The 57,435-nt window shown below is 60.5% G+C and carries 50 protein-coding genes and 2 pseudogenes (2 of these 52 cut by a window edge); 31 read left to right on the top strand and 21 right to left on the bottom strand.

The annotated features are described in order from the left end of the window. The 3 genes from ACKZ62_RS16150 to ACKZ62_RS16160 all read left to right on the top strand — a co-directional run. A protein-coding gene (locus ACKZ62_RS16150; RefSeq protein WP_099602841.1) for a tyrosine-type recombinase/integrase crosses the window boundary here: on the top strand, positions 1-470 show its 3' end. 724 nt of this gene lie to the left of the window's left edge; the window shows 470 of its 1,194 coding nt (coding positions 725-1,194); the start codon falls outside the window, past its left edge; its stop codon occupies positions 468-470. 20 nt (positions 471-490) lie between these two features. After that, positions 491-2,077: an ABC-F family ATPase gene (locus tag ACKZ62_RS16155; RefSeq protein ID WP_081797888.1), complete on the top strand. Its 1,587-nt coding sequence runs from the start codon at positions 491-493 to the stop codon at positions 2,075-2,077. A gap of 158 nt (positions 2,078-2,235) precedes the next feature. After that, positions 2,236-3,411: an MFS transporter gene (locus tag ACKZ62_RS16160; RefSeq protein ID WP_447095513.1), complete on the top strand. Its 1,176-nt coding sequence runs from the start codon at positions 2,236-2,238 to the stop codon at positions 3,409-3,411. Here ACKZ62_RS16160 and ACKZ62_RS16165 read toward each other — a convergent pair. Both ACKZ62_RS16165 and ACKZ62_RS16170 read right to left on the bottom strand, forming a co-directional pair. After that, positions 3,405-4,442, bottom strand: coding sequence for an alpha/beta hydrolase family protein (locus ACKZ62_RS16165; RefSeq protein WP_032891141.1), 1,038 nt, complete (start codon positions 4,440-4,442; stop codon positions 3,405-3,407). The two genes, ACKZ62_RS16160 and ACKZ62_RS16165, sit on opposite strands and share 7 nt — an antisense overlap. Positions 4,443-4,652: 210 nt before the next feature. After that, positions 4,653-5,264: an FMN-dependent NADH-azoreductase gene (locus ACKZ62_RS16170; RefSeq protein WP_032891140.1), complete on the bottom strand. Its 612-nt coding sequence runs from the start codon at positions 5,262-5,264 to the stop codon at positions 4,653-4,655. A 125-nt stretch (positions 5,265-5,389) separates the two neighbouring features. On the opposite strand from ACKZ62_RS16170, the gene ACKZ62_RS16175 reads away from it, so the two are divergent. Then, on the top strand, positions 5,390-6,298 hold the full coding sequence (locus ACKZ62_RS16175; RefSeq protein ID WP_122754008.1) for a LysR substrate-binding domain-containing protein: 909 nt from the start codon (positions 5,390-5,392) through the stop codon (positions 6,296-6,298). Further along, entirely contained in the window at positions 6,295-6,651 is a 357-nt protein-coding gene (locus ACKZ62_RS16180) for an MmcQ/YjbR family DNA-binding protein (protein ID WP_012723994.1), read from the top strand. Before ACKZ62_RS16175 ends, ACKZ62_RS16180 begins: the two co-directional genes overlap by 4 nt. Here the strand turns inward: ACKZ62_RS16180 and ACKZ62_RS16185 are convergent. Both ACKZ62_RS16185 and ACKZ62_RS16190 read right to left on the bottom strand, forming a co-directional pair. Beyond that, positions 6,640-7,023, bottom strand: coding sequence for a DUF1294 domain-containing protein (locus ACKZ62_RS16185; RefSeq protein WP_032891498.1), 384 nt, complete (start codon positions 7,021-7,023; stop codon positions 6,640-6,642). The two genes, ACKZ62_RS16180 and ACKZ62_RS16185, sit on opposite strands and share 12 nt — an antisense overlap. After that, a complete protein-coding gene (locus ACKZ62_RS16190; RefSeq protein ID WP_032891138.1) occupies positions 7,020-7,850 on the bottom strand; it encodes an undecaprenyl-diphosphate phosphatase in 831 nt (276 codons plus the stop codon). Before ACKZ62_RS16190 ends, ACKZ62_RS16185 begins: the two co-directional genes overlap by 4 nt. Before the next feature lie 232 nt (positions 7,851-8,082). Here ACKZ62_RS16190 and ACKZ62_RS16195 point away from each other — a divergent pair, with 232 nt between their 5' ends. The 3 genes from ACKZ62_RS16195 to ACKZ62_RS16205 all read left to right on the top strand — a co-directional run bounded on the left by ACKZ62_RS16195 (position 8,083) and on the right by ACKZ62_RS16205 (position 10,977). Then, positions 8,083-9,717 (top strand): methyl-accepting chemotaxis protein, encoded by a 1,635-nt coding sequence (locus ACKZ62_RS16195; protein ID WP_339484189.1) that lies wholly within the window; start codon positions 8,083-8,085, stop codon positions 9,715-9,717. A gap of 178 nt (positions 9,718-9,895) precedes the next feature. Beyond that, a complete protein-coding gene (gene pnuC / locus ACKZ62_RS16200; protein ID WP_032891136.1) occupies positions 9,896-10,459 on the top strand; it encodes a nicotinamide riboside transporter PnuC in 564 nt (187 codons plus the stop codon). Continuing rightward, positions 10,456-10,977 carry an AAA family ATPase gene (locus ACKZ62_RS16205; protein ID WP_032891135.1) on the top strand — a complete coding sequence of 174 codons (522 nt, stop codon included), beginning with the start codon at positions 10,456-10,458 and terminating at the stop codon, positions 10,975-10,977. The genes pnuC and ACKZ62_RS16205 overlap by 4 nt, the downstream gene beginning before the upstream one ends. 111 nt (positions 10,978-11,088) lie before the next feature. Here ACKZ62_RS16205 and ggt read toward each other — a convergent pair whose 3' ends face one another. Next, positions 11,089-12,813 (bottom strand): gamma-glutamyltransferase, encoded by a 1,725-nt coding sequence (gene ggt, locus ACKZ62_RS16210; protein ID WP_447095514.1) that lies wholly within the window; start codon positions 12,811-12,813, stop codon positions 11,089-11,091. Positions 12,814-13,030: 217 nt separating this feature from the next. Here ggt and ACKZ62_RS16215 point away from each other — a divergent pair. The 4 genes and pseudogenes from ACKZ62_RS16215 to ACKZ62_RS16230 all read left to right on the top strand — a co-directional run. Beyond that, positions 13,031-13,246 (top strand): annotated as a pseudogene (locus ACKZ62_RS16215) (isochorismatase); the annotation flags it as partial. Positions 13,247-13,268: 22 nt separating this feature from the next. Next, positions 13,269-14,579: pseudogene (locus ACKZ62_RS16220) on the top strand (MFS transporter). A gap of 235 nt (positions 14,580-14,814) precedes the next feature. Further along, entirely contained in the window at positions 14,815-18,519 is a 3,705-nt protein-coding gene (locus ACKZ62_RS16225; RefSeq protein ID WP_447095515.1) for an Mcf1 protease effector domain-containing protein, read from the top strand. A gap of 182 nt (positions 18,520-18,701) precedes the next feature. Further along, complete coding sequence (locus ACKZ62_RS16230; RefSeq protein ID WP_447095516.1) at positions 18,702-19,847, top strand: MalY/PatB family protein; 1,146 nt, start codon at positions 18,702-18,704, stop codon at positions 19,845-19,847. 44 nt (positions 19,848-19,891) lie between these two features. On the opposite strand, the gene ACKZ62_RS16235 is transcribed toward ACKZ62_RS16230, so the two are convergent. Then, positions 19,892-20,107, bottom strand: coding sequence for a TOBE domain-containing protein (locus ACKZ62_RS16235; protein WP_003173733.1), 216 nt, complete (start codon positions 20,105-20,107; stop codon positions 19,892-19,894). 319 nt (positions 20,108-20,426) lie between these two features. On the opposite strand from ACKZ62_RS16235, the gene ACKZ62_RS16240 reads away from it, so the two are divergent. From ACKZ62_RS16240 to ACKZ62_RS16250, 3 genes are read left to right on the top strand one after another with little or no spacing between them, the layout of a single operon-like run. Continuing rightward, positions 20,427-21,398: an aliphatic sulfonate ABC transporter substrate-binding protein gene (locus ACKZ62_RS16240; protein WP_095184988.1), complete on the top strand. Its 972-nt coding sequence runs from the start codon at positions 20,427-20,429 to the stop codon at positions 21,396-21,398. Positions 21,399-21,408: 10 nt separating this feature from the next. Continuing rightward, entirely contained in the window at positions 21,409-22,236 is an 828-nt protein-coding gene (locus ACKZ62_RS16245) for an ABC transporter permease (RefSeq protein ID WP_122754012.1), read from the top strand. Next, on the top strand, positions 22,233-22,949 hold the full coding sequence (locus ACKZ62_RS16250; RefSeq protein ID WP_447095517.1) for an ABC transporter ATP-binding protein: 717 nt from the start codon (positions 22,233-22,235) through the stop codon (positions 22,947-22,949). The genes ACKZ62_RS16245 and ACKZ62_RS16250 overlap by 4 nt, the downstream gene beginning before the upstream one ends. Positions 22,950-23,028: 79 nt before the next feature. On the opposite strand, the gene ACKZ62_RS16255 is transcribed toward ACKZ62_RS16250, so the two are convergent. From ACKZ62_RS16255 to ACKZ62_RS16265, 3 genes are all read right to left on the bottom strand, one after another. Further along, positions 23,029-23,943 (bottom strand): FecR domain-containing protein, encoded by a 915-nt coding sequence (locus ACKZ62_RS16255; RefSeq protein ID WP_447095518.1) that lies wholly within the window; start codon positions 23,941-23,943, stop codon positions 23,029-23,031. Next, a complete protein-coding gene (locus ACKZ62_RS16260) occupies positions 23,940-24,458 on the bottom strand; it encodes a sigma-70 family RNA polymerase sigma factor (protein WP_105523653.1) in 519 nt (172 codons plus the stop codon). Before ACKZ62_RS16260 ends, ACKZ62_RS16255 begins: the two co-directional genes overlap by 4 nt. A 91-nt stretch (positions 24,459-24,549) precedes the next feature. Next, positions 24,550-25,491 (bottom strand): LysR family transcriptional regulator, encoded by a 942-nt coding sequence (locus ACKZ62_RS16265; RefSeq protein ID WP_032891124.1) that lies wholly within the window; start codon positions 25,489-25,491, stop codon positions 24,550-24,552. 115 nt (positions 25,492-25,606) lie between these two features. Between ACKZ62_RS16265 and ACKZ62_RS16270 the strand changes: the two genes are divergently transcribed. The 9 genes from ACKZ62_RS16270 to ACKZ62_RS16310 all read left to right on the top strand — a co-directional run bounded on the left by ACKZ62_RS16270 (position 25,607) and on the right by ACKZ62_RS16310 (position 34,968). Beyond that, positions 25,607-26,902 carry an MFS transporter gene (locus ACKZ62_RS16270; protein WP_032891123.1) on the top strand — a complete coding sequence of 432 codons (1,296 nt, stop codon included), beginning with the start codon at positions 25,607-25,609 and terminating at the stop codon, positions 26,900-26,902. A 16-nt stretch (positions 26,903-26,918) separates the two neighbouring features. After that, positions 26,919-28,103, top strand: coding sequence for an L-rhamnonate dehydratase (rhmD, locus tag ACKZ62_RS16275; RefSeq protein WP_095184994.1), 1,185 nt, complete (start codon positions 26,919-26,921; stop codon positions 28,101-28,103). Positions 28,104-28,113: 10 nt separating this feature from the next. After that, on the top strand, positions 28,114-28,914 hold the full coding sequence (locus ACKZ62_RS16280) for an aldolase/citrate lyase family protein (RefSeq protein ID WP_447095519.1): 801 nt from the start codon (positions 28,114-28,116) through the stop codon (positions 28,912-28,914). Between the two features lie 10 nt (positions 28,915-28,924). Continuing rightward, a complete protein-coding gene (gene aldA / locus ACKZ62_RS16285) occupies positions 28,925-30,358 on the top strand; it encodes an aldehyde dehydrogenase (protein ID WP_032891120.1) in 1,434 nt (477 codons plus the stop codon). Between the two features lie 69 nt (positions 30,359-30,427). Then, the gene (locus ACKZ62_RS16290; protein WP_447095520.1) at positions 30,428-31,303 is read left to right on the top strand and encodes an amidohydrolase family protein; all 876 of its coding nucleotides are present in this window, start codon (positions 30,428-30,430) and stop codon (positions 31,301-31,303) included. Continuing rightward, entirely contained in the window at positions 31,303-31,623 is a 321-nt protein-coding gene (gene rhaM, locus ACKZ62_RS16295) for an L-rhamnose mutarotase (protein WP_179179122.1), read from the top strand. Before ACKZ62_RS16290 ends, rhaM begins: the two co-directional genes overlap by 1 nt. Positions 31,624-31,662: 39 nt before the next feature. After that, entirely contained in the window at positions 31,663-32,721 is a 1,059-nt protein-coding gene (gene rhaT / locus ACKZ62_RS16300) for an L-rhamnose/proton symporter RhaT (protein WP_032891118.1), read from the top strand. Positions 32,722-32,749: 28 nt separating this feature from the next. Then, the gene (locus tag ACKZ62_RS16305; RefSeq protein ID WP_179179123.1) at positions 32,750-33,520 is read left to right on the top strand and encodes an L-rhamnose 1-dehydrogenase Lra1; all 771 of its coding nucleotides are present in this window, start codon (positions 32,750-32,752) and stop codon (positions 33,518-33,520) included. A gap of 125 nt (positions 33,521-33,645) precedes the next feature. After that, a complete protein-coding gene (locus ACKZ62_RS16310; RefSeq protein WP_447095521.1) occupies positions 33,646-34,968 on the top strand; it encodes a carbohydrate porin in 1,323 nt (440 codons plus the stop codon). A 21-nt stretch (positions 34,969-34,989) separates the two neighbouring features. Here ACKZ62_RS16310 and ACKZ62_RS16315 read toward each other — a convergent pair whose 3' ends face one another. Beyond that, complete coding sequence (locus tag ACKZ62_RS16315; protein ID WP_447095522.1) at positions 34,990-36,435, bottom strand: mechanosensitive ion channel domain-containing protein; 1,446 nt, start codon at positions 36,433-36,435, stop codon at positions 34,990-34,992. A 169-nt stretch (positions 36,436-36,604) separates the two neighbouring features. Continuing rightward, complete coding sequence (locus ACKZ62_RS16320) at positions 36,605-37,471, bottom strand: pirin family protein (RefSeq protein WP_032891114.1); 867 nt, start codon at positions 37,469-37,471, stop codon at positions 36,605-36,607. Positions 37,472-37,651: 180 nt separating this feature from the next. Here ACKZ62_RS16320 and ACKZ62_RS16325 point away from each other — a divergent pair, with 180 nt between their 5' ends. Continuing rightward, complete coding sequence (locus tag ACKZ62_RS16325; RefSeq protein WP_032891113.1) at positions 37,652-38,395, top strand: response regulator; 744 nt, start codon at positions 37,652-37,654, stop codon at positions 38,393-38,395. A gap of 20 nt (positions 38,396-38,415) precedes the next feature. Further along, the gene (locus ACKZ62_RS16330) at positions 38,416-39,735 is read left to right on the top strand and encodes an ATP-binding protein (RefSeq protein ID WP_447096965.1); all 1,320 of its coding nucleotides are present in this window, start codon (positions 38,416-38,418) and stop codon (positions 39,733-39,735) included. Here ACKZ62_RS16330 and ACKZ62_RS16335 read toward each other — a convergent pair. Next, positions 39,732-41,669: a TonB-dependent receptor domain-containing protein gene (locus ACKZ62_RS16335; RefSeq protein ID WP_122681667.1), complete on the bottom strand. Its 1,938-nt coding sequence runs from the start codon at positions 41,667-41,669 to the stop codon at positions 39,732-39,734. The genes ACKZ62_RS16330 and ACKZ62_RS16335 overlap by 4 nt on opposite strands. 78 nt (positions 41,670-41,747) lie before the next feature. Next, a complete protein-coding gene (locus ACKZ62_RS16340; protein WP_447095523.1) occupies positions 41,748-42,953 on the bottom strand; it encodes an MFS transporter in 1,206 nt (401 codons plus the stop codon). Between the two features lie 101 nt (positions 42,954-43,054). Between ACKZ62_RS16340 and ACKZ62_RS16345 the strand changes: the two genes are divergently transcribed. From ACKZ62_RS16345 to ACKZ62_RS16360, 4 genes are all read left to right on the top strand, one after another. Next, entirely contained in the window at positions 43,055-44,161 is a 1,107-nt protein-coding gene (locus ACKZ62_RS16345) for an efflux RND transporter periplasmic adaptor subunit (protein ID WP_447095524.1), read from the top strand. 2 nt (positions 44,162-44,163) lie between these two features. Next, positions 44,164-47,247 carry an efflux RND transporter permease subunit gene (locus ACKZ62_RS16350; protein ID WP_447095525.1) on the top strand — a complete coding sequence of 1,028 codons (3,084 nt, stop codon included), beginning with the start codon at positions 44,164-44,166 and terminating at the stop codon, positions 47,245-47,247. 151 nt (positions 47,248-47,398) lie between these two features. Further along, the gene (locus ACKZ62_RS16355) at positions 47,399-47,785 is read left to right on the top strand and encodes a hypothetical protein (protein WP_447095526.1); all 387 of its coding nucleotides are present in this window, start codon (positions 47,399-47,401) and stop codon (positions 47,783-47,785) included. Between the two features lie 300 nt (positions 47,786-48,085). Then, positions 48,086-48,499, top strand: coding sequence for a hypothetical protein (locus ACKZ62_RS16360; protein ID WP_447095527.1), 414 nt, complete (start codon positions 48,086-48,088; stop codon positions 48,497-48,499). Between the two features lie 96 nt (positions 48,500-48,595). Here the strand turns inward: ACKZ62_RS16360 and ACKZ62_RS16365 are convergent, their stop codons facing one another. The 5 genes from ACKZ62_RS16365 to ACKZ62_RS16385 form a co-directional block, all read right to left on the bottom strand. Next, positions 48,596-49,825: a M20/M25/M40 family metallo-hydrolase gene (locus tag ACKZ62_RS16365; RefSeq protein ID WP_095185842.1), complete on the bottom strand. Its 1,230-nt coding sequence runs from the start codon at positions 49,823-49,825 to the stop codon at positions 48,596-48,598. Between the two features lie 44 nt (positions 49,826-49,869). Further along, the gene (locus ACKZ62_RS16370) at positions 49,870-50,928 is read right to left on the bottom strand and encodes a diguanylate cyclase (protein WP_032891102.1); all 1,059 of its coding nucleotides are present in this window, start codon (positions 50,926-50,928) and stop codon (positions 49,870-49,872) included. Between the two features lie 107 nt (positions 50,929-51,035). After that, complete coding sequence (locus ACKZ62_RS16375; protein ID WP_032891099.1) at positions 51,036-51,668, bottom strand: LysE family translocator; 633 nt, start codon at positions 51,666-51,668, stop codon at positions 51,036-51,038. 70 nt (positions 51,669-51,738) lie between these two features. Beyond that, positions 51,739-52,608 (bottom strand): sugar phosphate isomerase/epimerase family protein, encoded by an 870-nt coding sequence (locus tag ACKZ62_RS16380; protein WP_447095528.1) that lies wholly within the window; start codon positions 52,606-52,608, stop codon positions 51,739-51,741. Between the two features lie 26 nt (positions 52,609-52,634). Then, positions 52,635-52,799, bottom strand: coding sequence for a rubredoxin (locus tag ACKZ62_RS16385; protein ID WP_016968943.1), 165 nt, complete (start codon positions 52,797-52,799; stop codon positions 52,635-52,637). A 158-nt stretch (positions 52,800-52,957) separates the two neighbouring features. Between ACKZ62_RS16385 and ACKZ62_RS16390 the strand changes: the two genes are divergently transcribed. Beyond that, positions 52,958-54,382 (top strand): aminotransferase-like domain-containing protein, encoded by a 1,425-nt coding sequence (locus ACKZ62_RS16390; protein ID WP_447095529.1) that lies wholly within the window; start codon positions 52,958-52,960, stop codon positions 54,380-54,382. A 1-nt stretch (position 54,383) separates the two neighbouring features. On the opposite strand, the gene ACKZ62_RS16395 is transcribed toward ACKZ62_RS16390, so the two are convergent. From ACKZ62_RS16395 to ACKZ62_RS16405, 3 genes are all read right to left on the bottom strand, one after another. Then, positions 54,384-55,808, bottom strand: coding sequence for a M10 family metallopeptidase C-terminal domain-containing protein (locus ACKZ62_RS16395; RefSeq protein WP_181643654.1), 1,425 nt, complete (start codon positions 55,806-55,808; stop codon positions 54,384-54,386). A 223-nt stretch (positions 55,809-56,031) separates the two neighbouring features. Further along, positions 56,032-56,697, bottom strand: coding sequence for a methionine ABC transporter permease (locus ACKZ62_RS16400; RefSeq protein ID WP_032891095.1), 666 nt, complete (start codon positions 56,695-56,697; stop codon positions 56,032-56,034). Then, positions 56,694-57,435, bottom strand: the 3' portion of a protein-coding gene (locus tag ACKZ62_RS16405; RefSeq protein ID WP_122763763.1) for a methionine ABC transporter ATP-binding protein. The gene runs 5 nt beyond the window's last position; the window shows 742 of its 747 coding nt (coding positions 6-747); the start codon falls outside the window, past its right edge — the gene reads right to left on this strand; the stop codon is at positions 56,694-56,696. Before ACKZ62_RS16405 ends, ACKZ62_RS16400 begins: the two co-directional genes overlap by 4 nt.

The raw sequence follows: 57,435 nt of genomic DNA on the forward strand, positions 1-57,435 counted from the left end.
ACGTATGTCGTGGGATCGCCCTGGGGGAAGTGGTAGAGCGTACAAAAACGGGTGGAGACCGCTTTGTTTTGCTGAATGAACGCGCCATGCATGCGCTGAAATTCGCGAGGGAATACGCAGAGCGTCGGAAAAAAGGTAAAGGGAGGGTGCTGGAAACGCCTTTCATTTTCCCGCCGTCAAAGAACTCGGAGTACGTGAAACAGACATCTGACCTGCACAAGCAGTGGATTCCGACCCTGAAGGCTCTGAATATCCGTCGTCGGCCGCCATACAACTGTCGTCACACCTATGCGACAATATGCATTATGTCTGGCATGAACCCCGCCTTCATCTCCCAGCAGCTCGGCCATAGTGTGCAGATGCTGCTCTCGACTTATGCGCGTTGGATCAACTCAAGCTCGGACTGGAGCGAAATGCAAAAGCTCCAGATTGGTCCCAAATTGGTCCCAGTTCAAATAAGCGCACCCTAAGCTATTGATAGGTAAAGTAATTGATCTCCACAGCTAACATCACCATGCAGTTCGGCGCCAAGCCGCTCTTCGAGAACGTCTCGGTCAAGTTCGGCGCCGGCAACCGGTATGGTTTGATCGGTGCCAACGGTTGCGGTAAGTCGACCTTCATGAAAATCCTCGGCGGCGACCTCGATCCGTCGGGCGGCCAGGTCATGCTGGAGCCTAACGTTCGCCTGGGTAAATTGCGCCAGGACCAGTTCGCCTACGAAGAATTCACCGTGCTCGACACCGTGATCATGGGCCACGAGGAGCTGTGGAAGGTCAAGGCCGAGCGCGACCGTATCTACTCGCTGCCGGAAATGAGCGAAGACGACGGCATGGCCGTGGCCGAGCTGGAAACCGAGTTCGCCGAGATGGACGGCTACACCGCCGAATCCCGTGCCGGCGAGCTGCTGCTGGGCCTGGGCATTCCTCTGGAACAACACTTCGGCCCGATGAGCGAAGTGTCCCCTGGCTGGAAACTGCGTGTATTGCTGGCCCAGGCGCTGTTCTCCGATCCTGAAGTGCTGTTGCTCGACGAACCGACCAACCACTTGGACATCAACACCATCCGCTGGCTGGAAAACATCCTGACCCAGCGTAACAGCCTGATGATCATCATCTCTCACGACCGTCACTTCCTGAACAGCGTGTGCACCCACATGGCTGACCTGGACTACGGCGAGCTGCGCCTGTTCCCGGGCAACTACGACGAGTACATGACCGTGGCGACCCAGTCCCGCGAGCAGCTGCTGTCGGACAACGCCAAGAAGAAGGCGCAGATCTCTGAGCTGCAATCCTTCGTCAGCCGCTTCTCGGCCAACGCCTCCAAAGCCAAGCAAGCGACTTCCCGCGCCAAGGCGATCGACAAGATCCAACTCGCTGAGGTCAAGCCTTCGAGCCGGGTGAGCCCGTTCATCCGTTTCGATCAGAACAAGAAACTTCACCGCCAGGCTGTAATGGTCGAAAAAATGGCCAAGGGTTTCGACGGCAAGCCGCTGTTCAAGGATTTCAGCTTCCAGGTTGAAGCGGGAGAGCGTGTTGCGATCATCGGTCCGAACGGTATCGGCAAGACCACCCTGCTGCGCACCCTGGTCAACGAGTTGACCCCGGACGCAGGCTCCATCAAGTGGACCGACGCTGCGGAATTGGGTTACTACGCCCAGGATCACGCTCACGACTTCGAAGACGACGTGACGCTGTTCGACTGGATGGGTCAGTGGACTCAGGGCGAGCAGATGATTCGCGGCACTTTGGGCCGCATGCTGTTCTCCAACGACGAGATCCTCAAGTCGGTCAAGGTAATCTCCGGTGGTGAGCAAGGTCGCATGCTGTTCGGCAAGTTGATCCTGCAAAAGCCGAACGTGCTGATCATGGACGAACCGACCAACCACTTGGACATGGAATCCATCGAAGCGCTGAACCTGGCGCTGGAAAACTACCCGGGCACGCTGATCTTCGTCAGCCACGACCGTGAGTTCGTATCGTCCCTGGCAACCCGCATCATCGAGTTGAGCGCTGACGGCGTGATCGACTTCAGCGGCACCTATGACGACTACCTGCGTAGCCAAGGCGTTGTGTTCTAAATAACGCCCGCTGCACCCAAGAGCCCCGTCCACTGTGACGGGGCTTTTTGCATTGTGTGGCAAGCGGGCCTGTTCATCAGACAAAGTAGTTAGGCTGCTTCCTTTTACCCCGAGCCCTTGCCATGATGCCCTCACCGCCCGCCCGCGAACGAGTGCCCATGTCTACCGCCACCCCCTCCTCCCTGTCGGTCACCCTGCAGATCGTCTCGATCGTCTTCTATACCTTCATTGCCTTCATCTGCATCGGCCTGCCGATTGCGGTAATCCCAGGCTACGTGCACGAACAATTGGGGTTCAGCGCGGTGGTGGCCGGGATCACTATCGGTTCGCAGTACCTGGCGACCCTGCTTAGCCGCCCCATGGCCGGGCGGATGTCGGACAGCGTTGGCACCAAACGAGCGATTGTGCTGGGGTTGGCGGGCATTCTCGTGAGCGGTGTGCTGACGCTCTTCGCGACGTTGCTGGAAAGTACGCCCAACGTAAGCCTGGGCATTCTGATCGTCGCCCGGCTGCTGCTGGGCGTGGCCCAAGGTCTGATCGGTGTGGGCACCATCAGTTGGTGCATGGGCCAGGTCGGCGCCGAGCATACGGCGCGGTCGATTTCCTGGAACGGCATTGCGTCCTACGGTGCCATCGCCATCGGTGCGCCGCTGGGGGTGGTGATGGTGGCCGAGTATGGCTACAACAGCCTGGGGATCGCCCTGACCGTACTCGCAGCGCTGGGCCTGATGCTGATCCGCAACAAACCGTCGGTGCCGGTGGTGCGCGGCGAGCGCTTGCCATTCTGGGCGGTGTTCGGGCGTATCGCGCCGTTTGGGGTCAGCTTGTGCCTGTCGTCGATTGGCTACGGCACGCTCACTACCTTTATCACCCTCTACTACCTCAATCGTGGCTGGCAAGGCGCGGCGTACTGCCTCACGGTATTTGGCGTGTGCTTTATCCTGTCGCGCCTGGTGTTTATCTCGGCGATCAGTCGTTTTGGCGGGTTCAGCGCCGCCATCGCCTGCATGCTTATCGAGACCCTCGGCCTCACCCTGTTGTGGCTGGCGCCCTCCACCGGTGTGGCGTTGATCGGCGCAGGACTGACGGGCTTTGGTCTGTCGCTTGTGTACCCGGCGCTGGGCGTGGAAGCCATCAAGCAAGTGCCCAACAGCAGCCGTGGCGCGGGATTGAGTGCGTATGCGGTGTTTTTTGACTTGGCCCTGGCGATTGCCGGGCCGTTGATGGGTTTTGTGGCGCTGAACCTGGGGTACGGCTGGATCTTCTTCTTCGCGGCGTTGCTGTCGGTCACGGCGCTGGGCGTGACTTTACTGCTCAAGCGCCGCGCTTACTGATCAGCCGTCTGCAAACCCGCACGGGTGGACGTGCCAAGGGTACGAGTGAAAAAGCGCCCGGCTTCGGAAATCAGATCGCGGTGAATGCCTTCGCGGTCGACGCCATCGGCGTCAGTGCAGATCGCCGGCATGGCTGCCAGTTGGTCACTGTCGCACGGCGCCATGAACACGAAGTGCCCTGCCCCGGCCAGCAGCTTGAAATTCGGCGGCTCAGGCAATTTGCGCGCGAGTGCCGCGGCGTTCTTGTCCACGGCCACCAGCTTGTCGCCGTCGCCGCTGTAGAGCAGCACCGGCACATGCACGTCGGCCAAGGTGTGACGGCCGAACATCAGGCTCAACGGCGCCATTAGCATCAAGGCGTGGATGCGCGGGTCGGATTGGGGCTGTAAGTCGTCACGGTCCACCACCAACTCGCCTTTGGTGGTGCAGGCGTCGCGGTCTTCCGGGCGTTCCTGGCAATAGCGGCGCAGGCGATCGAAATCCGGCTTGGCGCCAGCCAGGATCAACGCGGTTTCGCCACCGGCGGAATAGCCGATCACCCCCACCTGGTTGATGTTGACGAACGGAGACAGCATCGGATCCGCCAGGGTGGCGGTGATCGCTTCGGATATCTGGATCGGCCGACCGTACAGGTTGCTCAGCGTGCCCAGACGGCTATGGTCCTTGTAGTTGTCGCCAGGATGCAGCACCGCCACCACCACAAAGCCTTTGCGCGCCAGGGACGTGGCCAGGTCGTGCAGGGCCAGCGGCGTGCCGGTGTTGCCATGGGACAGCATCAGCATCGGGAAACGGCCGATGGCGATCTTGGAATCTTCGGTGGCGGCGACGTGATAGGCGCCCAACTGCGTGGTGTGCTCAAGGCCGGTTGACGGATAGAACGCCACGGCTTTCATTGGTTGCAAGTCGAGCGGATCGAGAAACGTCATGCGATGAAAGCCGACGCTCCAATGGGGGTGCGGCGCAGGCGCGGCGTGCACTGAAATCAGGCCGCCCAGCAGGGAAAGAACCATAACAGCACAAAGACGCATCATGGGGATGTCCACCTTTGCTGCGTGAGAACCGACATGTCGAATGAAAAGTCCAGGGCATTGACCCCATGCTTGCACAAGCTGGGCCACATCAAAGAAGACAGCGGGAAAACGAAAAAACTCCGTACTCCGGTCGCGTTCAGGCGATCAGAATACAGAGTTTAGACACTCGGCTTCAGATTGAAACCGAGAGGAGCGATATTTACTAAAGCCTTACGCGGCAGCGAACAATTGTTCGTTGATCAGTACGTTAGCGTCGCTCAGGGACTTGCTGCGCACTTCATCACCATAGGCCAGGCCTTCGGCCCGCACGATTTCGATGTTGGTGATGCCGAGGAAGCCGAACAGCAGTTTCAGGTAGCCTTCATGGGCAGCGCCCGACGCTTGACCGGCATGCAGGCCGCCGGCAGTGGAAACGATGATGACTTTCTTGTTGCCGCAAAGGCCTTCCGGACCGGCTTCGGTGTAACGGAAAGTCTGACCAGCGACCGCGATACGGTCGATCCAGGCTTTCAGTTGGGTCGGGATAGTGAAGTTGTACATCGGCGCACCGACCACAATGGCGTCGGCAGCGAGGAATTCAGCCAGGGACGAAGCGCTCAGTTCAGCTTCGTGTTTTTGCGCAGCGTCGCGCAGTTCAGCGGCCGTGCCCAACGCACCCAGGGTGGCGCCGGAGAAGTGGTTGATGGCGTCGCTGGCCAGGTCGCGGTAAGTCACTTCCACACTCGGCTCAGCCGCTTGCCAGGCTTTAACCACACCAGCGCTGAGCTGACGGGAAGCCGAGTTGTCGCCGAGGATGCTGGAATCGATATGCAACAGTTTCATGATGGATCTCCGAGGTGGGATCGACTAGGGCGATCAGATGGCGGTGATGCTACGCATGAAACGAATAGTCGATAAGCTGCCTGTAATGCGATAGTTTGTCCCACTGACAGGACAATAGGCTCACCATGCAAGATCTCAACGACCTCTATTATTTTGCCAAAGTCGTCGAAGCCGGCGGTTTCGCAGCCGCCGGTCGGCTGCTGGGCATCCCCAAGTCACGGTTGTCGCGGCGCATTGCCGAGCTCGAAGAGCGCCTGGGCGCACGCCTGCTACAACGCACCACGCGCCAACTGACCCTCACCGCCGTCGGCGAACGCTACCTGCGCCACTGCCAAGCGATGCTGCTGGAAGCCGAGATGGCCGATGAGGCCGTGGCCAGCATGTCCAGCGAACCCCGTGGACGTCTGCGGGTGACGTGCCCGGTGGGGCTGGCACAGAACATGATGCCGGACGTGGTCGCCGGGTTTCTGGCAGCACATCCTCAGGTGCAGTTGGAAATGACCCTGGTCAACCGCCGAGTCGACCTCGTGGCCGAAGGCATCGATGTGGCGCTGCGAGTGCGTGAGCAAGGCGATGAAGACCCGCTGCTGGTCACCAAGCGCCTACGCCCGGCCCAGACCGTCCTGGTTGCCAGCCCGAACTTCATGCATGGCCGATCTATCAGCACCCTTGATGACCTCAAGCAGCTGCCGATACTCGGCGCATTGGAGGCGGACCGGATGGTGCACCAGCGCATCCTCGATCCCCAGGGCAACCCCCACGACCTGATCATGGAAGCACGTCTGGGCGTTGATGACTTCAACGTGCGCAAGGCCAGCGCCATCATGGGCCTGGGCTTTACCGTGCTGCCAATGATGTACTGCGAGGAAGAATTGGCCAACGGCCACTTGGTGCAACTGCTGCCGGAATGGTCACTGCCCGGCGGTTGGTTGCAGGCCGTCTACCCACACCGGCGCGGTGTGCTGCCGGCCATTCGTGCCTGGATCGATTACCTGGAAGAAGGCTTTAAAAGCTGCGGAGACCGCCTGCTATGAAGATGACCGAAGCGCAAGTCGCCACCTTTTGCCTGAGCCTGCCCGGCGCGCGGGAGGACTACAAATGGGGCGGCGTGCGAGTGTTCTCGATTGCCGGCAACAAGATGTTCGCCCTGCAAAACCTGCGCGGCGACTCGTTGGCGTTCAAGGTCGACAAGGAACTGTTTCTCGGCCACGTGGACCGCCCCGGTATCCACCCCGCGCCATACCTGGCGCGTGCGCAGTGGATCATCATGAACACGCCCTACCCGCTGGGCGCCGAGGAACTGCGTGGCTTGTTGCAGCGCTCCCACCAACTGGTGGTGAGCAAGCTACCCAAGCGCACGCAGATTGGTTTGTTGCTAGAGGACTGACAGTAACGTGCCGCCAAGGAACAACTGGTCCAACCAGAACACTTGGTGCAACAGCACAATCACCCAGAACAGCACCTGGAAAGACACCTTGCGCGTCTTGTGCCGGAACACCTGCTGAGCAATCAACGCCCCGGGCCAACCGCCGGCCAACTCAACGGCGTGCAGGATGTTTTCCGGGGTGCGCCAGCTGTCGGTGCGCGCCTTGCGTTTATCACTCCAGTACAGGAAAAACGCGATCACGCTGACCACGCCATAGGCCACCAGCGGGATCACGGTTTCGCCGCGCTGCCACACCAGCACCGACCCCAACAGCGGCGCGGCGCACAGCAGCACAAAGATCGCCGCCTTCAGGCGCGGGTGCTGGATGATCATGCCGTTGCCGCCGCCCAGTCGATCCAACCGAACTGCCAAGTCGCCAGGATCAGTAGGCCAAACCCGATGCGGTACCAGGCAAACGCCGCGTAGCTATGGCTGGCGATGAACTTGAGCAGGCCCTTGACCGCGATCATCGCGAAGATGAACGAAGTGATAAACCCAATGGCAAAAACCGGCAGGTCCGCTGGCTGAAACAGGTCGCGGTACTTGTAGCCCGAGTACACCGCAGCACCGACCATGGTCGGCATGGCCAGAAAGAACGAGAACTCGGTAGCGGTCTTGCGCGACAGGCCGAACAGCAGGCCGCCGATGATGGTCGAGCCGGAGCGCGAAGTGCCCGGGATCATCGCCAGGCACTGGGCAAAGCCTACCTTGAGTGCATCTTTCCAGGTGATGTCGTCGACGGTCTCGGCATGCACTTCATGCTCGCGGCGCTCGGCCCACAGCATGATGACGCCGCCCACCACCAGCGCTGTGGCGACAGTGATCGGGTTGAACAGGTAGTGGTGAATCAAGTCGGCGAAAATCACCCCAAGGACCACGGCCGGCAGGAACGCAATCAGCAGGTTGATCGTGAAACGCTGCGCATTGCGCTGGGTTGGCAAGCCGGTGACAACGTCGAGAATCTTGCGCCGAAACTCCCAGACCACCGCCAAAATGGCGCCGAGCTGAATAATGATGTTGAAGGCCATCGCACGTTCACCGCCGAAATCGAGCAAGTCGGCAACGATGATCTGGTGGCCGGTACTGGAGATCGGCAGGAACTCCGTCAACCCCTCCACTACGCCGAGAATCAATGCCTGAATGGCGGTCCAAAAATCCATGCTTCCCCCAAAGGTCATGCGCTATGGCACGCCTTGTTACTCTTTTTTAATGGTTCACTGACGACGAGCGCGCTGAAGGCCCAGTGTTGATGATGATCAACACCAGTCTGCAAAAATTCTGTGAAAATCAGGCAGTACTCAGGTTTTTCGATTACGGGCCGAAAGCCTATCAGACAAGGCGTAAAAGTCGATGCGACGCCCACAATTATAAAAAGCCCGGAGTGACAGGACGATGAACAGTTTGCGCAATATGTCGATCAGCCGACGCCTATGGCTGATCCTGATAGTCGCCCTGCTGATGCTGCTGGCCCTGGGTTTGCTGATGCTCAAGCAGATCCATGACGACCTTTACCAAGCCAAACGTCAACAGACCCAACACGTGGTCCAGACCGCCAGCGGGATCCTGACGTTCTATCACGGCCTGGAAACCACCGGTGTGATGACCCGTGACGCCGCCCAGAAACAAGCTCTGAGCGCGGTGCGGGGGTTGCGTTACGACCATGACGACTATTTCTGGATCAACGACCTCACGCCCGTGATGATCATGCACCCGGCCAACCCCAAGCTCGATGGCCAGAACCTTTCGGCTATCCGCGATCCCGATGGGTTTGCTGTGTTCAACGAGTTCGTCAGCCTGGCAAAAGCCAAGGGCGCCGGGATCGTCAACTATCGCTGGCCCAAGCCCGGCGCACAGGCCCCCGTGGCCAAGACTTCCTATATCCAGCTGTTCGAACCCTGGGGCTGGATTATCGGCTCCGGCGTCTATGTGGACGACGTGCAGGCCGAGTTCAGCGGCCAAGTGTGGAAAGCCTCCATGATCGGCCTGGGCATTGCGCTGGTGATGGGCCTGCTGGTGTCGCTGATTGTGCGCAGCATCGTGCGCCCGTTGCAGGCGGCGGTGAATGCCATGGGCAATATCGCCAGCGGTGAAAGCGACCTGACCCGCAGCCTCGATACCCACGGCCGTGACGAAATCACCCAACTGTCCCAGCACTTCAACAGTTTCACCGCCAAGCTGCGTCAGGTGGTAAGCCAGTTGCAGGTGTGCGCGAACGCCCTGGGCCAGTCCTCTACCGACCTGGGCAACAACGCCAGCTCGGCCCATGACCGCAGCCAGCAGCAGTCGCAGCAGATGGAGCTGGTGGCCACTGCCATCAACGAAGTCACCTACGGCGTGCAGGACGTGGCCAAGAACGCGGAACATGCCGCCAGCGAAATGCGCGATGCCCAGGCCCAGGCGCACCAAGGCCAGGTCAATATCGACAGCAGCCTGCAACAGATCGACCAACTCTCCAACACCATCAGCCAGGCGGTGGAAGTGATCCGCACGCTGTCCAGCGAAAGCACCCAGATCGGTGGCGTGCTGGAAGTGATCCGCTCCATCGCCGACCAAACCAACCTGCTGGCCCTGAACGCTGCCATCGAAGCGGCTCGCGCCGGGGAGCAAGGCCGAGGGTTTGCGGTGGTGGCCGACGAAGTGCGGCTGCTCGCCCAACGCACGCAAAAGTCCACCGCCGAAATCCAGGTGATGATCGAGCGCCTGCAAGGACACTCGGAAGCGGCGGTCAAGGTGATCAGCGACAGCCACAGCGCCTCCCAACTGACCATTGAGCAGGCAGGTCAGGCCGGTGCCAGCCTCACTGCGATTGGGCAAGCATTGCACAACCTCAACGGCCTGAACGCGTCCATCGCCAGTGCCACCCTGCAACAGGCCCATGTGGTGGAAGACATCAACCAGAACGTCACCCAGGCGGCGGGCTTGTCCCACAGCACGGCACTGGCAGCGGAACAGTCCAGTGTGGCCAGCGCGCATTTGCGCGGGTTGAGCGAGCAGCTCGACGGCCTCTTGCGCCAGTTCAAGGTCTAACACTGCTCCAAATGTAGGGGGGGGCTTGCCCCCGATGGCGATATATCAGTCTGCATAGGTGCAACTGACCTTTCGCTATCGGGGGCAAGCCCCCTCCTACATTTGCCCTACTGTGTTTTGAAGATTGCTGGCCTGTGGTTACAATCCCCGCCCTCTCCCACTCCCCCAAGGAACCGCCATGTCCGGGCTTGAACTGTTCGCCGCTGCCCTGGGGGTGATCGCTGTCTGGCTGACGGTCAAGCAAAACCCATGGTGCTGGCCCATCGGGCTGGTGATGGTGTTGCTGTACACCTGGGTGTTCTACGACGTAAAACTCTATTCCGACATGCTGCTGCAGGTGGTCTACGCCGCGCTGCAAGTCTATGGCTGGTGGCAGTGGACCCGCGCGGGCGAGGTCAAGCAAGGCCGCCAGGTCACGAGCCTGGGGGTGCCGGCAATCATGACCAGCCTCGCGATCGGCGCGGTGGGCAGCCTGCTGCTCGGTGCCGCCATGGCCCACTGGACCGATGCTGCGCAACCCTGGCTCGACGCGGCCCTCACCGGCTTCAGCCTGGTGGCGCAAATGTGGATGGCGCAGAAACGCGTGCAATGCTGGCCGTTGTGGATTGCCGTAGATGTGATCTTCGTCGGGCTGTTCCTCTATAAAGGCCTGTACCTCACCGCCGGGCTCTATGCCTTGTTCACCGTGATCGCCGTGCAGGGCTGGCGTGAATGGCGCGCCGATCCGGCGTTGCGCACATGAAAGTAGTGGTTTTGGCGGGGCCCGAATCCAGCGGCAAAAGCTGGCTCGCAGCGCAGTTGCACGCGCACTTTGGTGGGTTGATGGTCGGCGAGTATGTGCGCTATTTCATTGATCACCATCAGCGCGATACCTGCCTGGCGGATATCCCGGCCATCGCCCACGGCCAACTGGCCTGGGAAGACGCGGCCCGCGCCGAACAACCTCGCCTACTGGTTCTCGACACCCATCTGCTCACCAACAAGCTGTGGAGCCAGACCCTGTTCGGCGACTACCCGGCGTGGCTCGACGATGAGTTGTTGGCACGTCATTACGACCTGCACCTGTTGCTCTCCCCCGAAGATGTCGAGTGGACGGCCGATGGCCAACGCTGCCAGCCGGAGCTGGAGGATCGTCGCGCGTTTTTCCAGCAAAGCCTGGACTGGATGCACCAGCATCAGCAGCCGGTGGTGGTGATTCGCGGGAATTGGGAGGAACGCTGCAAAGCCGCGTTTGCTGCGGTAAAACAGCTGTTGCAGTGAGCGAGCTTGTCGAATCGTCGCATCGCCCGAACAGGGTGGCGAAGCCGCCCAAAAACAAACACCGCGATCTGCCTGGCAGACCGCGGTGTTTTTTATTGGGAACCGAGGCGTTTAGTAGCCCAGGGAAAGCCCAGTATTACGACGCGGGTCGTTAGCCCCGTAGAAGCGATTGTTACCCACCGGCTTGCCACCCAGGGAAGGCGCGCCTACCAGGATCGCCGCCAAGTGGTTGGCATCCTGCGGCCCTGCAAACTTATGGCCCCAGCTTTCCAGAAGCTTCTGGGTATCCGGGCTGACCGCAAAGGTCTCAAGGTTGGTGGTTTCCGGCATCCACTGCTGGTGGAAACGCGGCGCATCCACGGCTTCCTGGATGTTCATCTTGTAGTCGATCACGTTCAAAATGGTCAGCAGGGTCGCGGTGATGATGCGGCTGCCACCCGGCGTGCCCACCACCATGACGGCCTTGCCATCCTTGGTCACGATGGTTGGGCTCATTGACGACAACGGCGCCTTGCCCGGGGCGATGGCGTTGGCTTCACCCTGCACCAGCCCGTACATGTTCGGCACGCCGACCTTGACGGTGAAGTCGTCCATTTCATCGTTGAGAATCACCCCGGTCTTGCTCGCCATCACGCCCGCGCCGAACCAGTCGTTGAGGGTGTAAGTGACGGACACCGCATTGCCCCATTTGTCGACGATGGAGTAGTGGGTGGTGTTATTGCCTTCATGGGGCGAGACACCCGGTTTGATCGCCTGGGAATCACCGGCCTTTTGCGGCTCGATAGCATCACGCAGCTTGGCGGCGTAGTTTTTATCCAGCAGATGCTCGATCGGGTTCTTCACGAAATCCGGGTCGCCGAGGTAGCTGTTGCGGTCCACATAGGCGTGGCGCATGGCTTCGATCTGGTAGTGCAGGCCTTGGGCCGAGTGATAGCCCAGGTCGGCCATCGGGTAGCCTTCGAGGATGTTCATGATCTGGCAGATCACTACACCGCCCGAGCTCGGCGGCGGCGCGGAAACGACGTGGTAACCCCGGTAGTCGCACTCGATGGGCGCCAGTTCGCGGGTCTTGTACTTGTCGAGGTCGGCCTGGGTGATGATGCCTTTGCCTGCCTGGCTGGAATCTACCAGGGCCTTGGCGACCCAACCTTTATAGAAACCGTCCGAACCTTTGGCGGAGATTTCCTTCAGGGTCTTGGCCAGGTCTTTCTGCACCAGTTTCTGTCCGACCTGCATCGGCTGGCCGTTGTGCAGGAAGATGGCGCGCAGGTCCTTGTCTTTTTCGAACTCGCCGGTTGCGGTGTGCAGCAGGTCGATGTCGCCTTGTTCCAGGGCGAAACCGTTTTCTGCCAGCTTGATCGCCGGGGCAATCACCTGGGCGCGCTTGAGGGTGCCGTACTTGCTCAAGGCCAGTTCCATACCCGACACGGTCCCCGGCACGCCGACAGCCAGGTGACCCTTGGCGCTGAGGCCTTCGATGACGTTGCCGTCCGTGTCCAGGTACATATTGGCAGTAGCCGCCAGCGGGGCTTTTTCGCGGAAGTCGAGGAAGGTCTTGCGCCCGTCCGCCAGTTGCACAGTCATGAAACCGCCGCCGCCCAGGTTGCCCGCCGCCGGGTACACCACCGCCAGCGCATAGCCTACGGCCACGGCCGCATCCACCGCGTTGCCCCCGGCCTTGAGCACATCCACGCCCACATGAGTTGCCAAATGCTGAGCCGTCACCACCATGCCATTTTCACCGGCCACCGGAGCTTGGGAAGCAGCTTGTACACCACTGACCGTCAACACCAGGGCAGTGGCAATCAAGGTACGGCTGAAGGGTTGGTATTTCATCCATGGCTACTCGGGTTGTTGAGATGCACCAAAATAGCTCGTCGGCAATTTAATCCCCAGCGCAATGGCGTTTTTATTACAGAACTTGTCGGTCATAGAACGGACCGAAAAAAGCCAATCTTCAGCTGACCCACTGCAATCGTGGGACAAGCCCCCCTCCCACACTTTTTTAACCGCGTTTAATCAGTGAGTGCCGGGGTTGGCTCGCAGAGTTGCGGTGGTGCACACCAATATCCGCTACCATCCCGGCCACTTCGTCGAGGGCGGGATCTAGGTCAAGAAGGCCTCGGTGATGAAAGACATGGTCGAAGGCAACCCATTGGCAGCGTTCTGCGCCGAGGTGTTGCCTCTGGCGCATGAAGCGGTGATTACCAAGCAGTACGCCAGCGCGCAGCTCGCGCCTACAACAACTGCCGACTGTATAAAAACCATAAGTCACCGCCAGGAGACACCCAATGCCCAGTGCGAATCCAGTGCCCGCGAACACAGTCGCCGACCCGGTCAACACGCTTTACCACAAGATCACTTGGAAGCTGATTCCCTTCCTGTGCTTCTGTTATCTGGCCGCGTACCTGGACCGAATCAACATCGGCTTCGCCAAGCTGCAGATGCTCGACCAACTGCACTTCAGCGAAACCGCGTTCGGCCTCGGCGCTGGCCTGTTCTTTGTCGGCTACATCATCTTTGAAGTGCCGAGCAACCTGGTACTGGAGCGGGTCGGCGCGAAGATCTGGATCGCACGCATCATGATCACCTGGGGCCTGCTCTCGGCCTGCACCATGCTGGTTACGTCCACGACCCAGTTCTACATCCTGCGTTTTTTGCTCGGCGCCGCCGAAGCCGGGTTCCTGCCGGGCGTGCTGTACTACCTGACCACCTGGTTTCCCACCCATCGACGCGGGCGCATCATTGCGCTGTTCATGATCGGCCTGCCGCTGTCCAGCGTGATCGGCGGCCCGCTGTCCGGCTGGATCATGGGCCACTTCGACCACGTGGGTGGCCTGCGCGGCTGGCAGTGGTTGTTCCTGATCGAAGCGGTGCCCAGCGTGTTGCTCGGCGTGCTGACCTTCTGGGCACTGCCCAACACCTACCAACAAGCCAAATGACTGTCGGATGAAGAAAAAGCCCTGCTGGAAAGCGAACTGCGCAAGGACGACGCCGATGGCGCCGGCAGCAAGCACAGCTTCCGTGACGGCTTCTTCAACCTCAAAGTGTGGATGCTCGGCGGTATCGACTTCTCGATCCTGCTCAGCGCCTATGCCATGGGTTTCTGGATGCCGACCTTTATTCGCAACGCCGGGGTCAACGACACCTTCCATATCGGCGTGCTCACCGCACTGCCGAGCGTGGCCGCGCTGCTGGGCATGCTCTTGATCGGCGCCAGCTCCGACAAACACCGCGAACGCCGTTGGCACATCATCGTGCCGTTTTTCATCGGCGCAGCGGCGATGGCCGCCAGCACGTTCTTCACCCATAACGTCGCGGCCACCGTCGCCCTGTTCGCGGTTGCCTCGGCCGCAATCATCGGCGCAGTGCCGGTGTTCTTCAGCCTGCCGGCGACCTTTCTCAAAGGCACTGCGGCAGCCACAGGTTTTGCCCTGGCGTGCTCGTTGGCGAATATCGCAGGCCTGGTGAGTAACTCGTTGATGGGGGTGGCGATCGACGTCACCGGCAGCAGCGCGGGCGCCTTGTGGTTCTTTGCCGGCTGCCTGATTCTCAGCAGTTTCCTGGTCATCGCCTTGCCGGCGAAACGGGTGAATCGTTGATAACACGGTCGCGTAATGCGCCACGCTAGGCACGCAAAACGCTAAAGCGGTGTTGGAATAGATCGACAGTGATTTCGGGCTGGCTGCCCTGACATGGATCACGCGGCCAATATCGTTAAAACCAGTGAAATAAAATGCATTTTAAACCGTAGGAACAACCCGAACTCTCGGACCACACAGGGAAGACTTCGCCTGTCAGAAGCCTCCCTACTTCTTATCCGAGAGATCAGTGTTCATGCCATCTACTTCCGCCGTCGTCGATCACACCTCCCGCGCCCAAGCACCTTTGCTGCATTCGCAAGCTGTGCAGCCTATTCAGCGTTTGCAGCAAGCACGCCCTGAAAATCAGAGCCCCCTAAGGCAGGAAAAATCGGAGGAACACGCCAACCTGGACGACCGAAAATCATTGCTGGATGCCTTGGGCAAAACCCTGAACAGCGCCTCCACTGATATGCCGGATCTTGATCTGACCCGCTTTGCAGTCTCGCCAGACTCTTCGATGGGTCGCGAACTTAAACTCATCAACCCGACGCACGTCAGCTTGAACTGGTTTATCAAACACCAAGGCTGGATAGCCCCAACAAACAAAGAAGCGCTGCAGAATCTCTACGACGCAATCACCTACGCGCCCCCTCCACAACCCGCTCACCGGGACTATTGGGGAATGTTGTCGCGCGAGGTGCCCCTGACACTGGAGCAGCGCCAACGAATCAATGAGATTGTCGAGGGCTGGCTGGACAAAACCAAGGGCGGACTCATCGAGAACCTGGTGGGGCTTGCGACGACAGATGCACACACGCTTGACTCGTTATCCAAAATGACCGGTGTTCAAACCAGGATTGGGAGTACCACCCAAACCACAAAAACCTTCGGGCCCTACACCCAAACCGAAACATGCACCGAGTCCCCCCTATACGCCCAGACTTATCCCGCCTGGGTAATGGGCACTAATCGGTCGTGCTCAAAGAAAATCACCGCTGAGCCACGCTACGCGTTGTATCGACTGCTGTTGGAGCCCAAAGCCATTGAGCTAGGGAAAAAGCTGGAGGCCGAACTCGGCGTCTTGCCCACAGTGACAAGTGCCGCTGAACTGGTCCTTAGCGCACTGGTGTTATCCGTGATGCCTCAGCTCCCCACCACACGCAACTTGATCGGCAATGATTTTGCCCTTGATGCGCCTGATCATTTACGCAAGTCACCAGAAGCCATCGTCGAAGCACTGGACCTCTACCTGCTGCGCACCCACCAACATCTGAAGGCCGATAACGTCCGCACAGTCAGCTACTTGATGCTGTCCCGTATCGCCCCACAGTTTCTAGTCAAAGACCTGCCTGACTCGTTGCTGTATGGAACCCATCAGTGGGCCACATTCAGCGCCGCTGTCTCACGCATCGAGCACTCCGCGCCTGGCACAAGCGCCACTATGAATTATCAACAAGTGATGAACTATGACGCGACGACACCGATCACGGAGCAGGACAAGACCTTCGCCACCATTGCTCTAAGAGACGCCTTAGTGGACTGGGCGATTACCAACGGTCGACTCGACAAGCGAGCCGATAACAACTATTCAGAGTCCGAGATACAGCAGGCACACCAGGATTTTCAACATCAGCCCTCATCTCTGGTCCGAGCGGGCCAACAATTGGCCACCCCCCTCCCAAACCGCGAACAGATTGCCCTGGATGACCTTAAACGGGTCTTTGGCAATCAAATCGATTTTACCCGCAAAGTGCTGCAAGCCACGCCGGACAATCTGGAGTCCGACAAGAACCATTTCTACAGCCTGCTGGACGTGCATATGTCGGGAAAACTCCAGGCAGGTATGTGGCGATCAATCAGTTCCGACTTTTCCATGGCCCCCATCGAGAAGGAACTCCATCGGCTTCATAGCATTGAGTGGCTGTTCACCCAGACATTCAACAACTACTACACCGACCTGCTGCAGGGCCACACCGCGGTGGTCCGAAACCTGCTCTCGCAGCTTCCAGAGGAACACCGAAGCAGCCTGCAATGGGGCGAGCAGAAATTTTATGCGTTGAGAAAAGCCGTTACCTCGCACTATGCCCACCTCATCCCCAAGGCCGAAAAAGAAGCCAGCAAAGGTCGACAAGGGTTCATCATTCGCTCCGAACACCAGTCAAAAGTCACCTACTATGAAGTCTTCCCACAGCAAGGGAAAATCCAGATCCGTACCGATCTTCCAGCAGAGTGGCCTGAAGGTATCAACACCAGGGCCGTGGGTAACGTGGAGAACAATATCCGGCAACCGTTTGATTGGGAGGCTTACAACAGTGGGACTCCCCCTCGCGAGAATGAATTTTCTGAGGTGGTGATCGAGCACATACCAACGCCGGATAAGTGGCAACGTGGCGCCAGCGACAAGACACCCGACCTCTCCTTCCTCGGCGGAAAAAGTTTTGATCTGGCCAGGACAGCCGCGTCCAAACATCTGGCCTACGATGAGGAAACCCTGCGTCAACAGGCTAGTGGCGAAAGTGCCGTCGAATTAACAGAGCGCTATCAGAAGACCGGAGCGGCAGCGGTGCTGAGCTTGGTACCGTTTGCAAACACGTTGAAGCACGCGATCAATGGTGAAATAGCAGAAGCCTTCACCGGTTTTATTATCGACGGCGTATCGACCGCCATACCTGTTTCGCAACCACTTCGTGCATTCGCCCACAGCATCAAGTCCAGCAAAACCCTGTTTAACATGCTGAGAAAAGCCAGCCACTCTACAGATGATCTGGTCGGGTTGCTGGGCAGCGCAGGCAAGACAGCGAAACCCTTTTATTCCACCATTCCGTCGTTTGGCGGCTTGCGACCGACAAGCAATGGCCTGGTCCAGAGCGTGGGTGTCAGCACGGCGGTCAGGATCGGAAGAGCCGAAGGGGTGGATGCCGCCGGTGGTGGTGCACGAACCCTGGCCAAAATCATCGACGAGAAGTGGTACCCCGTGGACGCAGCCTCCGGCAAGGCTTACGGCACCCCCATCGAAGGCTTTGCACCGGAGGGTGGCATTGGCTTTTTTGAGCGACCCGCTTCGCCACAACGCGATCCGGATGCGCTGGCACAATATGAAGCCAACGTCATCAACGCTAAGTACTCGGAACCAACCAGCTTCCCGGAAGGTTTCAAACACCTGAGCCCCGATACAGTTCCTGGCTACAAGCCGTCCATGGGAGTACAGGAAATCGAGGACCTTATTGCAACGTCCAACTTTTCAACAGAGCAAATCGGCAGTCTTGTGCGCCAGCGAGAAAGACTTTTGTTGGCGCATACCCAACGCAGCGCACAGATATTCCAGCGTGAAGTCACCGCCGCCGGTGGAACCACCCGAGGCATGCCGCAAACGTATTACCTGAGCCAGACCAGCCCTGACATTGCCGGTGAATGTGCGGCCCTTTCCACCGCCATGGGCCTGGCGCTGCTCGAAGGCAATGAAGACACGCTGCTCGACAACCTGGTATTTGCCATGGCAAACCCGGAAGCTGAAAACTCAGCCAAATTCATCAGAAACCTTTCAAGCCTGCAGTCCACCGTCGGCAACGAGCTGGGATTTCATAGCAGTGCCGTGGGTAACCCGATTTCTTATAAGTCGATCATTAAAGAATTGAGCGAAGCCACTTCCTCAAAGACGCTGATGATCAGCAGCACTAACCATGGAATGCTTGCGGGCGTGAAGATCGACCCCACCGGCATCACCCCGAAGAGCTGGTTTTTTTACGACCCCAACTACGGTAAAGCGATATTCCCCACACAAGAATCAATGGCCAAGGGCCTGGAAAAGACCCTTAGCAACGGCATCACCGGCAAAAACCTCGATGCATTTGGTACGATCCTGACCGGAAAAAAATACAAAGTCAGTGCCTTTGATGCCGACGTGGTTGCCAGCAAATTCAATATCGATCGTGTCAGGGGATTAACCCAGCCTATCTGATAAAAACCCGTCTATTTGCGCACGGCCAGGCAAAAGGTTTTCAACACCATGGCCGTCGCGCAGGGCATATGACTTGATTGGGAGAACCACGGCCTTTGGGCCCGGCCTCCATACAATTATTCAATTAATGGCGCTAGAATCAGCGCCATTCTTGCACCCGCCCCCCTGACACGAGCCCCTCCATGAGCTTTGATTTCGACACGATCCACCCTCGCCTCGGCACCGGCAGCACCAAGTGGAACCGCTACCCGGCCGACGTGCTGCCAATGTGGATCGCCGACATGGACATCGCAGCGCCGCCCGCCGTGCTGCAAGCCCTGCACGAGCGCCTGGACCAGCAGATTCTCGGCTACAGCGTGGCCGGCCCGGATGTGCGTGAAGCCATCGTGGCCGACCTGTGGGCCAAGTACGCCTGGCGCGTGCAGCCCGAAGAGTTGCTGTTTTTGCCCGGCGTCGAACCTGGTTTCAATATGGCGCTGCATGCCTTTGTAAAACCGAACCAGCCAGTGGTACTGCAAACCCCAAATTATCGTCCGATTCGCCTGGCGCCAGGCAACTGGAACCTACCGCGCATCGAAGTGCCGTTCCAATCGACCGACGGTGAATACATCACCCCAATGCCCGCCATGCGCGAAGCACTGACCGGCGCCGGCGCCTTGCTGTTGAGCAACCCGCACAACCCCATCGGCAAGGTCTTCCCCCGCGAAGAGCTGCTGGCATTGGCCACTGCCTGTCTGGAAAACGATGCGCTGATCATCAGCGACGAAATCCACGCAGAACTGTGCTTCGACGGTCGTCGCCACATCCCCACCGCGAGCCTCAGCCCGGAGATTGCACAGCGCACCATCACGCTGATGTCGGCGAGCAAGGCCTACAACGTGGCCGGCTTGAAGACCTGCTTTGCCGTGATCCAGAACGCCGAGATCCGCGAGCGCTTCAACCAGGCCCGCTGCGGCATGGTCGACAGCGTCAGCCCCCTGGGCCTGGAAGCCACCCGCGCGGCCTACAGCCAGTGCGGCCAATGGCTGGATGCATTGAAGCAGTACCTGCAAGCGAACCGCGATTACCTGCTCGACGCCGTGCAAACGCGCTTGCCGGGCGTGGTGATGCATGCGCCGCAAGGCACGTTCCTCGCTTGGCTCGACTGCAGCGCCCTGGGCTTGGATGACCCGCAGCAGTTCTTCCTGGAACAGGCCAAGGTTGGGTTGAGTGCAGGTATCGAATTCGGGGATGACAGCCAGCAGTTCGTACGCCTGAACTTCGGTTGCCCGAGGGCGATGCTGGAAGAGGGTCTGCAGCGCATGGAGCGCAGTTTGCGCAACCGCTGAAGCGCGCAAAAAATGGCCCCCGCTGCAAAGGCGGGGGCTGGCGTTTACAACTTGGCGATAGACACTTCAGTGGACTTCACGAAGGCAATCACTTCGCTGCCCACTTTCAATTCCAGGTCACGCACCGAACGGGTGGTGATGACGGACGTCACGATGCCGGACGCGGTTTGCACGTCGATTTCCGATACCACTTCGCCCAGCAGAATCTCTTTGATCACGCCCTTGAATTGGTTGCGCACGTTGATCGCTTTAATGGTCATGTCGGGTTTCCTTTTGGCTGTTGGGTCAATCCGCACGAATGCGCAGGCCCTCAAAGTGCGCTATCCGAGAGAACATTAAAAGGAATATATAACTCTTTATTTATTCCATAAAAACATATGAAAACTGTTGCCCAGGAAACATCGGTTCAACAATTTGCCACCTCCTGCAACAACCACACATGCCCCTGACCCGGTAAATCCGGGCTCCTGCCCGATGGCACAGAGACTGCATATTCCTGTAAAGCATGATTGAGCGCACCCAATCAGTTTTCTGAATATAAGAAAAACCTTCTCTCAACGCCTTGTCCGGAGCTGTTCCATGAAACCCTTCACCCAACGTCTACTCGGCGCCTGCGCCCTCGCCCTATGCCTGCAACCGCAGGTATTCGCGGCCGAAACCGACCCCGCCGAAGTCAACCTCGACTACGCCTACTACTCGCCGGTCAGCCTGGTGCTCAAGCACTTCGGCTGGCTGGAACAGGCCCTGCCCCACAGCAAGGTCAGCTGGGTACTGAGCCAAGGCAGCAACCGGTCCCTGGAATACCTCAACAGCGGCGGCGTGGATTTCGCGTCGTCCGCCAGCTTGTCCGCCGTGCTGAGCCGGGCCAACGGCAGCCCGATCAAATCGGTGTATGTCTACAGCCGCGCGGAATGGACCGCACTGGTGGTGCGCAAGGACTCGCCACTCAACAGCGTCAACGACCTCAAGGGCAAGAAAATCGCCGCCACCAAAGGCACCGACCCTTACCTGTTCACCCTGCGCAGTCTGCAACAGGCCGGGCTGAAAAAAGACGACGTCGAGTTGGTGCACCTGCAACACCCGGACGGCCGCACCGCTCTGGAAAAGGGTGACGTGGACGCCTGGGCCGGTCTCGATCCACACATGGCCGCCAGTCAAATCCAGGCCGGTTCGCGCCTGCTTTACCGCAACAAGGACTTCAACAGCTATGGCGTGGTGAGCGTCACCGAGAAGTTCGCCAAGGCGCACCCACAGACCATCACCAAGGTGTTGGGCGCTTATGAAAAAGCGCGTGACTGGGCAGTGAAGCACCCGGATGAATTCGCCAAGTTGCTGGCCGACGAATCCGGGCTGCCATTGGAAGTGGCCAAGCTGCAATTGTCGCGCACTGACCTGAGCACGCCGTTGTTGAGCGCCAAGGATGTGCAGTCTTCCAAGGCGGCGGCGCCGATTCTGGTGTCCGAGGAATTGGTGCGCCGTGGGGTGAATGTGGACCAGGTGATCGATCAACTGATCGACCCTTCGTTTGGCCAAACCCTGCCGCAGCAGTAAGGGGCGTTTGATGAGCAGCAAAAGCCAAGCATTGCCCCTGCCGGTACCCGTGGTCAGCCAGCGCAGCGCCTGGCCACGGCGGTTAAAAGGCCTGGTCTTGCCGGTGCTGATCCTGTTGATCCTGGAAGTGGTCGTACGGGTGGGCTGGCTGCCTTCCTACCAGATGCCTGCGCCCAGCGAGATCGCCGTGACCCTCACCGACCTGGCCGAAGGCGTGTTGTGGAAACACATCAGCGCCAGCCTCGCACGGGTGCTTCTGGGCTTTGCCATCGGCGCTAGCCTGGCCCTGGTGTTCGCCGCCTGGGTCGGTTTGAGCCGTGAAGCCGAAGCCTACCTGGAGCCAACCTTTGCCGGCCTGCGTTCGATCCCGAGCCTGGCCTGGGTACCCCTGTTGCTGCTGTGGCTGGGCATCGATGAAACCTCCAAGGTTGTGCTGATTGCCATTGGCGCGTTTTTCCCGGTGTACCTCAATGGCGTCGCGGCGATTCGCGACATCGACCGCAAGCTGGTGGAAGTCGGGCAAATGTACGGTTTCAGTCGCCGCCGCCTGGTGCGGCGCGTCCTGCTGCCCGCCGCCCTGCCCGGCCTGTTCACCGGACTGCGCAGTGGTTTGAGCCTGGCGTGGATGTTCCTCGTGGCGGCCGAGCTGATAGCGGCGACTAAAGGTTTGGGTTACCTGCTCAGCGATGGGCGGGAAACCTCGCGACCCGACATTGTGCTGGCCGCCATTATCGTGTTGGCGCTGCTGGGCAAGATCAGCGACGGCCTGCTCGCGGCGCTGGAGAAACGCTGCCTGGCCTGGCGCGACACCTTCACTGGCCAAGGAGCGGAACAATGAGTGCGCCGTCGTTATTGGACATCCATGTGGTGCGTAAAAGCTTCGCCAGCACCACCGTATTGAAAGACGTGCGCCTGGCCTTGCAGCCTCGCGAAGCGGTCAGCCTGCTGGGCCCCAGCGGCTGTGGCAAAAGTACCTTGCTGCGGATCGTCGCCGGTTTGGAAACGGACTTCCAGGGCGAACTGCGCAGCCCCGACGGCCAAGTGGCCTTTGTGTTCCAGGAACCGCGGCTGATGCCATGGCTCACGGTAGAACAGAACATCGGCTTCAGTGATGACAACCACTACGACAAAGCCTGGGTCTCACAGTTGATCGAGGAAGTCGGCCTTAAGGGCTTCGCCCAGGCGCTGCCCAAAGCGTTGTCAGGTGGAATGGCGCAGCGGGTGGCGATCGCTCGCGGCCTGTATTCACGCCCCCAGGTGTTGTTGCTGGATGAGCCGTTCAGCGCGGTGGATGCCTTCACCCGCATGAAACTGCATGACTTGCTGCTGCAACTGGCGGCGCATCACGCCATCGCTTTATTACTGGTGACCCATGATGTGGACGAGGCGCTGTACCTGAGTGACCGGGTGCTGGTGATGGACAACCGGCCCAGCAGCATTCGCCAGGAACTGGCGGTCGACTTGCCGCACCCGAGGGATCGGCGTGACCCGCTGCTGGCGCAGCTCAAGGCGCTGGCCTTGACCGAGTTGCAGCGGGCCCATGTGATCTGAGGACTACTCGTAACCCGAGACGAGCGAGGTTTTCATGGCCCACAGGTTGTTGTGGCGAGCCCGCTCGCCACAACGCGCATCACGCCTTGCGCAGGCTCACCCAATAACGCGTTCGGTATTGCACGTCCAGCGCCAGGGTCGAGGCCAGCAGGTTGAGAATGCGGTCGGTGTCATCCAGGCGGAAACTGCCGGTCACCCGTAGCGTTTCCAGGCGCGGCTCCCAGCGCAACACGCCAGGGCGATAGCGCTCCAGCTCCCTGAGGAAGTCCCCCAGTGGCTGGTTCTGCGCGGTCAGTACACCGTCGCGCCAGCCCAGTTGCAGCACATCAAACAACGCCCGGGCACCCAGGCCGCCGGCCTTGAGCGGCGCTTGCTGGCCTGCTTGCAAGGTCGCCATCTGGCCGCTCAGGTCGCGCACCTGAACCGTGCCCTTGAGCACCGAGACCAGACAACCGGACGCCAGTTGCCGTATGCACACGTCAGCCTGACTGACGAGCAATTGGCCGTAGCGGGTTTGCACCGTCATCGCCGCCGCGCCCGGCACCGTCAGCGCCAGTTCACCGTCGACCAAGCTGACCCGTCGCTGGGCCATATCTACATCTACCGCCGTGGCGGTATTGAGTTGCAGGCTGGCACCATCGGCCAGCGGCAGGCGCTTGCGCTCGCCAGTAGCGGTACGCAGGTCGGCACGCCAAGTGTCGATGGGCAATTGGCGACTGATCAGCCACGCCGTGGGCAACAGTGCCGCCACACCCAACGCACGCTTGAGCACCGCACGCCGTCCAGGTTGCGGGCGGTCGAGGCTGGCCATGGCCAGAGCCTGGGGCAAACTGCTGAAGCGTTGGCGCAGGGATTGGGCTTTCTGCCAAGTCTGTTCATGCTGGGGATGGCTGTCGCGCCAGTGCTGCAGCGCGGCATGATCACGCTCGGTGGCGGCGCCGGACTCCAGCAGCGCCAGCCACTGGGCAGCAGCGCGGGCGACGTCGCGGCTCAAAGGTCCACCAGCAGGCAATGTTCATACGCCTGGGCCATGTAGCGCTTCACCGTACGCTCGGACACCTCAAGCCGTTCGGCAATCTCGCGATAGCCCAGGCCCTCCAGCTGGCTCCATAAAAAGGCTCGGCGTACAAGCACCGGCAAGCCATCGAGCAACTCATCCAGGGCTTGCAGGGTTTCCAGCATCAGCCAGCGCTGTTCGGGGGACGGCACGCAAGCTTCGGGCAAGCTGGCCAGGGCGTTCAAATACGCCTGCTCCAGGCTGCGACGCTGATGGAAGTTCACCAGCAGGCGCTTACCGACCGTCACCAGGTACGCCCGCGGCTCCTGCATCTGTGCAATCGGCTGCGCACTGGCCAGTACGCGCAGAAACGTATCCTGGCTCAGGTCGGCCGCATCCCAGGCATTGCCCAAGCGCCGCCGCAGCCAGCTTTCCAGCCAACTGCGATGGTCGCGGTATAGGCTCGATAGCGTCAGTTCGGGGGCGTGCGTGGGGACAACAGCATCATTCATGGCAACAACCTGCACGGCGCGATTGAGTCTCAAATGAGATTCATTCTATTTAATATCGTGCCGGGACACCATGATCTTTTCAACCTCGCGTTTACAGCATCGCCGCCCTCTGCCGCAGCAGGTCAATAAACAAGCCCAGTTCGCGGCTCACCCCCTCGCCCTTGCGCAACAAGATGCCAAACGGCGCCAGCCGCACGTCCAGGGCCACCGGCAGCGCGACCACCAGGCCCATTTTCAGATAATCACGCAAGGCACTTTCCGACAGCACCATCACCGCGTCCGTCAGTTGGATCAACTGCTGCATGGAGTACACCGAGCTGCATTCGATGATGTCCGCCGGGCTTGGCAGCGCCAGGTCTTGCAGGGCCTGGTCGAAACCGATGCGCGCCGGGCTGGTTTGCGGTTGCAGGATCCACGGCCAGTCGCGCACCAGCTCTGCCAGGGATAGCCGGCCGCGTCGGACCAATGGGTGGCCGGCATGCACCACCACCAGCAGGCGCTCGTTGCCCAGGGGTTCGAAGCTGTAGTGCTCGCTGTCGGTGGCGGCGGTGCGCCGGGAGATGGCCAGGTCGATGCGCCCCTGCTCCAGCAGTTGGATCACCTGGTCGCTGGTGTCGCCCATGATGCGGATACGCAGTTGCGGATTGAGCGCCTTGATCTGCGCAATGCAGTCCATCACCAAGTCCGGCGCGGCGCCCATGATGGTGCCGATGGACAAGTAGCCATACCCGCCCTGCTGGCGCGCCATCAGGTCTTCGGCGCAACGGTCGAGGCCACTCAGCGCCGACTCGGCAAAGTTGATCAGTTGCTGGCCCAGCGCCGTTGGCCGCATCCCCCGTGGCAAGCGCTCGAACAGGTCGCAGCCGAACATGTCTTCAATCTCGCGCAGCATGCGCGTGGCCGCCGGTTGCGACATGTTCAGGGCCTGGGATGCACGGTGCAGGTTCTGACTGGAACTGAGCGCTACCAGCATATGCAGATGCTTGTAGCGCAGGCGGTTGAACAAGCTGCGGGAGAGGACGGGACTACTCATAAATTCCTTATTACCGATACCCTGAGGGTATCACTTGTAAGCGAGATTCGATTTGTAGCGTATTGCTCGGCCGCCGTACAGTCCGTTCCATAAGAACAAAACAACGGACTCCATCATGAAAACCCTGCCCGCGCCCCTGCTCGCCAAGATTTCCTGGCGACTGCTGCCCTTCCTGCTACTGATGTACATCATGGCGTTTCTTGACCGTGCCAACGTCGGCTTTGCCAAACAGGCCTTCCAGGCCGATACCGGCTTGAGCGATGCCGCGTTTGCCTTCGGCGCCGGTGTGTTCTTCGTCGGCTACGCGCTGCTGGAAGTGCCGAGCAACCTGATCCTGCACCGTGTCGGCGCCCGCCTGTGGATGTGCCGCATCATGGTCAGTTGGGGCCTGATTTCGGCGGCGATGGTGTTTGCCCATAACGAAACCAGCTTCTACGTGCTGCGTTTTTTGTTGGGCGTGGCCGAAGCCGGATTCTTCCCCGGCGTGATCCTCTATCTCACCTACTGGTTCCCCCAGGCCGTGCGCGGCAAGGCCATGGGCTTCTTTTACTTCGGCGCCCCCCTGGCATTCATTGTCGGCAGTCCGTTGTCCGGCCTGCTGCTGGAGATGGACGGTTTCGGCGGTATCCACGGCTGGCAATGGCTGTTCGCCGTGGAAGGTTTGATGGCCAGCGCCGTGGGGATCTGGGCCTACTGGTACCTGGACAACCGCCCCGCCGACGCCAAGTGGCTGAGTGTGGATGAGCGCCAGCAAATCCAGACCTTGCTGGACACAGAAGACCAACACAAAACCTCCCACGGCCGCAGCCTGCTCAACGTGCTGTGCCAGCCGTCGGTGCTGTACCTGTGCCTGGTGTATTTGCTGATCCAGGCCAGCGTGTACGGCGTGGTGTTTTACCTGCCAACCCAAGTGGGCGGCCTGCTCGGCACCAAGGTCGGCTTGATGGTTGGGCTGGTCTCGGCGATTCCCTGGATCTGCGCACTGTTTGCAGCGTGGTGGATTCCCGGTTATTCCGACCGCACTGGCGAACGCCGCCGCACCGCTTGCCTGACCTTGTTGATGGCCGCCGCCGGTATTGCTTGCTCGGTGACCTTCGCCAACCCGCTGCTGGGCATGCTCGCCTTGTGCTTTGCCGCCTCGGGTTTTATCGCGGTGCAGCCGGTGTTCTGGACCTTTCCTTCCAGCTACCTGGCCGGCAGTGCCGCTGCTGCGGGCATTGCGCTGATCAACTCATTCGGTGCCCTCGGCGGCTTCATCGCGCCGATCATCAAGCACTGGGCCGAAGGCGCCTTCCATTCTCCGGCAGCCGGTTTGTACCTGCTGTCCGCCACCACGGTACTGGCTGCATTGCTGGTACTGGGCATCCATTCACCCGGCCGCACTGCATCGAACACGCCGGCCACTGTTTAACGTCAGGAGTCACACCATGGGTCATCTCACCATCAAACACGTGCGCGCCTTTGTATTGCGAGGCGGCGGCGCCGATTACCACGATCAGGCCGACGGCCACTGGATCGACGATCACATCTCGACGCCCATGAGCAAATACCCCGAGTACCGCCAGAGCCGCCGCAGTTTCGGCATTAACGTACTCGGCACGCTGGTGGTGGAGATCGAAGCCAGCGACGGCACTGTCGGGTTTGCCGTGACCACTGGCGGCGAACCGGCGGCGTATATCGTCGAGAAACACCTGGCGCGCTTTATCGAAGGCGCCCGCGTCACCGATATCGAAAAGATCTGGGACCAGATGTACCAGTCCACCCTCTACTACGGTCGCAAGGGCCTGGTGATCAACACCCTCTCCGGCGTCGATCTGGCGTTGTGGGACTTGCTCGGCAAAATCCGCCAGGAGCCCGTGCATCAGTTGCTCGGCGGTGCGGTACGCGACGAATTGCAGTTCTACGCCACCGGCGCCCGCCCGGACTTGGCGCAGAAGATGGGTTTTATCGGCGGCAAGATGCCCCTGCACCACGGCCCCAGCGAAGGCGAAGAAGGCCTGCGCAAAAACCTCGAACAATTGGCCGACATGCGCGAAAGGGTCGGCCCGGACTTCTGGCTGATGCTCGATTGCTGGATGAGCCTGGACCTCAACTACGCGACCAAACTCGCCATCGGTGCCCATGAACACGGGCTCAAATGGATCGAAGAAGCCCTGAGCCCGGACGATTACTGGGGCTACGCAGCCCTGCGCAACAATGTGCCCAAGGGCATGCTGGTGACGACCGGCGAACACGAAGCCACTCGCTGGGGCTTCCGCATGCTGCTGGAAATGGGCTGCTGCGACATTATCCAGCCGGATGTCGGCTGGTGCGGCGGCCTCACCGAGCTGGTGAAAATCTCGGCCTTGGCCGATGCCCATAATGCGATGGTCGTGCCCCACGGCTCGTCGGTGTACAGCTACCACTTCGTCGCCACCCGCCATAACAGCCCGTTCGCCGAATTCCTGATGATGGCGCCGAAGGCCGATGAAGTGGTGCCGATGTTCCACCCGCAACTGCTCGGCGAACCGGTACCGGTGAATGGCCGCATGCGCTTGTCGGTGCTCGACAAGCCCGGTTTCGGCGTAGACCTGAACCCGGATTGCCAACTGCACCGTCCGTACAATCGCTGAGGAAAATGCCATGAATATGCCCCGTAATGGCTTCAAGGCTGCCCTGGCCAAGGACGCCACCCAATACGGCATCTGGGCCGGTTTCGCCACCGGCTACGCCGCCGAGATCGTCGCTGGCCTCGGTTATGACTGGATGCTGATCGACGGTGAACACGCGCCCAATACCGTGCCCAGCGTGCTCAACCAACTGCAGACGGTGGCGCCCTACGCTACCGCGCCAGTGGTACGCGCGGTGAATGGCGATGCCAGTCTGATCAAGCAACTGCTCGACGTCGGCGCCCAGACGCTGATGATCCCCATGGTGGAAACCGCCGAACAGGCTCAAGCCCTGGTGCGCGCCATGCGTTACCCACCCCATGGCATTCGCGGCGTCGGCGGCGGTTTGACCCGCGCCACCCGCTGGGATGGTGTGGCGAACTACCTGCAAACCGCCCACGAGGAGCTGTGCCTGATCGTCCAGGTCGAATCACGCCTGGGCGTGGAAAACGTCGCCTCCATTGCCGCCGTGGAGGGCGTGGACGCAGTGTTTATCGGCCCCGCCGACCTCTCCATCGGCCTCGGCCACGCCGGTAACCCCGGCCATCCCGAAGTTCAGGAACGCATCAAGTACGCGGTGGACGCCACCCTCGCCGCCGGCAAGGTCAGCGGCATCCTGGCGCCCAACGAAGACGACGCGCGCCGTTACCAAGCCTGGGGTTGCCGCTTTATCGCAGTGGCCATCGACATCAGCCTGTTACGCCAGAGCGCGTTGGCCACCCTCGCCCGCTATCGCCCGGTTGCCGACGCGCCCACACCATCACGTACTTACTGAGGAGCTGCCCATGTCATCCGTTCCCGTGTACCAGAACTTCATCAATGGCCGCTTCGTCCCCAGCGAAGCCCATCTGGATGTACTCAATCCGGCCAGCGGCGCCTTGCTGTCCAAGGTGCCCGCCTCTACCGCCGCTGACGTCGACCAAGCCCTCGCTGCGGCGCGCGGTGCGCAAAAAGCGTGGGCGCGCAAGCCGGCCATCGAACGCGCCGGGCACTTGCGCCGCATCGCCGCCAAGCTGCGGGAAAACGTCGCGCACCTGGCGCGTACCATCACCCTGGAACAGGGCAAGGTCACTGGCCTGGCCGAAGTCGAAGTGAATTTCACCGCCGACTACCTCGACTACATGGCCGAATGGGCGCGGCGCATTGAAGGCGAGATCATCACCAGCGATCGGCCCAACGAAAACATCTTCCTGTTCCGCAAACCCTTGGGCGTAGTGGCAGGCATCCTGCCGTGGAATTTCCCGTTCTTCTTGATCGCCCGAAAACTGGCCCCGGCGTTGCTCACCGGCAACACCATCGTGATCAAGCCCAGCGAAGAAACCCCGAACAACTGCTTTGAGTTCGCCAAGCTGGTGGCCGAGACCGACCTGCCCGCCGGTGTGTTCAACGTGGTCTGCGGCGACGGCCAGGTCGGCGGCGCACTCACCGCCCATAAAGGCGTGGACATGATCAGCTTCACCGGTAGCGTCGCCACCGGTTCGCGCATCATGGCCGCCGCGGCGCCAAACATCACCAAGCTCAACCTGGAACTGGGCGGCAAGGCTCCGGCCATCGTGCTGGCAGATGCCGACCTGGAGCTGGCAGTTAAAGCCATTCGCGACTCACGCATCATCAATACCGGGCAAGTGTGCAACTGCGCGGAGCGGGTATACGTGGAGCGCAAGGTCGCCGACCCGTTCATCGAGCGCATCAGCGCGGCCATGTCAGCCACGCGCTACGGCGACCCGATGGCCATGGCCGACGCGGAAATGGGCCCACTGATCAACCGCCAGGGCCTGGAAAACGTCAACCGTAAGGTGCGCACCGCACTGAGCCAGGGTGCCACGCTGATCAGCGGCGGACAGATTGCCGACCTCGGCGCGGGCTTTCACTTCCAGCCGACGGTATTGGCCGGGTGCCGCGCCGACATGGAGATCATGCGCGAAGAAATTTTTGGCCCGGTGCTGCCGATCCAGATTGTCGACGACCTCGACGAAGCCATCGCCATGGCCAATGACTGCGACTACGGCCTGACCTCATCGATCTACACCCGCGACCTCGGCAAGGCCATGCACGCGGTGCGCGAGATCGACTTTGGTGAAACCTACGTCAACCGCGAAAATTTCGAGGCCATGCAGGGCTTCCATGCCGGGGTGCGTAAATCCGGGATCGGCGGCGCCGATGGTAAGCATGGCCTGTACGAATACACCCATACCCATGTGGTGTACCTACAGAGCTGAGGTGGTGAAGCGGGCCGGTGCGCGTTAGCGTGCTGGCCCTTCCTGAGAAAATCCCACAAGGATTGCGCAATGCCTCTGATGCCTTACAGCGGCCCCATCATCGATAGCCACTTGCACCTGTTCGACCCGCGTCGCCCCCAAGGCATTCCGTGGCCCGAGCCGGGCAATCAACTGTATGCCGCCCATTTACCGAGCGATTATTGGGCCTTGGCCAGCTCACACAATGTGGTCGGCGCCATTGCTGTGGAAGCTAGCCCATGGCGTGACGACAACCGCTGGTTGCTCGAAACCCTACGCAGCGACCCGCGTATGCTCGGGTTCGTTGGCAATCTGGACCCGCTGCACGCCGACTTCGCCGCCGACCTCGATGCCCTGGCGCAAGAGCCGCTGTTCCTCGGCTTGCGCTACGGCAACCTGTGGGACCGCGACCTGCTGCAGGACCAGACGCGCCCCGGTTTTATCGACGGTCTGCGCCAACTGGCCGCCTGTGGTCGGGGCCTGGACAGCGCCAACCCGAACCCGCGTTTGATCAAGGGTTTGTTGCACCTCAGCGATACGCTGCCCGAGCTGCGCATCATCGTCGACCACTTGCCCAATGCTCAGGTGCCGGCCGGTGAAGAGGCGGCGTATCACGCCGACCTGTTGCGCCTGGCGCAGCGGCCGAACGTGTTCGCCAAACTCGCGGAAATCCCACAGCTCGGCCCCCAAGGTCTGATCGTCGATACGGCGTTCTACAACGACCGCCTGGAGGTCTTATGGGAGGCGTTTGGTGACGAGCGCTGCTTCTTCGGCAGCGACTGGCCCAACAGCGATCACCTGGCCGATTTCGCCACCACCCTGGGGCTCGTAAAAAGCTGCATGGCAGACAAATCCGAGGCGGTGCAAGGCCAGTTTTTTCTGCACAACGCAGTGCGTATCTATACCCCGACCCATGGAGCGCCGTGATGCAGACCCGTGCCTTTCGCATGAACCTCAACCCGGGCCAGGCCGATGAATATCGCCGACGCCACGACGAAATCTGGCCGGAGCTGGCCCAAGCCCTGCTGGACGCCGGCGTGGTGGACTACCGGATTTTTTTTGACGAGCCCACCAACACGCTGTTCGCCGTCCTCACCCATGAAGACGCCCACGGCCTGGATGAGCTGCCCGGCACCGCGCTGATGCAACGCTGGTGGACTTACATGCAGGACATCATGCCCAGCCACGCGGATGCCTCGCCGATCAGTGTCGACCTGCTGCCCATGTTCCACCTGGCCCGCCCCTGATCTAACTGACCCACACAACAATAAAAAGGATTCGACTACGTGGAAATCATTCTCCTCGGTGTGATTCTGCACTTCATCGGCGGCTTCGCCTCCGGCAGTTTTTACATCCCCTACAAGAAGGTCCGCGGCTGGGCCTGGGAAAGTTATTGGATCACCGGCGGCCTGGTGTCCTGGTTGATCGTGCCGCTGATCGCCGCGCAACTGACGGTGCCGGGCTGGGTGGACATTCTGCGCAATGCCGACACCAGCACGCTGCTGTGGACCTATATGTTCGGCGTGTTGTGGGGCATCGGCGGGCTGACCTTCGGCCTGACCATGCGCTACCTGGGCCTGTCCTTGGGCATGTCGCTGATCATGGGCCTCACCTCGGCCCTCGGAGCGTTGATGCCGGCGCTGTACCGCGACCTGTTCACCGATGCAACCGAAGGCACCTTGACCTCGATGCTGGCCTCCCAGGGCGGGCATTGGGTGTTATGGGGCGTGGCGGTGTCGCTGGTCGGTATCGCAGTGTGCGGCAAGGCTGGATTGATCAAGGAACGGGAAGTGTCCCAGGCGGTGAAGTTCGCCAGTGTCAGCGAATTTTCCCTGGGCAAGGGCATGCTGGTGGCAGTGATTTCCGGGGTGCTCAGCGCCTGTTTCAGCTACGGCATTTCTGCCGGACGCCCGCTGGCCGCCGCGGCGGTGGAACATGGCGCCAACAGCCTGTTCCAGAACAACGTGACCTTTATGGTGATCATGTGGGGCGGCCTGACCACCAACGGCATCTGGTGCCTGTGGCTGAACTGGCGCAACCGTACCTTCCATAACTACACCGATCGCAGCACGCCGCTGCTGGGCAACTACCTGCTGGTGGCCATCGCCGGCACGCTGTGGTTCTTGCAGTTTTTCTTCTACGGCATGGGCGAAAGCCGCCTGCAGAACGACGCCAGTTCCTGGGTGCTGCACATGTCATTCATCATCATCGTGTCCAACTGCTGGGGCCTGTATTTCCGTGAATGGCACGGCACCAGCGCCGCTAACAAGGGCGTACTGGTGGCCGGGATCGCGGTGATCCTCGGCGCCATCGCCATGGTCGGTTACGGCAATTACCTCGGCTGATACCGCTAATTTTTGAAGGAGTGTTTTTATGTTGCTTGCAGACAAAACCGTGATCATCACCGGCGCCTCCCGTGGCATCGGCCGCGCCGCCGCCCGTGAATGTGCGCGCCAGGGCGCCCGTGTGGTGATCGGCCACAGTGGCAGTGGCCAAGGCACCGAGGCGGCGTATTCGCTGATTGAAGAGATCAAGGCGTTTGGCGGCCAGGCCGTTGAAGTGGGAGGCGATGCGGCCGACCCGGACACCGGCGACAAGCTGGTGGCCGGCGCCGTGCAAGCCTTCGGCAGAGTCGACGTGTTCGTCAACAACGCCGGCATCTGCCCGTTCCACTCATTCCTGGATATGCCCCGCGAGGTCTATCTGAAAACCGTCAACACCAACCTCAACGGCGCCTACTTCGCCGTGCAGGCGGCGGCCAACCAAATGAAAAACCAGGGCCGTGGCGGCGCGATCATTGCCGTCAGCTCCATCAGCGCGCTGGTCGGCGGCGGCATGCAAACCCACTACACGCCGACCAAGGCTGGCCTGCATTCGTTGATGCAGTCCTGCGCAATTGCACTGGGGCCCTATGGCATTCGCTGCAACTCGGTACTGCCGGGGACCATTGCCACCGACATCAACAAGGAAGACCTGGCCGACGAGGAAAAGCTCGCCTACATGACCTCGCGCACGCCGCTGGGTCGCTTGGGCGAACCGGATGATGTGGCAGGGCCGATCGTATTCCTCGCCTCGGACATGGCGCGCTATGTGACCGGCGCCTCGTTGCTGGTGGATGGCGGGTTGTTCGTTAACCTCCAGTAAAGCCGCACCCTCTCAAACACCCAAGAACCAATGTGGGAAGGGACTTGCTCCCTCCCACAGGGGGTCTCTGTGTGCCTGAAATTTGTGTTGTACCTGATAAAAACAACAATCCCAGGAGTACTTCCATGCGCACCACCCTCCCCCTGGCCCTGCTCTGCAGCGCCATGTCCACCTGTGCCTTCAGCGCCGGCCTGCTCGATCCCAACTCCCCGGCCATGCTCGGCGACTGGAACGGCCTGCGCCCCCAATTGGCCGAACAAGGCTACGACTTCACCCTCAAATACGTCGGCGAAGTCGGCTCAAACCTGGGCGGTGGCTACAACTCCCACACCACCGCGCGCTGGAGCGACCAGTTGATCCTGGGCGTGAACATGGACCTGCAAAAACTCCTCGGCTGGCAGGACGCGACCTTTCGCATCGGCATCGGCGAGCGCCATGGCAAGGACATCACCAACGACCGCGTGCACCAACCCAACGCCACGGGCCTGACGTCCACCATGGAAGTGTTCGGCGGCGGCAACGCCTGGCGGCTGTCGCAGTTCTGGTACGAGCAAAAGTTCTTCGACCGGAAATTCGCCCTCAAACTCGGTCGCTTTGGCCATGGTGAAGACTTCGATCAGTTCCCCTGCGAATTCCAGAACGTCACCCTGTGCGGTTCACAGGAAGGTAACTGGAACGGCGTGTGGAACAGCTTCCCGATCAGCCAGTGGGCAGTGCGCGCCAAGTACCAATTCACCGATGAGTTCGCCATGCAGGTCGGCGCCTACGACAAGAACCCTGGCAACGCCGAGGCCAGCAATGGCTTCAAACCGTTTATCAGCGGCTCCCAGGGCACCAGTTTCCCTATCGAAGCCATCTGGAAAGGTCAGATCCAAGGCCTGAATTCGGAGTACCACGCCGGTTACTACTACGCCAACGCCGACACCAAGGACATGCTCAAGGACGCCGACGGGAACTACGCTGCCAGCTCGAAAAAGCCCTATCGGATGTATTCCAGCAACAGCGGCTGGTGGCTGTCGGGCCAGCAACAATTGACCACCGTCGGCGGCAACAGCCAGCGCGGGCTCAACGTATTCGCCAACCTGACGGTGAATGACCCGGACAAAAGCGTGATCAAGAACCTGATCCAAGTCGGCCTGATCTACCGTGGCCCGTTCGATTTACGCCCGAACGACACCATCGGCCTTGGCGCGTCGAAGTTGCAGGTCAGCGACCGCTATACCCGCAACACGCAGACGCTCAACGCGGCCAATGGCGTCAGCGATATCGACGATCCGCTTTACGTGCCCGAGCAGCGCCGCGAGTACAGCTACGAGATCAACTATGGCGTCCAGGCGACCCAATGGCTGATGGTGCGGCCTAACCTGCAATACGTGAAATACCCCGGCGGGCTCACACAAACCAGCGGCGCGGTGGTCGGTGGCGTGCAGTTTATTGTTGATTTCTAGATACCCGTGCCAGCGCGCCCCTCAAAGACCGCGCTGGCGAAGCCATTGCAAAAAGCCCTTCTTGACCGGTACCACTGGCGCGTCTTGGGTCAGCACCTGAGCGGCGTGCAAGCGGAAATCCAACAGGGTTTTCATGGCGTCGGCGATGTCATGTCGCGCGTCCAGGCACGGCGTCAGGTACGCCTTCTCGATGCGGTACAACGTGCAGAACGTCTTGGCGGTGAAGTCCGCCAAGGCCGCTTGCTCAGTCAGAATCCCCGCTTCGCCGATCACCTCGCCGGGGCCCATGCGCCCGGCTTCGAACGCGTGGCCGCCCTTGATCAGCATCACCGACACCACACCCGACTCGACGATAAACAAATGATCGCTGACCTCTCCCGCCGGCAGGATCATCTCGCCGGCGCGATAGGTGTGCAGGGTCATGTTCTGGCTGAAGGTGTCCTTTTCCTCCTGGCGCAAAGTGGAGAAAATCGACGAACTGTCCAACAGTGCCCGCGCCGGAGAGGTCGGCACTGGGGTCGCGCTTTCGACGGCGGACAACAGGCTCACGCCCGCTGCCTGCAGGTGCCGGAACGCCAAGTCGTAGAGTTGGTTGCGCACTTCGCGCTTGAGGGTCATGGTCGGCACGAACCCGCTGATTTCATACTCCACACCGCCACTGGCGGAAGTCTTGAACGCCACACTCGGCGCCGGTTTGGCCAGCAGCGGACGGCAACCCTGCATGGCCCGCTCCAGCGCTTCGATCACCGTTTGCGGCCGTGCATGGGGGCTGACCTGCAGGCTGACCGCCAGGCCAAACATATCCGCCGGACGCGAAAAGTTGATGATCTTGGCCTTTGCCGCCAGGGAGTTGGGAATCACCGCCATGCTGCCCTGGGAGGTTTGCAGGCGCGTGGCGCGCCAGTCGATGTCCGTGACCCGGCCCTCAGTGCCGTCGATGGAAATCCAGTCATCCAGTTGATAGGGCTTGGTGGTATTGAGCACGATCCCGGAAAACACATCACTCAAGGTGCTTTGCAACGCCAGGCCGACAATGATCGCCACCGCGCCGGACGTGGCCAACACGCCCTTGACCGGCAGATCGAGCACATAGGCCAGCGCGGCAATGATCGCGATCAGGAAAATCACCGCGCCCATCAAATCCTGCAACAGCCGCCCGGTGTGGCCAACCCGCTGCATCATCAACGCACCGAGCAACACCGTCAGCGTACGCGCCGCGAACAACCACCAACCAATCTGCAACGCCGTGGCGGCCATGTGCAACGCGGTGTTGTCGGCGTAGGGCGCGACGAGCATGGGGTTCATGCCGTCGTTGAACAGCACGGCACTGAAGACTGCAAAGATCACCAACCGCGCTGCGAGTTTCCAATTAGCCAGGTTGGTGGAGATAAGTCGCCACACGGCGATGTCGATAAGGATCAGCGCCAGGGCGCACAGCATCGGGTGATCGGAGATAAATGAGGGCATCCAGGCGACTCCAGGGCGAATGACGGGAAGATCGCATGAATTGAGAACACTGGAAAACAAAATGTAGAAGCCGGCTTGCCAGCGAAAGTATCGACTCGGTGTGCCAGGGACACCACGGTGATGCTATCGCCGGCAAGCCGGCTCCTACCCTTTTGTTTACGGCTAACTGTCAGGCATGCATCTGCCCAAATTTACCCGACTGGAAATCCGCAAACGCCTGATGAATCTCCTGCTCGGTGTTCATCACAAACGGCCCGTGCCCCACGATGGGCTCGTCAATCGGTTCGCCGCTGAGCAGCAGCACCTTGGCGGCGTCGTTGGACTCCAGGACCAGTTGCGTGCCATCGCGCTCAAACAACGCCAGTTGGCCTTGGCGCGCGACTTCTTCGCCATTGACCAGCACGGTGCCGCGCAGGATCACCAGGGCGGTGTTGCGCCCGGCGTGCAAGTCCAGGGTCACGGGCTTGCCGGCGTTAAGACGCAGGTCCCACACGTCAATCGGCGTGAAGGTGCGTGCGGGGCCTTTAGCGCCGTCGAACGCTCCGGCGATCAGGCGCAGGTGCCCGGCGTCATGGGGCAGCGCAAGCACGGGAATATCGCCATCGACAATGGTCTGGTAACCGGCGTCGGCCATTTTGTCCTTGGCGGGCAAGTTGACCCACAGTTGCACCATCTCCAGCGCGCCGCCTTTACGGGCGAACGCTTCGGAGTGGAATTCTTCATGGAGAATGCCTTTTGCGGCCGTCATCCATTGCACATCGCCGGGGCCGATGGTGCCGCCTGCGCCGGTTGAATCGCGGTGCTCGACTTCACCGTCGTAGACGATGGTCACGGTTTCAAAGCCGCGATGGGGGTGTTGGCCTACGCCGCGACGTTGTTCGGTGGGGGAAAATTCGGCCGGACCGGCGTGGTCCAGCAGCAGGAATGGGCTGATGTGTTTGCCCAGGTTGTCGTAGGAAAACAGTGTGCGCACCGGGAAACCGTCGCCGACCCAATGGGCGCGAGGGCTGGTGTAGATGCCGATGAGTTTTTTCATGGTGATCCTCCAAAGTGCATACACCTTAAAACCGATAACAATTGAGCGGTAGACGGCTAAAACACCCTAGAGCGTCCTACTGATGGAACGGAGTACCAGTGCCCCACCATAAAAACCGCGTTAATGATAATGACTCGTAGTAATATCCGCCCTCTCCCGCTCAACCTCCCGAGGGCTGCAATGCCGTTTGCCCCTGCGCCTGTCGCACCGCGCGTGCTGGTGGTGGATGACCACCGCAAAATCCGCGAACCCTTGGCCACTTACCTGCGTCGCCACACCTTCGATGTGCGCACCGCCGAAGACGCGGCTGGGATGTGGCAATTGCTCAAGACCCAGGCGTTCGATGTCGTAGTGCTCGACGTGCTGCTGCCGGATGGCGATGGTTTCGAGCTGTGCAACCAGTTGCATCGGCGCAGCAATACCCCCGTGATTCTGTTGACCGCCCGCGATACCGCCGCCGACCGCATCCGCGGCCTGGACCTCGGCGCGGACGATTACGTGACCAAGCCCTTCGAACCCCGCGAACTGGTCGCACGCATCAACAGTGTGCTGCGCCGCCAAGGCCGCAACACCGGGCCGGCCGCGCCCAGCGGTGGCCCACAGGCTTACCGGTTCGCTGGCTGGCAGTTCAGCGTGAGCAGCGCCACGTTGTGCCGCGACGCCAGCCCGGCAATCCAGCTCAGTACAGCGGAAAGCCGTTTGCTGCAGGTGTTCCTTGCCCACCCCAATACGTTGCTGCCCCGCGAGCGTTTGATCGACCTCACCGCTGCCGCCGACAGCGACGTCAGCGACCGCGCCATCGACCGCCAGGTCAGCCGCCTGCGCCGCAAGTTGGCCCACGGCGATGCCACGCCGGACCTGCTGCGCACTATCTGGGGCGGCGGCTATCTGTTGGCGGCCGAGGTCAGTGAATGCGCGCCCTGAACAGGCTGTGGCCGCGCACCCTGGCGCGGCAGTTGAGCCTGTTGTTGCTGCTGGCCTTGCTCGCATCCAACGGCATCGCGATGTTGTTTTTGCAACGCACCGGCAGCCTGATCCACCCACTGTCGCGCAGTTTCAGCCTGGAGCGCCTAGGGATTGCCCACCACACGGCAATCGACCTGACGCCCACTGAAACCGAGCACCTGCTGGCCGGGATGAGCCACGACGACACGCGCTTCTGGATTGCACCGACGCCCGAAGTGGCGCCGTTTGAACTGCGCCCGGAGGAGCAGAGATTGGCCAGTGAGCTGCGTCGCCAATTGCACCTGGATGACGCGGCCGCCATCGGCATGCAGTTGGAACGCATCAGCGGCGCCGACGCCCGCACCCATGTGTTCAGCCCCGCCGGCTGGGCGCCGTTGCGCTTGCGCAGCAGCGTGCCACTGCCGAACGGTAGCTACCTGAATGCCGTGCAATACCCCGCCGGCGCCTATGAATGGGGCCGCGTGCTGGCCTACAGCCTGCCGGTGACAACGCTGCCGGTGCTGCTGATCGTGATGTTTTTCATTGCCCGCGTGGTGCGCCCGATCAAGACCCTGGCCCAGGCCACGGAGCGCGTCAGCCGTGGTGAATGGATCGCTCCGCTGCCGGAAATCGGCACACAGGAAGCCCGCGACCTCACCGCCGCCTTCAACACCATGCAGGCCAATCTTGCCCGGCACGTCGAAGGCCGTACGCGGATGCTTGCAGCGGTCAGCCACGACCTGAACACGCCGATCACCGAACTGCGCCTGCAAGTGGAATTGCTGGAGCCCGGCGACGCCCGGGATGACATGCTCGAAAGCCTCGCGCAATTGAGTGCGATGGTGCGTGAAACCCTGAATTTCGTGCGCGATGACGCGGTGCAGGAAGCGACCGCCACGATGTCGATGAGCGGCCTGCTGGATGACCTGGCCAAGCGTTATCAGCGCATGCGGCAACCTGTCAGTTGGGCGGGTGCGCCACACCTGATGCTGACCTGCCGGCCTCTGGCGCTCAAGCGCGCGCTGACCAACGTGATCGACAACGCCCTGCACCACGCTGGGGATGCCCACCTGAGCTTGATCCAAGAAGATAACGGCTGGCTGCGCATCGAGGTGCTCGACCACGGCCAAGGCTTGCCCGAGGCCTGGCTGGACAAAGTCTTCGAACCCTTTGTGCAACGCGGCGTCAGTGACGGTGGCGTGGGGTTGGGCCTGGCGATTGCACGTTCGTGCATCCAGGCCCATGGCGGCGAACTGGTGTTGCAGAATCGCCCACCGGCCGGCCTGTGCGCGGTGGTGCGATTGCCGGCGGCACTTTAGAAGTTGAGCGTGGCACCCATCCACAGCGTACGACCGTAGTTCACCGTGCCGTAGGTTTCATCGTCCAAACGCTTGTCGGTGAGGTTGTTGAGGGAGGCGTTGAGGGTCAGCGAGTCGCTCACGTCGTAGGAGCCGCCCAGGTCGGCGGTGGTGTAGCCCGGTGCGGGTTCGTCGGTGATGGTGTTGCCGGTTTCTTCGCCGTAGTAACTCAGCGACGCCCAGGCCTGGGTGCGGTCGTTGATGCTCCACTCGGTGCGCACATTGGCTTTCTGCTTCGGCGTGAGAGCCAATGGTGCACCTTTGTTGGCGCCGCTCTTCTGCTCGGAATCGGTGTAGGTGTAGTTGGCCTTGAGCAGCACGCTGGCGTTGATATCCCATTGGCCGTTGAGCTCGACGCCCTGGATGATCGCTTTGTCGACGTTGACCCGTTCCATGATGGTGTAGCCGTTCCAGCGCTGGTCGGTGGTGACGGTAGAGAGCTTGTCCTGGAAGTCGTTGTAGAACAGCGTCACGCCGCCCGACAGGTCATCGCGGTTGCTCCACAGCGCAGAGACTTCGTAGTTGGTGCTGGTTTCGGGCTTGAGGTCCGGGTTGCCGAACATCACGAAACGGTTGCGGCGCAGGTAAGCGTAATCCTCGACCACGGCACGCAGTTCCGGCGCCTTGAAGCCACGGGCGATGCCGCCCTTGAGGGTCCACTGATCGGTGGCGCGCCACACGCTGTAGATCCGCGGGCTGAGGTGCGCGCCGTACTCTTCGTGCTCATCCAGACGCAGGCCGGTGGTCAAGGCGAAGCTGTCGGTGACTGACCATTCGTTTTCGGCGAACAGGGCTTTTTGCACCACCGAGAATTTATAGTCGACGCGATCACCCAGGCCCTGGTTCCAGTCGGTCAGCTCGCTTTCGTTCCATTGCACGCCCACGGTGCTGACGTTATGGGCGGTGGGCACCACCAGTTTGGCGTCGAATACGGTGTTCTTGATTTCGGGTTTGCGCCCGTAGATATCGGTCTGGGCCGGGGTGGCCTTGCCTTCGCGGGTCGAGGTTTCCTGGGACAGGGCGATGTCCGAGGTTGCCCAGCCCCAGCGGCCTTGATGGGACAGGGACCAGTGATCGCGGTTGTTTTCCTGCTCGCGAGTGGCCCAGTTGGCGCTCATGCCGTCGCCGTTCTTCAGGCGCGTGGCACCCGCTTCCAGCAGGATGTCGTGGTCAATATTAGGAGTGAAAGCCAGGCGCGCGGTGAGGTCGCGGTGGTCGGCCTTGCTGAAGCCATTGGTCTGTTCGATGTCATCGTCGGCCTGGCGATCGAGGTAACGGCCCCACACCTGCAAGCCAAGGAAATCTTCCTTGAGCGGGCCGCTGAGGTAGAACTGCGTCTGGCGCGCATTGCCCTGGTCGCTGTGCTGGCGGGCCGAGTAGTCATAGCCGATGGAGCCGCCCCAGGTCGGCGAGACCTTGCGGGTGATCACGTTGATCACACCGCCGATCGCATCCGAGCCGTACAGCGACGACATCGGGCCCCGCACCACTTCGATCCGCTCGATGGCGGCGGCTGGCGGTACAAAGCTCTGTTCATAGCCACTGTTGCCGTTGACCCGTGACTCCCGCGCGCTCTGGCGTTTGCCGTCGACCATGATCAAGGTGTAATCGGCCGGCATGCCACGGATGGAGATGTCGGTTTCATTCGCCCCACCGTTGACCGTCACGCCCTCCACATCCCGCACCGCGTCGCCGAGGTCGCGGTAGGACTTGCGGCGCAATTCCTCGCCGTCGATCACCGTCACCGAGGCCGGCGCATCCTCCACACTCTGGGCATAACCGGCGGCCGTCACCACCACGTCGTTAAGTTCCAGGGCAACAGGTTCGTCGGCATGGGCGCTGAAGCTGCTGGCGACCAGCAGAGCCAGGGGCGTAACGCGAAAGGCAGGAAGCATGGGCGTAGACCTTAGGATTGGACTCAAAAGAGAATCGTAATCATCTAGCCCCGATTAAATTGGACAAAGTGTGACAGCTCAAGCCACCGGCACCAGCGCCACACGCCGTTCACGCAGTAGATGAAACGCCACAAACGCCATCACCGCAAAACCCGCCTGGATCATGATCATCGGTAAGGCACTGCCGTCGCGCAGTTGGCTCAGCAGCAGGCCACTGCAGGTGGCGCCGAACATCTGCGCAAAGCCCATCAGGCCTGCCGCCAACCCGGCTCGGTGCGCGTTGGGCATTACCCCGCCCGTGACCGCGCCGGGCAATACCAGCCCGCCGCCGAGCGTCGCCAGGGCAATGGGAATATCCAACCCCAACACCGACAAGCCGAACAGCCCGTAAATCACCGCCGCCAACACCCCGCCGAGGGCTACCAGCGTCACCCCCATCGCCACAATCCGCTGCGGCCCCAGGCGCAGGATATTGCGCCGGGTGTAGGTGGACCCGACGGTCAGCATCGAGACGATCACGCCAAAATTGATGCCGTACTCCAGGCTGCTTAAGCCGAGCAGGTTGATAAACACCGCAGATGATCCGGCAATCACCGCGAACATCGCGCCGTAAGTGCACGCCAACGCCACGGCGAATGCGCGGTATGGGCGGCCCTTGAGCAAATCCAGGTACTGCCCGCCGAGGGTGCGCCAGTGGCCGGCCTTGGGGTCGAGGTAAGGGTTGCTTTCGCGAAAGAACAGCAGCACCAGCAGCAACACCACACTGCCGATCACCAGCGCCAGCAGGATCGGCGCATGCCAGCCCACCACGTTGATCAGCAGTCCGCCGACCATTGGCGCGACGACGATCGCGTAGAGCATGCCGATCATCGTCAGCGCCAGGGCCGGACCCGCTTCGACCTTCCACACATCGCGCACCACCGTGCGCGCCAACACCAGCGCCGCACAGGCGCCGAGGCCTTGCAGCACGCGGGCGGCGATAAATTGATGCATGTCGCTGACCAGCAGCATCGACATAGTCGCCATCACATACAGCACTAACCCGCCGATCAATACCGGACGCCGGCCGATGCGATCCGACAATGGCCCAAACAGTAATTGCCCCAGTCCAAACGCTGCGACAAAGGCAGACAGCGCCATCAGTGCCGACCCCGGAGGCGCCACCAGCGCCTGCTCAATGGCGCCGAGGCCGGGGATGATTAATTGGGTCGAGACTTCGCCGAGTGCCGTTAAGGCCACCAGTAGCAACAGCAAGCTTCGCGACGGAACCGAGGCATTCGACATGGGGATTATCCGGGGCTGGCTTAATTTATATTTCGACCATAATATGCGTAAAAAATTATGTCCATAATTTTTTGCCCACTGGTCAGCCCCTGGAGCCCGACATGAACCCTCTTCCCCTGCGTCTTTTCTCGCCCCTGGCTTTGCTGGTGATCCTCAGCGGCTGTAACAACCAGGCCGACACCGCCGCCCAAGCGCCCCAACCGCGCCCGGTACTCGTCGCCAAGGTCGAAGCTGCCGGCACGCAACAAAGCGCCTACACCGGTGTGGTCGCGGCGCGTACGGAAAGCGACTTGGGCTTTCGCGTCAGTGGCAAGGTGATCGAGCGCAAGGTCGATCCCGGCCAGCATGTCTCTCGTGGCGACACCTTATTGGTACTGGATATCGGCGACTTCGAATTGGCCCTGCGCTCGGCCAAGAACCGCGTGAATGCCGCCCAGGCACAACTGCGTCAGCGCCGCGATGATGCCAACCGCTATGAACGTCTGGCGAGTACCGGTGCTGTGTCGCGGCAGATCTTCGACCAATCGGCGACCAACCTGCGCGTCGCCGAAGCGGAATTGGCCTCGGCCCAATCCGACGCCAGCCAAATCGAGAACCGCCGCACTTACTCAGTGCTCAAGGCCGACGGCGACGGCATCATCACCGACGTACGCGTCGACCGCGGCCAGGTGGTCGCCGAAGGGCAGATCGTCGCGCGTCTGGCCCGTGATGGCGCCCGCGAAGCCATCGTTAACCTGCCGGAAAACCAGCGCGACCTGGCCTCGCAAAAAGCTCTGGCCTTCCCGTTCGGCGCCCCTGACCAGGCGGTAGCGGCCACGCTGCGCGAACTCTCCGCCAGTGCCGATCCCGTCACTCGTACGTACCGCGCGCGCTATGTGCTGCACGGCGCCGTCGACCGCTTCGCCCTCGGCTCAACCATCACCGTGCGCCTTCAAGGTAACGGCCAGATGCAACAGACACGCGTGCCCATTGGTGCGCTGCACGATACAGGGCAAGGCACCGGAGTGTGGGTGGTCGGCGCCGATAACACAGTCGCCTTTGCCCCCGTCAACGTCGCCAGCCTCGGCCAGGAAGATGCCCTGCTCAACAGCGGCGTGAACCCGGACACCGTCATCGTCGCCCTCGGCGCCCACCTGCTGCACAGCGGGGATGCGGTGCGCCTGCTGCCCGCCCAGGCGCTGGCCCTCAACCGCAAACAGGACCAATGAGCATGCGCGGCATCAACCTCTCTGAACTAGCGGTCAAGCACCGTGCGGTCACGTTGTTCCTGATCATTGCGATCCTTGCCGCCGGCATTTTCTCGTTCGGCAAACTGGGGCGAGCCGAAGACCCATCCTTCACCGTCAAGGTGATGACCATCACGGCCGCCTGGCCCGGCGCCACTGCCCAGGAAATGCAGGAGCAAGTCGCCGACCGCCTGGAAAAACGCCTGCAGGAGTTGGATTACTACGACCGCGTCGAGACCATCGCCCAGCCAGGTTTTGTGTCGATGCGCATGACATTCCTCGAATCCACCCGCCCCGGCGAGATTCAGGACTTGTTCTACCAGACCCGCAAAAAGCTCAGCGATGAAGCGTCGAGGCTGCCCAAGGGAGTGATCGGGCCGTTTTTCAACGATGAATATTCCGATGTGTACTTTGCGCTGTACGCCCTGGAGGCCGAACACCTGCCCCATCGCCAGCAGGTGCAAATGGCTGAAGAGCTGCGCCAGGGTTTCCTCAATCTGCCGGGGGTGAAGAAGGTCAATATCCTCGGCGAGCAGGCCCAGCGGATTTTCGTCGAGTTTTCCTATGAGCGCCTCGCGACCCTGGGCATCAAGCCCGACCAGATCTTCGCCGCCCTCGCTGCGCAAAACGCTGTGGCGCCGTCGGGCTTTGTGGAAACCGCCGGTGCCCGCGCCTATATCCGTATCGACGGTGCCTTCGAAAGCCTGGCGCTGATTGAAAACGTGCCACTGGAAGTCAACGGCCGACTGCTGCGCATTGCCGATGTGGCGACCGTCAGCCGAGGTTATGAAGACCCGCCCAGCTACCGTATCCGCCATCAGGGCGACCCGACGCTGATGCTCGGTGTGATCATGGAGAAACACTGGAACGGCCTGGAACTGGACAAGCGCCTCAAGGACCAGGAAGCCCGAATCCAGGCAGACCTGCCACTGGGCGTGAACTTCGCCAAGGTCTCCGACCAGGCGAAAAACATCAGCCTGGCGGTGAATGAATTCATGCTGAAATTCTTCGTCGCCCTGGCAGTGGTGATGATCATCAGCCTGTTGGCCTTGGGCTTTCGCGTGGGCCTGGTGGTGGCGGCGGCGGTGCCACTGACGTTGTCCGTGGTGTTCGTGATCATGCTGGTCACTGGGCGTGAGTTCGACCGCATCACCCTCGGCGCGCTGATTATCTCCCTCGGCCTGCTGGTGGACGACGCGATCATCGCCATCGAGATGATGGTGGTGAAACTGGAAGAAGGGTTTGACCGCATCCACGCCGCCACTTACGCCTGGAGTTCCACCGCCGCGCCGATGCTGACCGGCACACTGGTGACCATCATCGGCTTTCTGCCGGTAGGATTTGCGCGCTCGGGCGCCGGGGAATACGCCGGCAATATCTTTTGGATCGTCGGCTTCGCGCTGATTTCATCGTGGCTGGTGGCCGTGGTATTCACCCCGTACCTGGGCGTCAAGCTATTGCCGAACATCAAACCGGTACCCGGTGGCCACGACGCCATCTACGCCGGGCGCTACTACCAGAAACTGCGTGCGGTAGTGGAGCTCTGCGTGCGCAGGCGCTGGTTGGTGACCGGGCTGGTGGTGACGGCGTTTGTGCTGTGCGGACTGGGCATGGGGGTGGTGAAGAAGCAGTTCTTCCCCAACTCCGACCGATCCGAGCTGATTCTGGAGGTGTACATGCCGCCCGGCAGCGCCTTCAAAAGCACCGAGGCAGTCGCGGCGCAACTGGAAAAAGCGCTGATGCAAGAACCCCAGACGAGCATGGTCGACACCTACGTGGGCGGCGGCGCGCCACGGTTTTTTCTGTCGCTGAACCCTGAATTGCCCGATCCGGCCTTCGCCAAACTGATCGTGCAGACCCCTGACTCCCACGCACGCGATGCCCTCAAACTGCGCATGCGTGAGCGTATCGCGGCAGGCGAATTCCCTGCGGCGCGGGTGCGCGTCACGCAATTGCTGTTCGGTCCACCGGTGCCCTTCCCGGTGGTATTCCGTGTGTCCGGCCCGAATCTGGAAGTGTTGCGCGGCCTGTCAGAAGACGTGCGCAAAGTCGTCGCCGCTAACCCGTTGACCAAGGACGCCTTCCTCGATTGGGGCGAGCGCACCAGTGGTTATCGCCTGGTACTCGATCAAGACCGCCTGCGCCTGCTGGGCTTCACGCCCAACGAGGTCAAGTCCCAGCTCAACGCCCTGCTCAGCGGCAACCCGATCACCGAGGTGCGTGAAGGCAACCGCACCGTGTCCGTGGTGGCCCGCGCCCAGGGCAACCAACGCGAGAACCTCGGCAACCTCAACAACATGACCCTGACCAACAGTGCCGGCACCTCAGTGCCGCTGGCCCAGGTCGGGCATTTCCAAGCGGTGATGGAAGAGCCGATCCTCAAGCGCCGTAACCGAGCGACCACCGTGGAAGTGCGCGCCGACATCATCGACGGCGTGCAACCGCCCGACGTCGAAATGGCCGTCTACAAAGACCTGCAACCGCTGATCGCCAAGCTGCCAGCCGGCTATCAACTCAACATCGGCGGACCGGTGGAAGAAAGCGCCAAGGCCAACGTCGCCCTGGCCGCACTGTTTCCGATCATGATCCTGCTGACCCTCACAGTGATCATGTTTCAGGTGCGCTCCTTCGGCGTGATGTTCATGGTCTTCGCCACCGCGCCCTTGGGCTTGATCGGGGCTGTGCCGACGCTGCTGCTGTTCAATCAGCCGTTCGGGTTCAACGCGATATTGGGGCTGATCGGCATTGGCGGCATTCTGATGCGCAACACATTGATCTTCACCGACCAGATTCGCCAGAACCAGGAACACGGCATGGCGATTCGCGAAGCCATCGTCGAGGCCACGGTGCGACGTGCCAGGCCCGTGATCTTGACCGCACTGGCCGCGGCGCTGGCGTTCATTCCGCTGACGTTGTCGGTGTTCTGGTCATCCCTGGCCTACGTGCTGATCGGCGGAGTGCTGGTGGGCACCGTGTTGACGCTGCTGTTTTTACCGGCGCTATGCAGTTTGGTGCTGGGGCGGCAGAAGATAAAAGCTGTCGAAACTTCCCACGCAAGCGCCGGATAAGCGCTACTCCCCGCTGCGGAAAACGCCTGCAAAGTCCCTCGCCTGAATACACAGTGCGAGGGATTGCAGATGGTTTTTTTCGTTAAGGCCCTGATTATTGCGACGGCTCCTCCAAGGGATACACACTATTAAACCCCCAGAGGGAATACCCATGAAGTCACGTGAAATAACCATTATCAGTAACGGTATACGTGAATGCGCAGTCGTCGAATACGCGGAAGGAAAGCCAACGCTTAGTCTATTGCTGAGTAATGGCGAACGGAAAACGTACACCGCATTAGACCTGTTCGAGAGCTTTGGCTTATTGAGAGCAGACTTGAAAGATATTAGATTTTTGTGCAAAGGCGCAAAAATCAATGTTCACACGTCTGGAATGTCTTCACAGATGTCGAATGGTCTTGTTGCCTACGAGATGACTATGGGAAACCCTGATGGTGAACTCACCAGTATTTTTGCTTATGAGGAAAGCGACCTCACCAACGATATTCAGGAGCAGCGCGATTTCTGCCAGCGCTGGTCCGAGTCAATTAGAGACTAAAAGCCCCAACCCCTGTGGTGAGCAGGCTTGCCCTGCGCAGGGCAAGCCTGCTCACCACAGGGGTTCACTCATTAAAATGAACCCTTTGCGTGGCAGTCCGAGCTTGAGGGAGGTGGTTACTTCAGTTCCGGGGGCAGACTATTCGCGCAAACCCGTATCAGGTTTTTCTCGATCTGCTCAAACAAAAAAATTCGCTGCCTATCATAAAATATGACCCTGAAGACATTTCGGACGTAACACCTTTTAAGTACGGCGGAAGTTATTTAGGGCATTAAGCACCTAACCCAAACAGGAAATAAAATGGACGCGCAAGTGATAAAGGTAGTCATCGGCGAGCAGAAATTGGAGGTCACGGTAAGATACGACCTCGACAAACGGATAATGACATTTTCTGAAGCCGATAACTTTAATAAGGTTTACCGTGAAAAAGACATTTATGCTTGCCTTGCTAAAGTCAGAACCGATTTCCCTCATATCGTATTTCTCTGCAAGGGCGCAAAGATAAACGTTATGCCATCGAGGATGGCGTCTCAAATGAGTGCCGGGCTTGTCGCCTATGAAATGACACTGGGCAAACAGGCATCTCGTGAAGACATCGTTCATATATTCGACTATGAGGAAAACAATCTTACGAACAACCCAAAAGAGCAAATCGATTTTTTTAAAATGTGGTTGGCGCCCTTAAATTCGCAAGACTATGAAAAATTCAACTGAGCGTTTTTCCATCTGGCCACTCACATTTCAGGTATCGCAGCCACTCTCTGGTGAGCAGGGGTTCACCGATCAAAATGAACCCCGTACCGGGTCAAATCACCGCTTCGCCAACTCCATAATCATCCGACTCAACAAGTAAACCCGAGGCGCCACGCTCTCCACCTCCGCGTACTCGTCCGCCGTATGGATATTGCCTCCCACAATCCCAAACCCATCCAACGTCGGCGTCCCTACTCCGGCTGACAAACTCGCATCCGCTGCGCCGCCGCTGCCCTCAATCGTCAGCTTCTTACCCAACTCCCCATAAATCCCTTGGGCAATCGCTACCAACTTGTCCGACTCCGCCGTCTGCGGCATCGGCGGCAGGCCGCGTTTGAGGGTGGTGGTCACTTCGGTTTCCGGGATCAGTTTGTTCGCGGAAACTCGCACCAGGTCTTTCTCGATCCGATCAAACTCTTCCGGCAATGCCGCGCGGACATCTGCCTTGGCGGTGGCTTGGTCAGGAATCACGTTGGTGCGGTCGCCAGACTTGATTACGGTGAAGTTGATGGTGGTTTTCTTTTCTTCATCACCGAGCTTGCCCAGTTGCAGGATCTGGTGCGCGGCTTCCATGGCGGCGTTGCGGCCCAGTTCGGGGGCGACGCCGGCGTGGGCGGCTTTACCTTTGACTTCGACCACCGCGGTGGCGCTGCCTTTGCGCCACACCACCAGGCCGTCGGCGGGGCGGCCGGGTTCCAGGTTCAGCGTGACGTCGTGGGCCTTGGCGGTGTTGCGAATCAGCTCGGAGGCGATGTCGGAGCCGGTTTCTTCGCTGGCGTCGAGGAGGAAGGTGATGCGCTCGTAGTCTTTGAAGCCCTGATTCTTCAGGACTTTGAGCGCGTAGATGCCGGCGACGATGCCGCCCTTGTCATCCATCACGCCAGGGCCGTAGGCGCGACCGTCTTTGATATGAAACGGGCGCTCGGCCGCGGAGCCTTCCTTGAACACGGTGTCCATGTGGGCCATCAGCAGAATCTTCGCTTTGCCGGTGCCTTTGAGGGTCGCGATCACATGGCTACTGTTGGCGGTCGCATCCGGTATGCGTTCGATGTTGAAGCCCAACTGCTTCAACTCATCCACGGCAATGTCGCTGACCTGGGTCAGGCCCGGTCCGTAGCCGGAGCCCGAGTCGATATTCACCAGGCGCTCCAGCAGTTTCAGGGCCTCGGCCTTGTACTGTTCGGCATCCGCCTGGATCTGTTTGTGGGGTTCGGCGCTGTAGGCCGGAAGTGCGAAGGACAAGGCCAGCGTGGCGGCCAGGAGGGTACGGGGGAAGGCGAAGCGCATAGACCGATCCTTGTTTTTTGTTGAGGTGCAGCCACCCTACCCCACTAAACGGAGCGCAACCAACTCCCGTGCACCGCGCTGACACGGTTGCGCCCGCTGCTCTTGGCTTCATACAGGGCCTGGTCGGCATCGTTGAGCCAGCCGGTGGAGTCGACATGTTCCGGTTGATACCGCGACAGGCCGATGCTCAAGCTGGCACGCAGAGTTGGGTCCTGGGCGTACGCCAAGGCATTGAAGCGGTCACGCAAGGCATCCATCACTTCGGTGGCATGGTTGAGCGGCATTCCCGGCAGGATCACGCAGAACTCATCGCCGCCATAGCGCCCGGCCAGATCGGTGGCGCGCAGGTTCTGGCGCAGTATTTTGCTGAGTTGGCGCAGGACGATATCGCCCGTGACGTGGCCGTAAGTGTCGTTAATGGTCTTGAAGTGGTCGATGTCGATCAACGCAATCGCGGCGCCCTGCTGCTCGCGACGGCAGCGTTGGAACTCGATTTCCAGATGATCTTTCCAAGCGCCATGGTTGAGCAGACCGGTCAGGCTGTCGGTGCGACTCAGGGCAAGTAATTCACGTTTGTGCTGGGACAGATTCACGGCCTGGCGGTAGCAGATCCAGCCAAGCGCCAGGGGATAGAGCATCAAAATCGGCAAGCATGCATAGACTTGAGCTTGGGTGGTCGTGGCTACAAAGGCCGGCGCGAAGATCAGCAACGAGGTGCCGATGCCAAGCGCTTGCGCCACCCACCCCGCCAACATAAGGCGCGGGCCGCCGAGGGCGACGTTGTTCATGGTCATCATCGACAGCGTGGTTATGCTGGGCAGTGGGTTGAAGTGCATGGCCCCAACCCAGAACCCGCCGCAGAACGAATCGAACAACACGTTGCGGTGTTCACTGCGCAGCATGTTGGCGGTTCGTAGAGACAGTCGGTACGCCAGATGAGGCCAGACGACGGCGTTAATCAGCATCCACGCCCATACCCACACAGAGGGGTTAAGTGGATACATGCCAAACACCACACACACCAAACCGAGCGTCAGCCCCAACGTGCGGGATTTATACAAGCGGGTAGCAAGCGGAAGTCCCTTTCCTCCGGCGGCTGGCATGGTTGGGTGTCATCCTGGATGAATGCCTGGAGTCTATCAGGGCGCCAGTAATTCGCCACTACCACTCATAAGCTCATTCCACGGCGCAAATGCACGAGCCAAAGCGCTTAGTGAGAAAAGCCCCTAGCCAGCATCAACGCCACACCCAGCAGCAACACCGCCGTGACCCGCTGCAACAACACGCGGCGTTTGGGGTTTTCCAAGACGTGCTTGATGCGCTGGCCGAAGTAGCAATACAGACAGCCACTGGCAAATTGCAGCATCAGGAACGTCGCGCCGAGGATCGCGATATCCGCCGCCGAACTGTGCTCCCCTGCCCCGGCAAACTGCGGGAACACAGCGCTGAACATGATGATGGTCTTGGGGTTGGAAAACCCGGTCAGCAGCCCTTTGCCGAACAGGCTACGTGAGCCCTCCACGGCGCCGGCCTTGCCGATCGCCACACCGCTGCTGGTCCACTGCTTGTAGGCCAGGTAGAGAATGTAGGCCACACCGACAAACTGGATGGTCTGGGTAATGGCAAGGTTGCCCTTGATCAGCTCCGAGAAGCCCACGGCAAAAATCAGGATCGAAATTAGGTAAGACACGCTGGCGCCGATCTGCGCCGGGATCGAGCTGCGCAAACCGTCCTTCAAGCCCAGGCTCAGCAGCAACAGGGTCATGGGGCCAGGGCTGAAAGTCATGGTGGCGCAGAACAGCAGGAAATAGAGAAACGAAGACAGCGTTAACGCAGTGGTCATGGGCCAGGGCCTTGAGTAGGTAGAAACGAAAGCCGTGGGACGGGCACACCGGCGCCCGCCCCGATATCCATCAGGCGACAGCGATCTCGGTGGTCAGGGATTCGCGGTACATCACCGCCAGCTCACCAAGGGCGGCCTTTGCGGTCTGGTTGCGGGTTTCGAAGGCCACCAGGCCTTTCCAGTTGGTTTCGACAATGGCCTGCACCACGTCGGCGTAATCGCAGTTGCCGTCATGAATACCAAAGTGCTGGTCCTGCACACCATTGTTATTGCTGAAGGAAATACCCCTGATCAGGTGGTGATACTTGCGCACCACCTCGGCCGGCAGACCGTTTTCGATATTGGCGTGGCCCGCATCGAGGAAGAAGTACACGTTGGGATGGGCTTGCAGGCGCTCGAACACAAAGGCGTATTCCGCTTCATGGGTGAAGATGTAGTGGAACGGCCGGTAATTGACGTAGTTCGACAGGTTTTCCAGGTAGATGTCCACGCCCTTGGACTCGGCGTAACGCGCCAGTTCCTGGACCGACTTGAGGTAGTGCTCCAGGGCGACTTTCTTGGCCATCAGCACCATTTTTGGCTCGACGATGCAGCCACCGTGGATGATCAGCGGCGCGCCCAGGCGGCTGGCAATATCAACTTCTTTCTTCACGTATTCGACGGCCGCCACGCGAAAGGCGTCCACATCACTGCCCAGCGGCGCCTTGAAATTGCCGTGGTACACCGGTTTCACACCAGTGGCCGCGATCTGCTCCTGCAGGCTGGCGATGCGCTCATCGGTCCAGTCATCGACCATTTCGCCGAACAGGCTGCCATCGATATACCAGTGGGTGCACCCGCCTTCGATGGCAGTGTCCAGGCCCTTCTCGGCAGCCAGGTATTTCTGGTGGGCCACACCGGTACAGAACGGCACGGCGGCGTTAATCAGTTTGTTTTCCATGAAGCGATTCCTTTCGTGATGGAGCGTTACAGTTCAATGGCCATGAAATCGGCCTTGGTCACGCCGCAATCCGGGCATGTCCAGTCTTCCGGCACCTCTTCCCAAGGGGTACCGGCCGGGATTCCGTCTTCAGGAATGCCCAATTCTTCTACGTACATAAATCCGCAGGGCGCACACATATAAGTCTTCATGAGAATGCGAAATCCATGGTTCGCTGGTAGGAAAGTTCGCCAATTCCGGGCGAGATGGCGCGCAGTCTAGGGGAGCGGCATTGCACAAGGCAGGTGAAGTGATGCCTAATCCGGCCTAACTTCACCGGTAAAATCACCAGCAAACACAAGGAAGGTTTATGTTTGTATCCGCCATCGCCTTTGTGGACGGCACGCCGAAGGTGCAGCAGATCGTCGAGGCGTTCAGCCAAGCCATCGAAAACGGCGAATGGGCGCCCGGCAGCAAATTACCGTCGGTGCGCGAACTGACCCAGACCCTGGGCGTCAGCAAGTTCACCCTCAATGAAGCTCTGGACCGCCTGCGCGGGCGCCACCTGCTCACCTCCAGCCAGGGCCGTGGCTACTTCGTGGCGATGGACAGCGCGCGCCCGGCCTCGGTGGCGTGGGTCGACCTGCTGCCCCAGGACCTGCTTAGCGTGTTGCGTCGCCCGTTGGTCACCGCAAGCGGCGAACTGCGCCCTGGCGGCGGCCACCTGCCGGAAGAATGGCTGGACGCCGACGCTATCCGCCAGGCCATGCGCAGCGTGGTGCGCGCGCCGTCGCTGCGCATCGCCGGGCTGGGCACACCGGCCGGACTACTGCCGTTGCGCCAGGCCCTGCAACAGAAGCTGCACGGCGAAGGTTTGTCGGTGCCGGTGGAGCAGATCATCACCACCCCCAACACCGTGCAGGGCCTGGACATGCTGATGCGCCTGCTCGCCCGTCCCGGCGACACGGTGCTGCTCGACGCGCCGTGCTACTTCAACTTTCACGCCAACCTGGCGTTGCATGGGGTCAAGGTGGTGACGATCCAGCGCCGTCCCGATGGTTTCGATTTCGTCGCCCTCGAACAGCTATTGGCCGAACACCGTCCCAGCCTGTACCTGACCACCAGCGTGCTGCATAACCCGACAGGTCACTCCTTCAGTCCCAGCCAGGCGTTTCGGCTGTTGCAACTGACCCAGCAGCATCACTGCCATATCGTCGAGGATGACCTATACGGCGACCTGCACCCCAACCCGCCACCGCGCCTGGCTGCCGTCGCCGGCCTGGAGCAAGTCACCTATCTGTCGGGTTTCTCGAAGATTCTGAGCGCCAACACCCGCGTCAGTTTTGTGGTGGCCGCACCGCAACTGGCGGCCAATTTGACCAATATGAAGTTAATGAGCGGCGGCGTGACTTCGGAGCTGTTCGAGCAGATCGTCTACCGCATGCTCAGCGAAGGCAGCTACGCCAAGCACCGCAAGCGCATGGTCCAGCGCTTGATGGAAGCCGGTGGCCGCGTCGAGCAATGGCTCAAGCGTTGCGGGTGTGAATTGCCGATGGCGTATGAAGGCGGGATGTTTATCTGGGCGCGGCTGCCGCCGGGGGTCAACGGCGAGCTGTTGGCTCAGGAGGCCTTGAAACGCAGCATGGTGCTGGCACCGGGCGCGCTGTTTGGCTACGACCCGGCCCATCGCGATTCGATGCGTTTCAACGTGGCCCACAGCGATGAGCCACGGGTGCAACGGGTGTTTGAAGCGCTGTTGCGCCAGAGTATCGGGCAGGATCACGCCCCTGCCTGAATCAACCTACGATATCGCCGCGTTGCAGTTTGCCCTCCACGACAAGGACAAAGTTCGCCTCACCAGGCTTGCCGGTAATCTGTAACGCGCTCATTTCCAGAACCGGGTCATACACAAGCTTTGCCTCACCGACGGCGCCGGAAAATTCGCTGACAAAGCTCAGCGCTGACTTGCCCAGCGCTGCCGTAAGGCCAGACACATCGACCCGGTCTTCGCCACTGACAAAGTCCATGATCCGGTCGAGGGCGACCTCAGTCGATTCACGGGTATGCCCATAGACGAATACGTCCTTGCCCTTTTCTCCCCACAGTATGTCGGCCCCTTCTGCTCCGTATAAACGGTCGTCGCCCTCGCCGCCTTTCAGCGTGTTGGCAACTTCATTGCCCACCAGCAAGTCATTGCCGGCACCGCTGATGACGTTCTCAAGGGTTGTCCCGTACGCGATAGCGATATTGCCCTTGAGGCCGCCCACATCGGAGAAGGTCCCTTCTTTCAAGCTGATTTGCTGATCTTGCCTGTAGCCGGAGAAGTCCAGCGTATCAACACCACCGCCATCCCAAATGGCAGCCACCATCTTGTCTTCAGGGGCATGAACACTCAGGAAGTCTCGATCCGAATTGGCGTTGAAACCATAGGTAGTGTCATTTTTGCGGGTGTCACGGTTGGCACCGTATTTCTTCTGGTAAGCGCTGATATCGTCCAGTTGCGGCGCCGACGACATAAAGCCGCGGTGGTGCATGTAAGTACTGCGCTCGCCTCTGTAGCTCATGACGGTATGGCTACGAGAGTCCTCTGAGGAATCGACCTGCCCTGGTTTCAACCCCGCGGCACCGTACGCCCCTGGATGGCTAAGGCCCATAGCGTGTCCCAGCTCATGAACAACGGTGCGCCGACCGGAATTGCCAAGGGCCGCGTTGGCCACCGCAGACTGGGTTTTTGTGTTCACAAACCAGACATCACCACTGTTTTTATTGCCGGGATAAGGCAAAAAAGCATGGTTGGTGTAGGAATAGGGACGGCCATTGCGATCGATCATATGGCCGTAATTGCCGATCGTGATATGCCCCTCGCTGCTGGGACTTCTTGCCCCTTGGGTAAACCTGACGTTGGCGACATCTTCGATAGATTGCAGGCTGAGCCGGGTCTGTTGCCGCTGGTGCTCGCCAATAGGAGTAAACCCGACTCTGCCGAACCGTCGTGTATCCGTGCCGGCAGGCGGGACACGAAATTCGTAGGTCACATCGGTACGACCGTCACCATTCTTGTCCGGCCAACCAGGGCTCTGTCGCCAGAGCTGTTGGGTGGCGTCCTCCGACGACTTGGACGGCAATCCGTTGTGCTCGATGCCCTCACCGCGTTTATCGCGCTGCAGGAAGTGTTGGAGGTTCTGGAAGGTAGTGCTGGTGTGGGGGGAAATAGTCGTCATGCTCATACTCTGATCAGGCGAGGAAGGTCCCCGGATCATCAGCATTGCGCCTGAGCTGCGATGTCAGGCTTGTGCGCAACAACCAAGCGTTCGCGCTGATAACAGCCTGGCAATCGACGCTCCAGACGGTAGGAAATAATCACCGCCCCGCGCGTCCCTTGAGCATGCAGTGATTGACCCGCACGACGCTGGCGTGCGGCACACCCCACCCGGCGCAGCACCTCTATCGGCGATGGGCCAATGACCGCACGCAACGATCCCCCAGGCTCTGCACGCCCTGCACCAACACCACCAGCACAATCACCGTGACTACCATGATCTGATTGTTGAAACGCTGGTAACCGTAGCGGATAGCGAGGTCGCCCAAGCCGCCACCGCCGATCACCCCGGCCATGGACGAAAAACCGATCAGCATCACGAGGGTCAAGGTCACTCCGGCCACCAGTGCCGGCAAGGCTTCGGGCAACAGGACCTTGAGGATCACATGGCGAATATCACCGCCCATGGCCACGATGGCTTCGATACGACCCTTGTCCACTTCATCCAGGGCGGTTTCGACAATGCGCGCAAAGAACGGAAACGCGCCAATGGTGATCGGCACCACGGCGGCGGTGCTGCCCAGGGTGGTGCCGACGATCAGGCGCGTCAGTGGGATCAGCGCGATCAACATCACCACGAAGGGCAATGAACGCCCCAGGTTGATCACCCCGCCCAATACCCGGTTGAGGCGCGGCAACGGTAACAAGCCATCGCGTCGGCTGATAAACAGCAACACGCCCAGGGGCAGGCCGATCAACAGGGTGAATAGCCCGGCCAGCAGCACCATATAGAGGGTTTCGCCGGTGGCGTTGAGCAGCAACTGCAGGATGTCGTTCCAATCGGTTTTCATACGGCCCTCACCACTTGCGGGCTCGGCGTCAGCGAGCGGCCCAGGCGCGAGGACGGGTCGGCCTGCAACTGCAGCAGCGTGCCACTTTCCACCACGCGGCCATCCGCCAGGGACACCGCGCTGTCACAGATCGCCTTGACCACGTCCAGTTCGTGGGTGATCAGCACGATGGTCACGCCGAGCTGTCGGTTGATGTCGCGCAACAGCTCAAGAATCGAGGTGGTGGTTTCCGGGTCGAGGGCGCTGGTGGCCTCATCCGACAGCAGATACGCCGGCCGCGCCGCCAATGCACGGGCAATGCCCACGCGCTGCTTCTGTCCGCCAGACAACTGTGACGGAAACGCCTGGGCCTTGTCGCTCAACCCCACCAACGCCAGCAGTTCTGCAACTCGCGCCGAGCGTTCGGCCTTGGGCACATTGGCGATTTCCAGCGGCACCGCGACGTTATCCGCCACGTTGCGCGAATGCAGCAGGTTGAAGCCTTGGAAGATCATGCCGATGCGCTGGCGTTGCTGGCGCAGTTGCTTGTCGCTCAGCAGGGTCAGGTCCTGGCCATCCAGCAGGATGCGCCCGGATGTGGGCCGTTCGAGCAGATTCAGGCAGCGCAGCAAGGTGCTTTTACCTGCGCCACTGCGCCCGACAATGCCAAAAATCGCGCCGTCGGCGATCTGCAACGACACGTTATCCAGCGCCGCTGGCTGGCCGTCGGCGTAGGTTTTGCTGACGCCCTCGACAACG

The organism is Pseudomonas sivasensis, from assembly GCF_052938085.1.

Coding starts and splice junctions, on each gene's coding strand:
- ACKZ62_RS16390 (WP_447095529.1), top strand. CDS start 52,958: ATGTTTGTATCCGCCATCGCCTTTGTGGACGGCACGCCGAAGGTGCAG.
- ACKZ62_RS16365 (WP_095185842.1), bottom strand. CDS start 49,825: ATGCGCTTCGCCTTCCCCCGTACCCTCCTGGCCGCCACGCTGGCCTTG.
- ACKZ62_RS16385 (WP_016968943.1), bottom strand. CDS start 52,799: ATGAAGACTTATATGTGTGCGCCCTGCGGATTTATGTACGTAGAAGAA.
- ACKZ62_RS16250 (WP_447095517.1), top strand. CDS start 22,233: ATGAGTGCGCCGTCGTTATTGGACATCCATGTGGTGCGTAAAAGCTTC.
- ACKZ62_RS16280 (WP_447095519.1), top strand. CDS start 28,114: ATGAATATGCCCCGTAATGGCTTCAAGGCTGCCCTGGCCAAGGACGCC.
- ACKZ62_RS16400 (WP_032891095.1), bottom strand. CDS start 56,697: ATGAAAACCGATTGGAACGACATCCTGCAGTTGCTGCTCAACGCCACC.
- ACKZ62_RS16355 (WP_447095526.1), top strand. CDS start 47,399: ATGAAGTCACGTGAAATAACCATTATCAGTAACGGTATACGTGAATGC.
- ACKZ62_RS16370 (WP_032891102.1), bottom strand. CDS start 50,928: ATGCCAGCCGCCGGAGGAAAGGGACTTCCGCTTGCTACCCGCTTGTAT.
- ACKZ62_RS16240 (WP_095184988.1), top strand. CDS start 20,427: ATGAAACCCTTCACCCAACGTCTACTCGGCGCCTGCGCCCTCGCCCTA.
- ACKZ62_RS16165 (WP_032891141.1), bottom strand. CDS start 4,442: ATGATGCGTCTTTGTGCTGTTATGGTTCTTTCCCTGCTGGGCGGCCTG.
- ACKZ62_RS16265 (WP_032891124.1), bottom strand. CDS start 25,491: ATGAGTAGTCCCGTCCTCTCCCGCAGCTTGTTCAACCGCCTGCGCTAC.
- ggt (WP_447095514.1), bottom strand. CDS start 12,813: ATGAAATACCAACCCTTCAGCCGTACCTTGATTGCCACTGCCCTGGTG.
- ACKZ62_RS16235 (WP_003173733.1), bottom strand. CDS start 20,107: ATGACCATTAAAGCGATCAACGTGCGCAACCAATTCAAGGGCGTGATC.
- ACKZ62_RS16225 (WP_447095515.1), top strand. CDS start 14,815: ATGCCATCTACTTCCGCCGTCGTCGATCACACCTCCCGCGCCCAAGCA.
- ACKZ62_RS16170 (WP_032891140.1), bottom strand. CDS start 5,264: ATGAAACTGTTGCATATCGATTCCAGCATCCTCGGCGACAACTCGGCT.
- ACKZ62_RS16260 (WP_105523653.1), bottom strand. CDS start 24,458: ATGAATGATGCTGTTGTCCCCACGCACGCCCCCGAACTGACGCTATCG.
- rhaM (WP_179179122.1), top strand. CDS start 31,303: ATGCAGACCCGTGCCTTTCGCATGAACCTCAACCCGGGCCAGGCCGAT.
- ACKZ62_RS16270 (WP_032891123.1), top strand. CDS start 25,607: ATGAAAACCCTGCCCGCGCCCCTGCTCGCCAAGATTTCCTGGCGACTG.
- ACKZ62_RS16315 (WP_447095522.1), bottom strand. CDS start 36,435: ATGCCCTCATTTATCTCCGATCACCCGATGCTGTGCGCCCTGGCGCTG.
- ACKZ62_RS16310 (WP_447095521.1), top strand. CDS start 33,646: ATGCGCACCACCCTCCCCCTGGCCCTGCTCTGCAGCGCCATGTCCACC.
- ACKZ62_RS16335 (WP_122681667.1), bottom strand. CDS start 41,669: ATGCTTCCTGCCTTTCGCGTTACGCCCCTGGCTCTGCTGGTCGCCAGC.
- ACKZ62_RS16190 (WP_032891138.1), bottom strand. CDS start 7,850: ATGGATTTTTGGACCGCCATTCAGGCATTGATTCTCGGCGTAGTGGAG.
- ACKZ62_RS16185 (WP_032891498.1), bottom strand. CDS start 7,023: ATGATCATCCAGCACCCGCGCCTGAAGGCGGCGATCTTTGTGCTGCTG.
- ACKZ62_RS16380 (WP_447095528.1), bottom strand. CDS start 52,608: ATGGAAAACAAACTGATTAACGCCGCCGTGCCGTTCTGTACCGGTGTG.
- ACKZ62_RS16195 (WP_339484189.1), top strand. CDS start 8,083: ATGAACAGTTTGCGCAATATGTCGATCAGCCGACGCCTATGGCTGATC.
- ACKZ62_RS16305 (WP_179179123.1), top strand. CDS start 32,750: ATGTTGCTTGCAGACAAAACCGTGATCATCACCGGCGCCTCCCGTGGC.
- ACKZ62_RS16205 (WP_032891135.1), top strand. CDS start 10,456: ATGAAAGTAGTGGTTTTGGCGGGGCCCGAATCCAGCGGCAAAAGCTGG.
- ACKZ62_RS16395 (WP_181643654.1), bottom strand. CDS start 55,808: ATGACGACTATTTCCCCCCACACCAGCACTACCTTCCAGAACCTCCAA.
- rhmD (WP_095184994.1), top strand. CDS start 26,919: ATGGGTCATCTCACCATCAAACACGTGCGCGCCTTTGTATTGCGAGGC.
- ACKZ62_RS16290 (WP_447095520.1), top strand. CDS start 30,428: ATGCCTCTGATGCCTTACAGCGGCCCCATCATCGATAGCCACTTGCAC.
- ACKZ62_RS16350 (WP_447095525.1), top strand. CDS start 44,164: ATGCGCGGCATCAACCTCTCTGAACTAGCGGTCAAGCACCGTGCGGTC.
- ACKZ62_RS16345 (WP_447095524.1), top strand. CDS start 43,055: ATGAACCCTCTTCCCCTGCGTCTTTTCTCGCCCCTGGCTTTGCTGGTG.
- ACKZ62_RS16325 (WP_032891113.1), top strand. CDS start 37,652: ATGCCGTTTGCCCCTGCGCCTGTCGCACCGCGCGTGCTGGTGGTGGAT.
- pnuC (WP_032891136.1), top strand. CDS start 9,896: ATGTCCGGGCTTGAACTGTTCGCCGCTGCCCTGGGGGTGATCGCTGTC.
- ACKZ62_RS16180 (WP_012723994.1), top strand. CDS start 6,295: ATGAAGATGACCGAAGCGCAAGTCGCCACCTTTTGCCTGAGCCTGCCC.
- ACKZ62_RS16160 (WP_447095513.1), top strand. CDS start 2,236: ATGTCTACCGCCACCCCCTCCTCCCTGTCGGTCACCCTGCAGATCGTC.
- aldA (WP_032891120.1), top strand. CDS start 28,925: ATGTCATCCGTTCCCGTGTACCAGAACTTCATCAATGGCCGCTTCGTC.
- ACKZ62_RS16230 (WP_447095516.1), top strand. CDS start 18,702: ATGAGCTTTGATTTCGACACGATCCACCCTCGCCTCGGCACCGGCAGC.
- ACKZ62_RS16320 (WP_032891114.1), bottom strand. CDS start 37,471: ATGAAAAAACTCATCGGCATCTACACCAGCCCTCGCGCCCATTGGGTC.
- ACKZ62_RS16375 (WP_032891099.1), bottom strand. CDS start 51,668: ATGACCACTGCGTTAACGCTGTCTTCGTTTCTCTATTTCCTGCTGTTC.
- ACKZ62_RS16175 (WP_122754008.1), top strand. CDS start 5,390: ATGCAAGATCTCAACGACCTCTATTATTTTGCCAAAGTCGTCGAAGCC.
- ACKZ62_RS16340 (WP_447095523.1), bottom strand. CDS start 42,953: ATGTCGAATGCCTCGGTTCCGTCGCGAAGCTTGCTGTTGCTACTGGTG.
- ACKZ62_RS16245 (WP_122754012.1), top strand. CDS start 21,409: ATGAGCAGCAAAAGCCAAGCATTGCCCCTGCCGGTACCCGTGGTCAGC.
- ACKZ62_RS16360 (WP_447095527.1), top strand. CDS start 48,086: ATGGACGCGCAAGTGATAAAGGTAGTCATCGGCGAGCAGAAATTGGAG.